Origin of the sequence: Ideonella margarita, assembly GCF_038066635.1 — a bacterium.
GTDB classification, from domain to species: domain Bacteria; phylum Pseudomonadota; class Gammaproteobacteria; order Burkholderiales; family Burkholderiaceae_C; genus Ideonella; species Ideonella margarita.
This window is the reverse complement of sequence record NZ_JBBUTI010000011.1, coordinates 112801-156976: the sequence shown is the minus strand read 5'-3', so window position 1 is coordinate 156976 and position 44176 is coordinate 112801. Positions and strand designations below refer to the sequence as shown.

The window sequence follows — 44176 nt, the reverse complement described above, 5'->3', positions numbered from 1 at the left end:
GCGATGCTCCTGCACCAAGCGCACAGCGCGCTCGCGGACCTCAGGTGAGAACTTGTTCGACTTGTTCATGGCTCCATCTTCTCAAGAGTTGGAGCCTCCTGAAAACCCGGGGCGCTTCAGGCTGCTCCCTAAAACGTACAAGATCCGCTCGGCTAAGTGCCTGTCGCGACTGTATTTTCCTCAATCCGGGGCTGCGTTTATCCAGCATTAAATTCCTGACAAAAGCGGCAAGCCTGTTACAAGTTCTCGCTGAGTGTTCGGAACGTAGCGTAGGGGCATCATGCCACTCCCGATAACCGCTGCTGGCTCAGCACGGGGTTCTACAGAACGATGCTTTCGTCGCATCACTGGCCGCTGTTGACGTCGTCAAATTTGCCGTGCCGCAACCCGGATGCAGCTTTCGCTCTTTGCCGCGCGCTTTAACCTGTAGTAATCCCAACCGGCCGTGCATCGATCCGCCAACCCGGGTGAATCACCCCGCGCTGGCCCTTGCACCTGAACGTCGAATCCCAGGCCATCACAATCCAAATACTCATCGCATAGACGAAAAAAGAGCCACCCGAAGGTGGCTCATGAAGTCTGTTCCCAAGCAAAGGAAGGGGCATCCCCCCGGATGCCCCGGACAGGATCAGAAGTTGTGCTGGATGCCCAGGTCGTAGCCGTTCTTCGACGTGGTCGAAGGGGTCAGCGTGCCGTTCACCTTGGCGATGTCGGCGTACACCTTGGTGCGCTTCGACAGCTTGTAGTGCAGGCCCAGGCCGATCTTGCCCAGCGTCTGGTCAGCAGCGCTGCCAGCTTGGTCGTTGGTGGTCTTGGCGTAGCCGAACTTGATGTCCAGGCTGCCCATCGGCACGGTGCCGCCGATCAGGAACGACTTGGTCGACAGGTCGGTCGTGGTCTTGCCCGAGCTGTAGGCAGCGGCCAGGGTCACCATCGGCAGGGCGTAGGTGCCACCCACGGTGATCAGCTGGTCGTTGGCGCTGGCCGGGTTTTCGTACGACAGGCCAGCGAACAGGGCGCCGTCCTTGTAGGTCACGGCGAACGACGTCGGGCGATCCGGCTTGCCGGCAGGGGCTTCGCCAGCGCTCACGGCAACGGCGACAGGGCCGAACTTGCCGTCGTAGCGAACGACGTCAGCGACGCGGGTGTCACCGATGCGGACTTCCGATGCGTTGATGGCCGACAGACGCGGACGCACGCCGATGTCGCGCAGGGCAGCGACGGTGTCGCCACCGAACGGGTCGATTTCGTTCTGCACGATGTAGGCAGCCACGTACTGGCGGCCCAGGGCCACGGTGCCGAAGTCGCTGGAGATGCCGACCAGGCTGTAGCCGTTCCAGAAGGTCGACGACGAAGCCGAGGTGCCGTTGTCAGGGTTGAAGCGGTGCTCCAGACCGAAGATGGCCTTCAGGCCGCCACCGAGGTCTTCGGTGCCGCGGAAGCCCAGACGGCTGCCGGCGAGGTCCATCACTTGCTTGTCGGTGCTGCCGACAGGCTTGCCAACCGATTGGTCCAGCTTGCCGTACACGGTGACGGTGGATTGAGCCGATGCGGCGGTGCCGATCAGGGCCAGGGCGGCCAGGGCGATGACTTGCTTGTTCATGGTGATATCTCCAACGTGGGGTGAGGCGTCCGCAGAGGGCTGGGCCGTCTGTGTCTCGAACTGCTGGGGATTTCACCAACGCTGTGTGACAGTTTGTAGACACCTCCCGGTGCCGTTGTCACAGCGTCGCCCCCAGGTCACTACCCCCTGGAGGCGGCCGGATATGTCACAGGCTCGTCATGCGGGGTGGTTACTGCACCTGGCCTGTCAGCTCACCAGGACACTTCGCGGTCAGGCGTCGAGCCGATCTTGTGGATCGACAAATCGGCGCCTTCGAATTCCTCTTCCTGCGTCAGGCGCAGGCCCATCGTGGCCTTGATGACACCGTAAACGGCGAAGCCACCGGCCAGTGCCCAAGCCACGCCCATGGCGGTACCCAGCAGTTGGGCGCTGAAGGTGACGCCACCCAGGCCGCCCAGGGCCTTTTGGCCGAAGATGCCGCAGGCGATGCCGCCCCAGGCGCCGCACAGGCCGTGCAGGGGCCACACGCCCAGCACGTCGTCGATCTTCCACTTGTTCTGCGTGAGGGTGAACAGCTTGACGAAGATCGCGCCGGCGATGCCGCCCACCACCAGGGCGCCTGCCGGGTGCATCAGGTCAGAGCCTGCGCACACGGCCACCAGGCCGGCCAGCGGGCCGTTGTAGGCGAAGCCGGGGTCATTGCGGCCCATCAGCACAGCCACCAGCGTGCCGCCCACCATGGCCATCAGCGAGTTCACCGCCACCAGGCCAGAGATCTTGTCGATGGTCTGCGCGCTCATCACGTTGAAGCCGAACCAACCCACCGCCAGAATCCACGCGCCCAGCGCCAGAAACGGGATGCTTGAAGGCGGGTGGGCGCTCATCGCGCCGTCTTTGCGGTAGCGGTTGGCACGGGCGCCCAGCAGCAGCACAGCCGCCAGCCCAATCCAGCCGCCCACGGCATGCACCACCACGCTGCCCGCGAAGTCGTGGAACTCGGCACCGGCGACGTCCTTGATCCAGGCCTGCACACCGAACTTGCCGCCCCACACCACACCTTCAAACAGCGGGTAGATGGCGCCGACGATGACGGCCGTGGCCAGCAGTTGCGGGCCGAACCGGGCACGCTCGGCAATGCCGCCCGACACGATGGCCGGAATGGCCGCAGCGAAGGTCAGCAGGAAGAAGAACTTGACCAGCTCGTAGCCGTTCTTGGCAGCCAGCGTTTCTGCACCGCTGAAGAAATCGACGCCGTAGGCCACGGTATAGCCGACGAAGAAGTAGACAACCGTCGAGATCGAAAAATCGACCAGGATCTTGACCAGCGCGTTCACCTGGTTCTTCTTGCGCACGGTGCCCAGTTCCAGAAAGGCGAAACCGGCGTGCATGGCGAGCACCATGATGGCGCCCAGCAAAATGAACAAGGCATCCGTGCCTTGCTTGACCTGATCCATGGGAAGTCTCCAACGTGGAAGTTGATACCGCGGCCGCTGCGATTGGCGCCGCGCGTGCACCCGTTGAGGGCGCAGGCGCACCAAAATTAGCAAATCGTGTTCCAGCTTTGGTGCAAAAGCTGTGGGGCTCGCTGCACCAAACTTGGCGGCCGCGTACCTATAAATGCCTGCTTATGGTGCTTTGCGCACCTTTTGTGTGCGTAGTCGGCTTTGGTGGCCGTTTGATGGCAGTGGGGCCTTCGCGGTGGGTTGCCAACGCATGAATGGCGCCGGGGCCATCCCGAACTTGGCCAGTGCCGCCGCCGCTGACAAGCCGAAGGCCTGCGGCACACTGTCGGGCTTGTGCGGCCCGCAGCGCGCGCTGCCCGCCCGCCGCCTTGAAATGAAAGTTTGATCTTGACGCTGCTGTCTCCACCCGCCCTGTTTGTCGCCCTGTTGTTGTGGGCGTGGGCAGCGCCAACGTTTGCCCAGTCGCCAGTCCCCACCCCGGCACCCACACCGGCGCCAGTCAACACGCAGCCGGCTCCCGCCGCCGCGCCGCAGGCCATCAGCGGCCCCAGCCACCCCTGGGTGGTGGCCGCGCCTCGCCTGCGCAAGGAGGCCTACTTCAGCAACCTCGCCGATGGCGACACCATCGACACGCCATATCTGGTGAAGTTCGGCCTCACAGGCATGGGCCTGGCGCCCATCGTGGCGCCGGTGGCGGGCACCGGCCATCACCACCTGTTGATCAACCGCGATCTGCCGCTGGACTTCAACAAGCCGCTGCCGTTCAACGACCAGTACATCCACTTCGGCAAAGGCCAGATGGAGACCGTGCTGAACCTGGCGCCCGGCGCTTATCAGCTGCGTCTGGTGCTGGCTGACGAAAAGCACATTCCCAATTTCGTGTTCAGCAAGCCGCTGCATGTCATCGTGAAGCGCAAGCGCCCCGGCGTTGATCCGAAGAGCCTGGTGGTGCCCGGCGTGGCCGTGTTGGCGCCCGGGGCCGGTGAAACGGTGAAGCCACCTTTCCGTGTGGCCCTGCATGCCAGCGGCTTGAACGTGTCAAGCACCGCGCTGAAGGAGAAGGGCACCGGGCACTTCCGGGTAAAGCTGAAGCCTGAGGGGGCGCCCGAGGTGGTGCTGCCGCTGACCAACGGTTTCACGGAGCTGTGGCTGTCGCCGCCGCCCGGGGCCTACACCGTGAGCGTCGAGTTCATCGACAACACCCAGGCCGACCGTGTGCTGGCCACCGGCCCGGCCACCGCATTCCGGGTTGAGCGCTGAGCTGGCTTAAGCTGCCGGCCCATGGCTGAACCCTTTCGCAACCTGATCAACACCGACACCGTCGCGCTGGCGGCGCAGCACCTGCAGCGTGCCTGGCCGCTGTTTGACGCGGTGGCATTCGCGCGGCAGGCGTCAGATGGGCTCGACGGCCTCGACATGAAGGCCCGCGCCATGCAGATCGCCACGGCGCTGCAAGCCCACCTGCCGGCCAACTTTGGTGATGCGGCAAGCGTCATTGAAGCCGCGCTGGCGCCGCCAGGCAATGCCGACAGCCAGGGCGATGACCTGGGCCAGCTCCGCGCCGGCCCGCACGGCCTGGCCGGCTGGGTGGTGTGGCCGCTGGGTGAGTTTGTGGCCCGTGCGGGCCAGCATGATGTGCCCCGCGCCATGGCTGCGCTGCACGCCTTGACGCAGCGCTTCTCGGCCGAGTTCGCCATTCGTCCGTTCATCCAGGCCGCGCCCGAGCAGGTCTACCCCATCCTGCACCAATGGGTGAATGACCCGAGCGCCCATGTGCGCCGCCTGGTGAGCGAAGGCAGCCGGCCGCGTCTGCCCTGGGGCTTGCGCCTGCAGGCGCTGGTTGCGGACCCGACACCCAGCCTGCCGCTGTTGCTGGCTCTGCAGGATGACCCCAGCCTGTATGTGCGCCGCAGCGTGGCCAATCACCTCAACGACATCGCCAAGGACCACCCCGGTCTGGTGGCCGATTGGCTGCATCAGCACCTGCCCGCCGCCACGGCCGCGCGCCGCAGCCTGTTGCGCCACGCCAGCCGCAGCCTGGTGAAGGACGGCCATGCGCCCACGCTGTCGGCCTGGGGCCTGGGCCAGCCCTTGCTGGGGCAGGCGGCGCTGGCGCTGCAGGCGTCCGAGGTGCACCTGGGAGGCAGCCTGCCGATGGCCGTCACGCTCGCCAGCACGGCTGATCAACCGCAGACGCTGGTGGTGGATTACGTGGTGCACCACGTCAAGGCCAACGGCCAGACCAGCCCCAAGGTGTTCAAGGGCTGGAGCCTGACGCTCGCACCCGGCGAAACCCGCGAGTTGCAGCGTCAGCACCCGGTCCGGCCTATCACCAGCCGCCGCTACTTTGCTGGCACTCACCGGGTGGTGCTGCAGGTCAACGGCACGCCGGTGGCTGAAGCCCAGTTCCTGCTGCACGTCTAGCGCCCCAACGCGCTTGCGGTGGATGACAAGCTGTCATCCAAGCATCACGGCTGCGTCACATGTGGTCTAGATGATTGCGGGGTTCTCAAGGAGCCCCGCCATGTCTGATCACTCGGCCGACGTCGTCATCGACGTGCAGCAACTGCACAAGCACTTTGGTGCCAGCCCGGCATTGAACGGCGTGAGCCTGCAGGTTCGCCGCGGCGAGATGGTGGCGCTGCTCGGCGCTTCCGGCTCTGGCAAGTCCACCCTGTTGCGGCACCTGACCGGCCTGCACAAGGCCGATGCCGGCAGTGCCTCCCGCATCAACGTGCTGGGCCGCCGGGTGCAGCAGGGCGGCCGTCTGGCGCCTGATGTGCGAGCCACCCGCAGCCGCGTGGCCGTCATCTTCCAGCAGTTCAATCTGGTGGATCGCCTGCCCGTGATGACCAACGTGCTGGCCGGGGCCCTGCACCGTTTGCCACTGTGGCGTGGCCTGCTGGGCCGCTTTCCGCAGGCCGAATTGCAGCGGGCCTTCAGCGCCTTGCAGCGCGTGGGCATCGAGCGCTGCGCCTGGCAACGCGCGTCCACCCTGTCGGGCGGGCAGCAACAGCGGGCCGCCATTTCACGTGCGCTGGTGCAAGGCGCAGAAGTGGTGCTGGCCGATGAGCCGATCGCCTCGCTGGACCCGGAATCCTCACGCCGCGTGATGGGCCTGCTGGCTGAAGTGAACCGCGACTTGGGTGTGACCGTGCTGGTGTCGCTGCACCAGGTCGATTTCGCTTTCGCCTATTGCCCGCGCACCGTGGCGCTGCGCGCCGGTGAGGTGGTGTACGACGGCCCCACCGCCGCACTCACGCCGCAGCGCCTGCGCGACCTGTACGGCACGCAGCTGGATGAATTGCTGCCTGCACCGGGCGCCGCCGTGCCACTGCCAGACACCACCGACACGCTGCCCGGCTTCCACCTGAACCACCCCGGCTTGAAGGCCGCTTGAGGCCTCCCTCAACCGCGCTTGAACCCCGCCGGCCCTGACCGCCGGCCCTGACCGCCGGCCCATCCCGAATCACCTGCCTGCCAACCTGTCACGCAAGGACGACTTCACCATGCAACGACGTTCCACCCTGGCCCTGCTGGCCACCACCGCCGCCCTGTGGCTGAACATGACCTCGGTGCAGGCCCAGACGGCCGCTGCCCCGCGTGAGCTGAGCTTCGGCATCATCTCCACCGAATCGTCGAACAACCTGAAGAGCGCCTGGCAGCCCCTGCTGGACGACCTGCAGAAGAGCACCGGTCTGAAGGTCAATGCCTTCTTCGCACCTGACTACGCTGGCGTGATCGAAGCCATGCGTTTCAACAAGGTGCAAGTGGCGTACATGGGCAACAAGTCGGCCATGGAAGCCGTGGACCGCGCCAGCGCCGAGGTGTTCGCCAAGGTCACCCAGGCCGACGGCAACCAGGGCTACTTCAGCCTGATGATCGTCCACAAGGACAGCCCGCTGCGCACGCTGGACGACGTGATCAAGGCCCGCGCCAGCCTGAACCTGGGCTACGGTGATCCGAACTCCACCAGCGGCTCGCTGGTGCCGGGCTACTACGCCTTCGCGCAGAACAAGGTCGATCCGACCCGCGACTTCAAGCGCGTCGTGCGCGCCAACCACGAGACCAACATCCTGGCTGTGGCCAACAAGCAGGTGGACGTGGCCACGGTGGCCAGCGACGGCGTCGACCGCATGAAGATCAAGATGCCCGAGAAGGCGGCCGAGCTGCGTGAAGTGTGGCGCTCGCCCTTGATTTCGAGCGACCCCATCGTCTGGCGCAAGGACCTGGACGCTGACAGCAAGCGCCGCCTCGCCGAGTTCTTCATGAAGTACGGCCGCGACAGCCGCGAGATGGACATCCTCAAGACGTTGACCCTGGCCGGTTTCGTGAAGTCGGACAACCGCCAGCTCGTGCCGATCCGCCAGCTGGAACTGGCCCGCGAGCGCACCAAGGTCGATGCCGACACCGGCCTGGCCGCTGATGAAAAGGCGCGCAAGCTGCAAGACATCGACCGCCGCCTGGACGAGCTGGGCCGCCAGACCGCCAGCGCCCAATAAGCCTTTCGACGCCTTCGCCAGATGACTGTCACTTCGATGCACGCACCCACCAGCCCGATGTCTGCCGTGCCGCCGGCGCCCCGCGCGTCACTGGCCAGCCTGCTGGCCTGGGCCGTGGTGCTGGCGGTGCTGGCCGGCAGCTGGCGAGGCGCCGACATGCGGCCGCAAGACCTGTGGCGCGACAGCGCCAACATGGCCGAGTTCGCCCGCGGCTTTTTCCCGCCCGATTTCACCGACTGGCGCCAGTACCTCGAAGAGATGGTGGTGACGCTGCAGATCGCCCTGTGGGGCACGGCGCTGGCCATCGTGGGCTCGGTGCCGCTGTCGCTGCTGGCCGCAGGCAACATCACGCCGTGGTGGGTGCACCAGCCGGTGCGCCGCCTGCTTGATGCCTGCCGCTCGATCAACGAGATGGTGTTCGCTCTCATCTTCGTCGTGGCGGTGGGCTTGGGGCCGTTTGCCGGTGTGCTGGCGCTGTGGGTGCACACCACGGGCGTGCTGGCCAAGCTGTTTTCGGAGGCCGTGGAAGCCATCGACCCCCAGCCGGTGGAAGGCATCCGCGCCACCGGCGCCCACCCGCTGGCCGAAGTGCTCTACGGCGTCATTCCGCAGGTGCTGCCGCTGTGGATCTCCTACGCGTTGTACCGCTTCGAGTCGAACATCCGTTCGGCCTCGGTGGTGGGCATGGTGGGCGCGGGCGGCATCGGCATGGTGCTGTGGGAAGTGATCCGCGGCTTCCAGTACCCGCAGACCTGTGCGGTGCTGTTGATGTTGATCGTCACTGTCACGCTGATTGACGTGGTCTCTGCGCGGCTGCGCAAGGCCATGGTCTGAACCCGACCGGAGGAGACCTTCATGGACGACGTGATTGCCCGCATCGAACAACTGTTCGAGCTGCATGGCCAGAAGCATTACGACGGCGCCCGCCAGGAGCCCGTCACGGCCCTGGAGCACGCGCTGCAATGCGCCCAGCTGGCCGAATGGGCCGATGCGGAACCTACGCTGGTGGCTGCAGCCTTGCTGCACGACATCGGCCACTTTCTGGAGGCCGACGACCATGTGCCCGATGACATGGACGACGCCCACGAACTGCGCGCCTTGCCCTTCCTGATGCGGGCGTTCGGCCCCGCGGTGGCTGAGCCCGTGCGACTGCATGTGGAAGCCAAGCGTTATCTGGTGTCGGCCACGCCCGGGTATCTCGCCACGCTCAGCCCGGCCTCGGTGCATTCGCTGAGCCTGCAGGGCGGGCCGATGAGCCTGGCCGAGCGCGCGGTGTTTGATGCCATGCCGTTCTCGCGCCACGCGCTGGCGCTGCGCCGCTGGGACGACCTGGCCAAGGAAGCCGGCAAGCGCACTCCGCCGCTCGACTACTACCTGGCCATGCTGCAGCAACTGCGGCAAGAGGTGCATGCCGGCCCGCGCACCGACATTGGTGCCTTCAACTTCGGCTGAAGCTGCATCGGGCATGGCGGCAAAATGCCGCCATGAGCTCAGAGCCCGTTGACCCAGTCGCCGCCAACGCCACCGCACAGAACAGCCCGCCGCTGCTGCACCTCACCGGTGCCGGCGGCCCGTTGCCCAACGGCAGCACATTGCTGCCCTTGCAACTGGCGCTGCAGCCCGGACTGACGTGGATCACCGGGGGTGAAGGCCGGGGCAAATCGACGCTGCTGGCGCTGATGGCCGGCACCGCTCGGGTGAATGGGCCCGAGGTGGGACAGCTGGTCTGGCAAGTGGCGCGGCCTGCCTTCGGGCCGGCCACCACCACGAGCCTTGAAACGCCGACCGACCCGACCTTGGACGCGCTCGTGGCGGCCGATTGGATGGCCGAGCGCAGCCGGGCCTTCCCGGCCTGGCAGGCTGACACTGCGGCACAACTGGTGGAAGCGTTTGCGCTGGCCGAGCACCTGCACAAGCCGTTCTACATGCTGTCGGCAGGCAGCCGTCGCAAGATGGGCTTGGTGGTGTCTGCGGCCAGTGGTGCGCATGTGACGCTGCTCGACACACCCTTCGCCGCGCTGGACGGGCGCTCCAGCCGGGTGCTGTGTGAGCTGCTGGTGGCGGCTGCCAACACCCAGCGTGCCTGGGTGGTGGCCGACTACGTGGTGCCGGCCGCGCTGGCGCAGGTGGCGCTCAGCGCAGCGCTTGATCTGGGCGATTGAGACCCTTCAACCGCCAAGGCCTGGCAGCGCCTCAAGCCACTCGCCGCCCCCGGGCATACACCTCGCGCACCACCGGCAGCGTGCCTACCTGTCGCACCCGCAGCACATCCGCGCGCAGGCCCACGGCCAGCTCGCCGCGGTCATTCAGGCCGCTGGCCAGGGCAGGGCGGCGGCTCACCACCGCCACGGCCTCGGGCAGGCTGAAACCTGCATCGGCCTGCAGGCGCCACGCGGCCTGCAGCAGGCTGCTCGGCACATAGTCAGACGACAGCGCATCCAGCACGCCCTCGCGGGCCAGCTCGATCGCCGAGACATTGCCCGAGTGCGAACCGCCCCGCACCACGTTCGGCGCACCCGCCACGGTGCACAAACCCGCATCCTTGGCGCGGCGCGCGGCCGCCAGCGTGGTCGGAAACTCGCTCATGCCCGCACCCAGCGCCACCGCCTCGTCCACATGCGCCAGCGTGGTGTCGTCGTGAGTGGCCAGGGCCACGTTGTGCGTGCGGGCAAAGTCTGCGAACCAGGCCCGGTTGGGCTCGGCGTACAGGGCCTGGCGCTCAGGCGCGATGCGCACTTCCTCGTCGAACTTGGCGTCGCTCCAGCCCTTCTTGCCGGTGTAGTACACGCGGGCATGCTGGATGTCGCTCCACTGCCGCTGTCCCGGCGTGTGGTCCATCAATGAGATCAGCCGCAGGCGCCGGTGGTGGGCAAAGGGCTCGAACAGCTCGCGCGCATTGGGGGCAGGCAGTTCGCAGCGCACATGGATGTGGTGATCGGCACGCAGCACGCCGGCCGCATCCAGCTCATCCAGCAGGCTCAGCAGCAGGCTTTGATCGCGTGAGCGGAAACCTTCGCCGTAGGGGTCGCCCACGCCGATGGCGTCCAGCACGGTGGTGATGCCGGCCGCGGCAATTTCAGCGTCGTGCGCCTGCAGGGCGCCCTGCATCGGAAAGTTTACCTTCGGCCGCGGCGTGACGTGCCGCTCCAGGTTGTCGGTGTGCACTTCCACCAGGCCCGGCAGCAGCCAGTCGCCGTCGCAATCGATGGCGCCGGCCACGGTGGTGTCACCGCTGGCGATGTCGTCGATCACGCCGTTCTTCATGCGCAGATGACCGCGCAGCACGTCCTTGCCCAACACCAGTCGGGCATTCCTGAAAACCTGATCGGTGTGGCTCATGGGGTCAGTGTCTCTGGTTGGAGGGCGGCCTGCAGCGTAGCAGGCGCCGCGGTGCACTGCGAATCATGACCGATGGTGGGCATGGGAATGCAGCGGCTGGCCACCGCGTCACGCACTTCCTCATCATGGAAGATGCCGACGACCGCCGTACCCGCCGCCTTGGCTTCCTCGATCAACTCGATCACCACGCGGCGGTTGCGTGCGTCCAATGACGCGGTCGGCTCGTCCAGCAACAGCAGCCGGGCCGGCTGGATGAAGCCGCGGGCGATGTTCACCCGTTGCTGCTCACCGCCCGAGAACGTGGCGGGTGGCAACTCCCACAGGGCCGCGGGCAGGTTCAGGCGCGCGAACAGCACGGCGGCGCGGGCGCGGGCGGCTTGGGCAGCCTCGGCCCAGTCGGCGTCGCTGGCGGTGGCGCCCACGTCGCTCAGCCTGGGGTCGGCCTGCAGCAGGCGCTCGGCCACCACGTCAATCGCCGGCACCCGGGGCACGGCGCGCAGGAACTGGCTCACATAAGCCATGTCGCGGCGGCGCAGGCCCAGCACCTGGTGCGGCGTGGCCGTGGCCATGTCGAGGGTGCCGTCTGGTGTGTGCACCAGCATCCGTCCACCCCCCACGCCGTAGCTGCCGTACAGGCACTTCATCAGGGTGGATTTGCCCTGGCCGGACGCACCCACCAGGGCCACGCATTCGCCGGCATGCACCTGCAGCGAGACGCGCTGCAGCACCGGCAGCGTGCGGCCGTCGCGCAGGTGCAGGGTGAAGTGCTTGTGCACGTCCTGCACGTCCAGCACCAGTGCGGGATGGGCTTGGTTCGTCAAGTTCGTGGTCATGGTCATGGCGTCACCACCGAGGCGACCAGCAGTTGGGTGTAGGCGTGTTGCGGGTCGTCCAGCACCCGGTCGGTCAGGCCGTGCTCAACGATACGGCCGTGGCGCATCACCAGCGTGCGGTGGGCCAGCAGCCGCGCCACGCCCAGGTCGTGGGTGACGATCAGCACGCTCACATGCATGCGCGCCACCAGCAGGCGGATCAGGTCGAGCAACCTGGCCTGCACCGATACATCGAGGCCCGAGGTGGGCTCATCCATCAGCACCAGGCGGGGCCGGGTGACGAGGTTGCGGGCGATCTGCAGACGCTGCCGCATGCCGCCGGAAAATCCGCGTGGTGAATCGTCGATGCGGCCGGTGTCAAGCTCCACCCGCTGCATCCAGTCAAGCGCGTTCTGGCGCACGTCACCGTAGTGCCGCAGGCCCTGGCCCATCAGCCGCTCACCGATGTTGGCGCCGGCGCTCACGCCCATGCGCAGGCCGTCGGCGGCGTGCTGCTCGACGAAGCCCCATTCGGTGCGTGCCAGCACCCGGCGCTGGCGCTGGGGCATGTGGTGCACATCGAGCTGTTCGCCGTTGGCCGCGCGGTAGAGCACCTCGCCCTGCGTGGGTGTGATGCGGCCGGCCAGGCAGTTCAGCAAGGTACTCTTGCCCGAGCCCGATTCGCCCACGATGGCGACCACTTCACCGGGGTACAGGCGCAGCGCGGCGTCTTGCACCGCCCATTGATCCGGGCGGGCCTGGGCGAAGCGGTGCGAGAGCGCGTTCACCTCCAGCAGGGGCGTGAGGTGCGAGTGATCAAGCGGCATCAGAGGTCTCCTGCAGGGGCACGACAAAGCTGACGCCGTGGCGCTCAAAGCCCAGGTGCTCATAAAAGGCATGGGCGGCGGTGCGCCGCTGGTTGGACGACAGCGCCAGCTTGTAGCAACCGGCTGCGCTGGCCAGCGCCATGGCGTCGTCCATCAAGGCGCGGCCAACGCCGCTGCCCTGGGCGCTGGGGTGAACGGCCACGTCTTCCACCAGCGCGGCGGCTTGGCCGTTGTGGGCCAGCAGCGGCAGCACGAACAGCGTCAACGTGCCCAGGGCCTGCCCGTCGGCTTCTGCCACGCGCACGCGCACACCGGGCTGCTGCATCAGGCGCGTCCAGGCGGCGGCCACGGTACTGGGCTGGTTGAAGCCGGGGGTGTCGATGCCCGAGGTTTCGTACAGGGCAGTCAGCACGGGCAGGTCGGCAGCCACGGCGTCGCGGAAGGTCAGCACGGTGGTGGGAATGGCGGTGTCCGTCATGGCGCCGCCGTCAGGTTGGCCTGGGCTTGCTCACTGCACCAGTCGCTGTCCGAGCAGGCCCACAGCGTGCCGCCTTCGGCTGTCACCACCTCGTCGAGGAAGCTGGTGGTGCAGCCGCACAGCGCGCAGGCATGGCCGTGGTGGGTGATGCGGAAGGGGTGGTCGTCGAAATCCAGGCTCTGCACATCGGTGTAGGGCGGCACGGCATAGAGGCGCTTTTCGCGGCCGGCGCCGAACAGGTGCAGGGCGGGGGACTGGTGCAGCTTCGGGTTGTCGAACGCCGGGATGGGCGAGGGCGACATCACGTAGCGGCCGTTCACCCGCACCGGGTAGTCGTACGAGGTCTCCACCCGGCCCCAGTGCGCGATGTCCTCGTAGAGCTTCACGTTCATCAGGCCGTATTCCTCGGCGGCGTGCAGCGCGGTGGTTTCGGTGCGGCGCGGCTCCAGCTTGTAGAGCGGCTCGGGCTGCGGCACCTGGAACACCATCACCTGGCCCTCGGTCAGCGGCGCTTCCGGGATGCGGTGGCGCGTCTGGATCAAGGTGGCTGCGCGGGTGTGGGTGGTGGTGGCCACACCGGTGGTGCTGGCGAAGAATTGCCGGATGTTGACGGCGTTCGTGGTGTCGTCCGAGCCTTGGTCGATGACCTTGAGCACGTCGCTCGCACCGATCACCGCGGCCGTCACCTGGATGCCGCCCGTGCCCCAGCCGTAGGCCAGCGGCATCTCGCGCGAGCCGAAGGGCACCTGGTGGCCGGGCAGGGCCACGGCCTTGAGCAGCGAGCGCCGGATCATGCGCTTGGTGCGCTCATCGAGGTAAGCGAAGTTGTAGCCTTCGGCGGGCTGCTTCGCAGTGGCTTTATCGGTTGCAACGCTCATGGCTGGTCCTTCGTTGGCACTTGAGCTTGGGCTTGGGCCAGGGCTTGCGCATCGGCGCGCAGCTGCCGGATCATCTGCAGCTCGGATTCAAAGGTCACGTAGTGCGGCAGCTTCAGGTGCTGCACGAAGCCCGAGGCCTCGACGCTGTCGCCCTGCGGCAGCACGAACTCCTGGTCTTGCGTGGGTGAGCCGGCGCGTTCGTCGAACTCGTCGCAGCGCAGCACACGGTCCACCAGCGACATGGCCATGGCCTTGCGTTCACCGTGGCCGAAGACCAGGCCGTAGCCGCGGGTGAATTGCGGCGGCTGCGTGGCACTGCCCACGAACTGGTTGAGCATCTGGCATTCGGTCACCTCGATCTCGCCGATGTCGATCGGGAAGTCCAGCTCGTCAGGCACCACGCTGACCGTGGCGGCACCAAAGCGGATGTCGCCGGCGAACGGGTGCGAGTGCGCATAGCCGCGCTGGGTGGCGTAGCCCATGCCCAGCACCCAGCCTTCGTCGGCGCGGGCCAGCATCTGCAGGCGGCCGCTGCGGGGCAGCGGGTAGCGCGGCGGGTCACGGGTGATGTCCACCGGCACCGGGTCACCCGCCTGCGGCAGGGCGGGCTCGATCAACCCTTCAGCAGCCAGGCTGTGCAGCGCGTTGGGCACGGTGCCGTCGGCGGGCGTGTCGGGTTGGGTGAATGTTGCCGCCTTCGATGCCGTGGGCGCCTCACCGCGCAGCAGCGAAAAATCAAGCAGGCGCTGGGTGTAATCAGGCGTCGGGCCCAGCACCTGGCCGCCGGGCAAATCCTTGAAGATGGCCGAGACGCGACGCGCGGCGCGCAGCGTGTCGGTGTCCAGCGGTTCGCTGAAAGCCAGGCGCGGCAGCGTGGTGCGGTAGGCGCGCAGCAGGAAGGCGGCTTCGATGGGATCACCGAGGGCCTGCGTCACGGCCAGCGCGGCCAGCTCGGGGTCGAACAGGCTGGCCTCGGCCATCACGCGGCTCACCAGCAGGCTGAGCTGCGACTGCACCTGGGCTACCTGCAAGGCGGGCTGGTCCTCGGGCCCGCGGCGCTTCCGGGCCAGCAGCTGGCGCGAGGCTTCGATGGCGGCTTCGCCACCCTTGACGGCGATGTACATGGGCTCAGAACTCCAGGTCAAGCAGGGTGGAGCGGGGCAAGGCCGCCACGCGTTGGCCGCAGCACAGCAGCAGATCGACCCCTTGCGGGTACAGCGCCTGCTGTTGCTGGCGGGCGTGCCAGAAGGCCGGCGACAAGCCGCGCACGGCCAGGCCTTGCCGGCGCTGGATGCCCGGGCCGCTCAGGTGCAGCAAGGCAGCGTCTTCCAGGGCGTGGGTGCTGTCCATCGCCGCCACCTCGATCACCAGCGTGGCGCTGTCTTGCGGCGCTTCCTCGCTGCCGGCAGACAGGCTGGCCAGCAACTCAGGCGTGGCTTCTATGGCCCGCACGGCGCAAAACTGGGCCTGCCCCGCCAAGGCCAGGTGCGCGCCGGTGTGAAAGCGCAGCCAGCTGGCGGCGTCCGCACTGGCCAGCTCGCCCACCAGGTGCACACGGCATTCGGCGTCGAGCAGGGTCAGCAGCGCAGCGGCAGTCGCGGGCTGCCAGGGTTGGCTGTCTACGCGGCTGGTGGGTGCCTGCAGGCCCAGGTGGTCGGGCAAGGCCCACACCTTCCCGGGGCGCGAGGTGGCATCCAGCAGCGTGCGGAACACCTGTTGCGTGCCGTGCACCGGTTCGGCAAAGCCGGCGCCCAGGGTGGTGAGGGGAGAGGGGTGTTGCGGGCTCATGCGGCGGCCTCGGGCTGCAAGGTGAAGAACTGCACCCGGCTGCGGGCAGTGTCTTGTTGCTGGCGGGCGCGGCGGGCCGCGGTGGCATGTGCCAGTGGCGTGATGAGCTGGTCGTGCAGGCGCTGGTGCCATTCGGGCTGCTGCAGCAGCGCATCAGCCAGCGCCACGAGGCGGGCGCGGCCGGCATCGCGGCCCAGCACATAGCCCACGCCCACGCTCACCGTGCCGCTGCCACCGGTGTGGCGCAGCACGCAGCGGGTCATCGTGGCTTCGCCGAGGTTGAAGCGGTCACCCTGGTTGGCCATGCGCGCACGCACCATCACCAGGCCGGTTTCAGGGGCGCGCAGCGTGTCGACGGGCGTGCCTGTCATCAGCTTGTCGGCAAGGTCGGTCAAAGTGGCGGCTGGGGCATGGGCCAGCACGCTCAGCCAGTGCTGGCGGGCCCGCACGGCCGGGTCGACTGGCGGGCTGTCGGGCAGGCCGTCGAGGGGCGCAGTGGTGTTGTCGTTCATGGTGATGTCATCTAGACGACCTTAAGATGCGCCCAGTATCACGATGCACGGTGACAGTTTCTTGAATACGATGAATCCAATCACGGAAGACAGCGCGGCCCAGGCCCTGACTCAGGCGCCCGCCCCGCGGCGCTGGGAGGCGATTGCGAGCGAGCTGCGCAATGACATCGTCGAGGGCTTGCTGGCCCCGGGCGCGCGTCTGCCCAACGAGACTGAACTGGCCCAGCGCTTCGGCGTGCACCGCCACACCTTGCGCCAGGCCATGCAGAGCCTGGTGCGCGAAGGCTTCGTGCAGGTGCGCCACGGCAGCGGCACCTATGTGCGCGAGCTGGTGCTGGACTACGCCCTGCGCCGCCGCACGCGCCTGACCCAGAACCTGGCCGAGGCCGGCGAAAGCGCCAGCCGTGAACTGCTGGGCGCCGAAGAGGCATTGGCAGGTGAGTGGGCCGCGCCGCTGCGCGTGTCACCCCGCAGCCGCGTGCTGCTGCTGCGCACCCGGGCCCGTGTGCGTGGCCGTGTGGTGGGCGTCACGGAATCAGCGTTTCCGCTGCCGCGTTTTGCCGGCCTGGCCGAGGCCTTCGCGCAGCACGGCACGGTGACGGCCGCGCTCGCTGCGTTGGGTGTGCCTGACTACACCCGCGCCCGCAGCGTGATTGCCGCCCGCCTGCCCACCCAGGCCGAGGCCGATGCCCTGGCGCGCCCCTTGACCCAGCCGCTGCTGGTGGTCAACTACACCAACTGTGATTTGCAGGGCGTGCCGGTGCAGGCCGCCAGCACCCTGTTCGCCGCAGATGCCGTGCAACTCACCGTGGGCCCTGACGACTGGGACGCCGCTTGAGGAACTTTCGATGACCACATTGGCGAATGCCCGCTACGCGGTTTACTGGGCACCCGCACAAGACGATCCGCTGTGGCTGGCTGGCAGCCGTTGGCTGGGGCGCGACGCCGCCGTGGCAGGGATGGTGCGGAGCGCTGAAGAACAGCCCGCATCCCCAGCCGCTGGCCTGACCGCCTCTCCCGCGCTGTACGGCTTCCACGCCACCCTGAAGCCGCCGATGCGCCTGCGCCCGGGCTGCACCGAGGCGGCGCTGCTCGACAGCGTGGCCGCATTGGCCGCCGGCATCCCGGCCTTCGACCTGCCGCGCTTGGTGGTGGCTTGGCTGGGGGCTTGCCTGACCATCCGGCCGGAAGTGCCGATCCGCCACGCGCACCCGCTGTGGCGCCTGGCCGATGCCTGCGTGGCTGATCTGGACGACTGGCGTTTGCCGCCGTCGGATGACGAGATCGCCCGTCGCCTGCAGGCCGGCTTGACGGCCGAGCAGACTGACCTGCTGCGCCGCTGGGGCTATCCGCATGTGATGAGCCACTGGCGCTTCCACATGACCCTGAGTGACCCGATGCCCGCCCGCGACAGCGCACCGGCGCAGGCGCTGATGGCCACGGCGCGCACCACGTTCGATGCGCTGCTGGCCACGCCGCAGAGCGCCCGTGACATCTGTGTCTTCCGCCAGGACGACACCGGTGCGCCGTTCTGGCTGCTGCAACGCTTTCCTCTGTTGGGCACCGAGGTGCCGGCATGACGCCGCTCCATCCAGCGGTGCTGCCGGGCAATGAGCGGCTGGTGGTGGTCGTCGGCCCGTCAGGTGCCGGCAAAGATAGCCTGCTGCAAGCTTGGCTGGCGCACGTGCGGGCAGACACGCCCACCTTGCACGTCGCGCGCCGCAGCGTCACCCGGCCGGCAAGCACTGCCGCCGGAAGTGAGCCACACGAGCCCCTGAGCGAGGCCGCGTTCACGGCTGCCCTGCTGGCCGGTGACATGGCCGTGCATTGGCAGGCGCACGGCCTGCATTACGGTGTGCGCCGTGCGCAGTTTGAAGTGCTGAAGCAACCCGGGCAATGGCTGCTGCTGAATGGCTCCCGACAGGCCTTGCCCGCGCTGCGGCATGTGGCGCCCGACATGAAGGTGCTGGCCATCACGGCCTCACCCCATGTGCTGGCGGCACGCCTTGCGGGCCGGGGCCGTGAAGATGCGGCAGCGGTGGCCGCACGCCTGGCGCGCAGCCAGCTGCCCTGGCCCGATGGCATCCAGCCCGACCACACGGTGGTGAACGACGGCACGCTCAAAGGCGCGCTGGCGAGTGTGCTGGGCTGGTGGGCGCCGATGGTGGCGTCGAGCCAACGCCCGATTACCGTGCCCGGTTGAGGCTGGCCAGCAAGCCAGCCGGCCCCAGGTTCACGCGCTAGCGCGACAGGAAGGCGATGGCCTTGGGCAGGAAGTCCGCGTGGTGCTGGAAAACGCCGCCATGGCCGGCATCCGGATAGATGAGCAAGGTGCTGTTCGGCAGCCGGCGCGCCAGGTCGACCGAGTTCGACGTGGGCACCATCCGGTCGTCATCGCCATTGACGATCAGCACCGGCTGGGTGATGGTCGAGAGGTCAGCCGGCGCCTTGCGGCCCCATGCGTTGAGCGCCTGGAGTTGCGCCACATAGGCGGCCACGGCGATCTCCTGGTCGCGGTCTTGCGAGCGCTCCTTCAATCGCGCCAGGAATGCCTTGCCCGCCTCGATGCCGCGGGCGGTGCGGGTGAAGAACAGGTATTGCTTCGGGTCCTGGCCGGTGAGCAAACCCCGGAGCATGTCGTAGTTCGCCACGCCCGCCACGGTGCTGATGCCTTCGCCACCAGCGGGGCCGGTGCCGGCCAGGATCATCCGGCGCACCAGCTGCGGCCGCTTGAGCGCCACCTCCTGCGCAATCATGCCGCCCATCGAAAAGCCGAAGAGGTCGACCTGCCGGAAGCCCGTGGCATCGATGAAGAGGATGGCATCGTCAGCCATCTGCTCCATGGCATTGGCGGGGCTGCCGGTGGACGCGCCGACACCGCGGTTGTCGAAGACGATGACGTGTCGCGTGGCGGCGAGGCCGTCGACGACGCGAGGGTCCCAGTCGTCCAGCACGGCGGCCAGGTGGTTGAGAAGGATCACGGGCGTGCCGCCGTGGTGCCGGCCCAGTTCCCGGTACGCGAAGTTCACGCCCCCTGCGGCCAGGGTTTGTGTGGCTACGTTTGACCAGCGGCTTTGTGGTGTTTCAGAGGTTGCAGATGTCGCAGCCGCAGCGGCCACGGCAGGGGATTGCGCGGCAGCAACCCCCGAGGTCAAGGCCAGTGCCAGGGCGGCCAGCGCGAGAGGGTGTTTCATGCGTTGCTCTCGGGGTCGGGCTCACGCCTGCTGCGGCAGGTAGCTGGCGCGCGCTGCGCTCAGGCCGAGCTTGATCTGCTCGGTGAGTGCATCGGCCAGCACCTCGTCAAGGCCCGACTCCAGCCCGTCGAGCGCGCGCTCGACGATGGCTTCAGGGCTGGACTTGGGCACATCAAAGCCCCGCGTCAGGTCGGTGTCGACATACGCCATGTGCAGGCCCAGCACCTGTGTCTTCTGCGGCGCCAGTTCAGCGCGCAACGCATTGGTAAGCGACCAGGCGGCCGACTTGCTGGCCGAGTAGGCCGCCAGCTCGCCGCCATTGAGCCACGACGCCACCGACAGGACGTTCAGAAATGCGCCGCCGCCATGGCGCTGGAGGATGGGCGCAAAGGCCTGGCTGACCCGCAGCATGCCGAAGAAGTTGGTCTCGAAGATTCGACGCGCAACGGCTTCACCGTCGGCCGCGAGAAAGCCGCCGGGCTGGGCGATGCCGGCGTTGTTGATCACCAGGGTGACGTCTGATGCAAGCTCGGCGGCCGCGGCCACGTCTTCCGGCTTGTTGACGTCCAGCTTCAGGGCTTGAACGCCGGGCTGGGTGATGGTGGCGGGGTCGCGGGCGGCGGCGTAGACCTTGCGGGCGCCACGGGCCAGCAAGGCTTGCGTGAAGGCGAGCCCGATGCCACGGTTCGCGCCCGTGACCAGTACAACGGCATTGTCGATTTTCATGGTGTTCTCCAGAGGGTGTGAGGGGAAAGACGGGTTGATCACGGCGTCGGCAGCATCTGCACGACGACCTTGCCCTTGGCGCGGCCCTGGGCGAGGTAGTCCAGGGCTTCCTTGGCCTGCTCGAACGGAAATACCTGGTCGATGACGGGTCGGATGCGCTGCGTTTCCAGCAGCTGGCCGATCTGGGCCAGTTGATCGCCGTCGGCACGGGCAAACAGGAACGAGTAGTCGACGCTCCGCTGCTTCGCCTTGTGCTTGATGCTGCGGCTCATCAGCGCGAAGACGGCTTTCAGGATGACGTTGGCCCGGCGGGCCCGTGCGAAGGCCACGTCGAGCGGGCCGACCAGCGACACCAGCTTGCCCCTCGGCTTCAGGATGCCGATGGACTGCTCCAGCGTCTCGCCCCTGACGGTGCCCAGTGCCGCGTCATAGTCGCGCAGCACCGTCTCGAAGGCCTGCTGTCTGTAGTCGACCACCTCGTCTGCGCCCAGGCTGCGCACCAGCGCCACATTGCCGGTGCTGGTGGTCGTGCCCACCTTGGCGCCCAGCCACTTGGCCAGCTGTATGGCGAAGGTGCCAATGCCGCCGGAGCCTGCCGGAATGAAAACCTTCTGGCCGGCGCGCAGGCCGATGCGCTCGTTCAGCGCCTGCCAGGAGGTCAGCCCGACCATCGGGATGGAGGCGGCCTGAACGAAGTCGAGGTTGGCGGGTTTCAGCGCAGCAGCCTGCTCGGGCACGACGGCAAATTCGGCGAGTGATCCGGTGCCCAGATCGAAGATGTTCGCGAACACCGCATCGCCCGGCTTGAAGCGCGTCACCCGGTTGCCCACGGCCACCACGACGCCGGCCAGATCGCTGCCCAGCGTGGCCGGCAGCTGGAACTTCACGACGGCCTTGAAGAGCCCGGTCGGAATCATGTTGTCGATCGGATTCACGCTCGCGGCATGCACCTGGACCAGCAGCTCGTCCGGCTTCGGCGTCGGGCGTGGCAGGTCGGAGAAACCGATGTCGGGTGACTTTCCGTAGCGCTGGAAGGTGAGTGCTTTCATGGGGGCTCGCAGTCGGATCGATGGGGGGTGTCTCGATGACGAAGCACCCTCGAAGGCTTCAATGATGACGAACGTAATCTTAAATGTCAACACTTTGATGATGATCGTCATGAATGTATAGTCGGCACTTCTCAGACCCAAGATGCACATCAGACCGACATGAAAGTCACCAAGGCACAGGCAGAAGCCAACCGGACGCGCGTCGTCGAGACGGCGTCTCAGCTGTTTCGGGAACGTGGTTTCGACGGCGTCGGCGTGGCCGATCTGATGGCGGCCGCGGGCTTCACCCATGGCGGCTTCTACAAGCAGTTCGGCTCGAAGGCTGACCTGATGGCCGAGGCCGCAGCCTGTGGTCTCGGCCAGACCTTGTCACTGTCCGCAGGCATCGATGCCGCAACGTTCGTGCGTCACTACGTGTCGCGGGAACACCGGGACGGCCGCGCCACGGGCTGCACGATGGCTGCGCTGGGTGGTGACGCTGCGCGCCAGCCGGAGGCTGTTCGGGCCACGTTTGCCAATGGCATTGAAGGCCTGGTGGCTGCCCTGGGTCAGCAGGGCGAGGGCGCTGGTGCCATCAGCGCGGAGGCGAGGGCCGGCATCCTCGATGCGCTCGCGCATGCGGTCGGGGCGCTGGTGCTCTCACGAGCATGCCCCGACGATTCCCCGCTCGCCGATGAGATTCTGGCGGCCAGCCGGGAGGCGATCACACGGTCATTGCCGCCGAAGAAGGCGCGGACGGCCGCCACGCGTGGATGACGCGTGGCCGGTGGCGCCGGTCACATCAGCTCAGCTGACCTGACCGCCACCAGCACCACTTCGCCGCGCTCTTCGCGCGGGCGGTGACGCAACCACCAGACGCTGCCCTTCTTGATCGACCAGGGCGTCAGGGCGCTGGCGTCGTGGCTGTGCAGCCGCGCGCCGGTCATCAGGTAGGCGGCCGTCAGGCCCAGCGTCGGCTGGTGGCCCACGACCAGCACCGGTTCACGCGCATCGGGCCAGCGGGCGGCGGCCAGCAGGCCTTCCACGCTGCCGTCGGTGTCCAGGGCGGCCACGGTCTTGAAGCGGCGCTCCAGGGCCTGCGCCGTCTGCTGGCTGCGCAGGGCCGGGCTGACGAGGATGCGCGTGCTGGCCGGCATGAAGCGGTTCAGCCATTCGGCGACGCGCCGCGCCTGCCGCTCACCCTTGGGCGTGAGGCCGCGCGCGGGGTCGTCGATGCCTTCAGCCAGTTCCTCGGCTTCGGCATGGCGCCACAGGATCAGGTCCATGCTCAGTGGGCCCGCCCGCCGTATCGTTTCATCAGGGCCTGCTGCGCGCTCGGGCCGTCGGTGCCGATGCGCTCGTAGCGGCCGTCCGGCAGCTGGCGCCAGGCGTCGCGGCTGTCGTGCAGGTAGGGCACCAGGCATTCGTCGATCACGCGCTGGCGCAGGGCCGCGTCGCGCACCGGCCAGGCCAGCTCGATGCGGCGGAACATGTTGCGGCTCATCCAGTCGGCACTCGACAGGTACAGCGCTTCCTGCGTGTCGCGATCGCCCCAGCGGAAGTACAGCACGCGGGTGTGTTCCAGGAAGCGGCCGATCACCGAACGGACCTGGATGTTGTCGGTCACGCCGGGCACGCCCGGCGGCAGCATGCAGGCGCCGCGCACGATCAGGTCGATCTTGGCGCCCGCCTGGCCGGCATCCACCAGCGCCTGGATGAGTGCGGGGTCGGTCAGGGCGTTGAACTTGGCCACGATGCGGGCTGGCTTGCCGGCCTTGGCGGCCTGCATCACCTGGGCCACATGGGCCATCATCTTCGTGTGCAGCACGAAGGGGGCGGTCAGCAGGTGGCGCGGCGGTTGCACGCGGGTCAGGCCGGCGATCTGCTGGAACACGCCCTCGGCGTCCGAGGTGATGCCCGCATCGCAGGTCAGCGTGCCCACGTCGGTGTACAGGCGCGAGGTGCGCGGGTTGTAGTTGCCGGTTGAGAGGTGCAGGTAACGGCGCAGCGTCACGCTGCCACGCGCGCCCTTTTCACGGCGGGTCACCAGCAGCATCTTGGCGTGGGTCTTCAGGCCCACGATGCCGTAGACCACCTGCGCGCCCACGGCTTCCAGGCGCTCGGCCCAGTTGATGTTGGCTTCTTCGTCGAAGCGGGCCTTCAGCTCCACCACGGCGGTCACTTCCTTGCCGCGGCGGGCGGCTTCGATCAGCAGGTCCATCAGCACCGACTGCGCGCCGGTGCGGTAGATGGTCTGCCGGATGGCCAGCACGTCGGGGTCGTTCACCGCTTCGCGCAGGAAGGCGACGACGGCGTCGAAGCTCTCGAACGGATGGTGCAGCAGCACGTCGCGCTCGCGCACCACGTCAAAGATCGATTCGCCACGCGGCAGGCTGCTTTCAGGCCACTGCGGCTCGAAAGACGGGAAGCGCAGCAGGGTGCCGGGCAGGTCGTCGGCCTGGTCGATCAGCTGCGCCAGACGCACCAGATTCACCGGGCCGTCCACGCGGTACAGCGCGGCTTCGGGCAGCTTGAACTGCAGCAGCAGGAAGCGCCAGAGCTCTTCCGGGCAGGTATTCACCACCTCCAGGCGAATGGCCAGCCCGAAGTGGCGCTGGGTCAGGCCGCTGCGCAGGGCCTGGCGCAGGTTGGTGACGTCATCCTCGTCGAGGTCGATGTCCGAATCGCGGGTCACGCGGAACTGCGAGAACGCTTCCACGCTGCGGCCCGGGAAAAGGTCTTCCAGGTGCGCGCGGATCACGCTCGACAGCATCACGAAGCCTTGCTCACCCGGCGCGCACACGCTGGCCGGCAGGCGGATGACGCGCGGCAGCACACGCGGCACCTTGACGATGGCGATGGAGCTGTCGCGGCCGAAGGCGTCACGGCCACCGAGGCGGGCGATGAAGTTCAGTGACTTGTTCGCCACCTGTGGAAACGGGTGCGACGGGTCCAGCAGCACCGGCATCAGCAGCGGGCGCACCTGGCGGTCGAAGAACTGGGTCACCCAACGGCGCTGGGCGGCGTTGCGGTCGGCGTGGTTGATGATGCGCAGGCCGGCTTCTTCCAGCGCGGGCATGACCTTCTCGTTGAACAGCGCGTACTGCTCGTCGATCAGCGCGTGGGCACGGGCGCCCACGTCGCGCAGCTCATCACGGGTCTGTTCGTTGTCTTCGAGGCGGGCGGCTTCCAGTGCATCGGCGAAGCGCACCTCGAAGAACTCGTCGATGTTCGACGAGACGATGGTCACATAACGCAGCCGCTCCAGCAGGGGCACGTCCGCACGCATGGCCTGGGCCATCACGCGGCGGTTGAATTCGAGGATCGCCTGCTCTCGGCTGAGCAGGCTCAGCGGGGCAGCGCCCATGGTCTCTAGATCGGTCATCGGCATAGTTTATGAATCGCGTGTGACGCTTCTGTGACGCCGTTGCTGGGTTTGTGACAGTGCGATGGCAGTGTCTCGATTGTGCGCGGGCCGCCGCCATCGAACGTGGGAGGCGCCCCGCAGTTCATGCCGATTTGCGCGCGAACACGGCGACTTCCTCGCCGATGTCGACGCCAGCATCTTCCTGGCTGGCTTCGCTGTCCTGCCAATGCGGCACGCCCGTCCAGTCGAGGATTTCCAGGCGGCCGTCGGCGTGTTCCACCAAGGCGGTCAGGCTTTCGACCCAGTCGCCGTCATTGGCATACAAGATGCCGTCAATCTCGCGCAATTCGGCGTGGTGGATGTGGCCGCAGACGACGCCCTGCAGGCCGCGCCGACGCGCTTCGCGGGCCACGGCGGCTTCAAAGTCGCTCACATAGCTGACCGCGCGCTTGACCTTGAGCTTCAGGTACTTCGACAAGCTCCAGTACGGCAGGCCCAGCCGGCCGCGCAGCCGGTTCAGGTGCCGGTTCAGCTTCAAGGTGAATTCGTAGGCGTGGTCACCCAGGTGGGCCAGCCACTTGGCGCACTGGATGACGCCGTCAAACAGGTCGCCGTGGGTGATCCACAGCCGCCGGCCGTCCGCCGTGGTGTGGATCCACTCGGCCGCCACTTCCACGCCGCCGAAGTGATGGCCGATGTAGTGGCGTGCAAATTCGTCGTGGTTGCCCGGCACGAAGATCACGCGGCAACCCTTGCGCACCTTGCGCAGCAGCTTCTGCACGACGTCGTTGTGGGCCTGCGGCCAGTACCAGCTGCGCTTCAGCTGCCAGCCGTCGATGATGTCGCCGACCAGGTACAGCGTTTCGCATTCCGTGCGCCGCAGGAAGTCGAGCAGCGCTTCCGCCTGACAGCCGGGCGTGCCCAGGTGCAGGTCAGAGATCCAGATGGTCCGGAAGCGTTGCTTGGCAGCTTTGGGCTGGGGCGGCAGCGGGGCGGGCGTCATGGCAGGGTGCATGAGCCGCCATGCTGAACATGGCCAGTGACGCTGCCGTGACTTGGGCGTGTCTGCGGCGTGACGTGGCGTTCAAACGGCGGGGCGGGCGCTGGCCCGCTGCCATCTCAGGCCTTCTTCGGGGCCTTCTTGGCTGCAGCTTTGGGCGCCTTCGGGGCTTTTTCGGCCTTGACGGCCTTCACGGCCGACTTGCCCCCGTGCACCAGCTGCTCATGCAGGTCGATGAACTCCAGCGTGAGCTTGTGCTTCGGTTCCATGTGCACCATCGGCAGCGCCTTCTCGTGCGACTCGCGGATCTTCACGCTGGCGCCCAGGTAGGGCTGCAGCACCGGCAGGCCTTCGTCGATCAGCTCCTGCACCGTGCGCTGGGGCAGGTTGGCGCGCGGCTGGAACTGGTTCACCACGATGCCTTCGATGCGCAGCTCGGCGTTGTGGTCGGCGCGAATCTCTTCGACGCTTTCCATCAGCGCATACAGCGCGCGGCGCGAGAACTCGTCGCAGTCAAACGGAATCAGGCAACCGGTGGCGGCAATCAGCGCCGAGCGGGTGTAGAAATTCAGCGCCGGCGGCGTGTCGATCCAGATCTGGTCGTACTCGCCGTCCAGCTCGGCCAGCGCGTCGCGCAGCTTGAAGATCTTGTAGCGCGATTCGAGCTTCGCGTGCATGTCTTCCAGCGACGGGTCGGACGCCATCAGGTCGAGGTTCTCGAACGGCGTCTGAACGATGAATTCACTCGTGGCCGGTGAGCGCATGCTGAACTTCAGCTGCTGCTCGAAAAACGGCGCGGCGCCGGTTTCAACCTGCTCCACCGCAGCGCCCAGCAGGTATCGGCTGGCGTTGCCTTGCGGGTCCAGGTCGACCACGAGGGTGCGCAGGCCCTGGGCGGCGCTGATGGCCGCGAGGTTGCAGGTGATGGTCGATTTGCCGACCCCGCCCTTCTGATTGAAGACCACATGACGCATGACCATCCGCTCCACGAAGCTGGCTGTGAGGCGTCTATTGTGCACTGCAACAAATGAACAGGGCCGGCGAAGCGCCAGCCCTGATCAGTTTTGCGGTGGCACTGTGGCCGCCGCGCTTACTTTGCCCAGCCGTCTTTCAGGCCGGTGATGCGGTTGATCACCGGGCTGCCGGCCTGGTGGTCGAGGCGGTCGGTCACGAAGTAGCCATGGCGCTCGAACTGGAAGCGGGTATCGGCCGGCACGTTGGCCAGCGACGGCTCCAGGTAGCCGGTCTGCACCAGCTTGCTGGCGGGGTTCAGCACGGTCAGGAAGTCGCGGCCACCAGCGTCGGGCTGGGCTTCGGTGAACAGGCGGTCGAACAGGCGCAACTCGGCGGCCACGCCGTCGTGCACGCCCACCCAGGTGATCACGCCCTTGACCTTGATGCTGTCCGCGCCCGGCGTGCCGCTCTTGGTGTCGGGGATGACGGTGGCCGTCACGGCGGTGATCTGGCCGTCCGCGTCTTTCTCGCAGCCGGTGCACTCGATCACCACGCCGTACTTCAGGCGCACCTTGTTGCCCGGGAACAGGCGGAAGAAGCCCTTGGCCGGCACTTCGGCGAAGTCTTCGCGCTCGATCCACAGCTCCGGCCCGAGGCTGAAACTGCGCTGGCCCAGTTCAGGCAGATGCGGGTGAGCGGGTGCGCTGCAGGGCTCACGCACGTCGTCGCCACCAAACACCTCGGCCCAGTTGGTGAGCTTGAGCTTGACCGGGTTGATCACGGCCATCGCCCGGGCGACCTTCTCTTCGAGGTCACCGCGCAGGGCGATGTCGAGCACCGAGTAATCGAGCCAGATGTTGCTCTTGCTCGCGCCGGAATCATCAGCCACCTTGCGGATGGCCGCCGGCGTGTAGCCGCGGCGGCGCATGCCGGCCAGCGTGGGCATGCGGGGGTCGTCCCAGCCGCTGACGTGCTTTTCATCGACCAGTTGCTTGAGCTTGCGCTTGCTGGTGATGACGTAGCTCAGGTTCAGGCGGCCGAACTCGTACTGCTTGGGCAGCGGGTGCTGCAGCAGGCCGGCATCGGCGAGCTGATTCAGCAGCCAGTCGTAGAACGGGCGCTGGTCTTCAAATTCCAGCGTGCAGATCGAGTGGGTGATGCGCTCGAGCGCGTCCTCGATCGGGTGCGCGTAGGTGTACATCGGGTAGATGCACCAGGTGTCGCCCGTGTTGTGGTGGGTGGCGCGGCGGATGCGGTAGAGGGCCGGATCACGCAGGTTGATGTTCGGCGCGGCCATGTCGATCTTGGCGCGCAGCACCATCGCACCGTCGGGGTGCTGGCCGTCGCGCATCTCGCGGAAGCGCGCCAGGTTTTCAGCCGGCGTGCGGCTGCGGAACGGGCTGTTGGTGCCGGGCGTGGTGAAGTCGCCGCGGTTGGCGCGCATCTCGTCCGGCGTCTGCTCGTCGACGTAGGCCAGGCCGCGCTCGATCAGCGTCTCGGCGGCGCGGTACATGAAGTCGAAGTAGTTGCTGGCGTAGTACTTGTGGCTGGTGCCGAAGGCGTCCCAGTCCCAACCCAGCCAGCGCACCATCTCTTCGATGGCGTCCACGTACTCCTGCTCTTCCTTCTCCGGGTTGGTGTCGTCGAAGCGCAGGTGGCACACGCCGCCGTAATCGCGGGCCAGGCCAAAATTCAGGCAGATGCTCTTCGCATGGCCGACATGCAGGTAGCCGTTGGGCTCCGGCGGGAAGCGCAGGCGAATGCGGGCAGGGTCAGCAGCGCCGGCCTGGTGGTGTGCCGCGTCGCCCGGGGTGCCGCCGAAGGGGCGCTGGGCGTAGGTGCCGGCCTCCAGGTCACGCTCGATGATGCCGCGCAGGAAGTTGCTCGGCTTGACGGGTTCGGCAGCAGCGTTGCCAGCTTTGTTTTCGCTCATGGAAAGCGCAGATTCGCGTGTGAGGCGCCAGCGGCCTCAAGCCTGCCGGCACCGGGGGAAAACGGGGCCTGCGGCAGGGCGCAGCAGGCAATGGTTCATTGTAGCGACGAGGTGTGGCGGCTTGGTGCGCAGACGTGGCGCGAAGACGTGGTGCAGATGTGTTGATCGGGGCTGAGACAATCAAGCCCCGGCCGAGATGGCCGTCTGACCTTGATGAGTCTGCATGCCATGGCTGTTCTGACTGTTACCCCTCGCATCGCTGCCGTGCTGGCGCTGATGGGTGCGTTGGCGATGTCGACCGCGTCGGCCCAGTCCTGGGACCGGAACCTGTCGCCAGCCTACGCAGCCTGCACCACGAAGGCCAACTCGCAGTCAGCGGCCACGCTGGACTGCCTGGAGAAAGAGGGCCGTCGGCAGGACGTGCGCCTGAACGAGGCCTACAAGGCGCTCATGGCAGATCTCGACGCCGGGGGCAAGAAGGCGCTGCTCGAGGCGCAGCGTTCGTGGCTGAAATTCCGAGCCGACAACACTCGATACGTGAGCAGCACGATGTCCGGCAGCTTTGGCGCGAGCATGGCCAGCCAGACGTTTGTCACGATGACGGCTGATCGGGCGGCGGAGCTCGAGGAATTCGCGCGGCCCTGACGTCGCCAGGCCTGTCACCACTGCTTGCAATTCGCTCCCGACCCGGTCAACCACAGGGGTGGGCTGCCGCGTTGTGTGGGCACTGAAGACAGTTTCGAGGTGACTCCATGACCCGTCGTGCGCTTGCTCTTGCTGCATCCACCTTGTTGGCCGCTGTGCTGGCCGCCCCGGCCCACGCCGGCGGCGTGAGCTGGTCGGTCGGCATCAATGCCCCGATCGGTGGGGGCGCCCAGGTGGGCACTGTCATCTCGGGCGGTCGGGCGCCGATCTACACGCCAGCGCCGGTTTATGCACCGGCGCCGGTGTACCAGGCTTATCCGGCCCCTGTTTACGTGCCGGCGCCGGTGTATGCGCCGCGCCCGGTCTACCATGCCTCGCCAGTGGTTTATGTGCCGCCGCGGGTGATTTACCCGGCGCCGGTGGTGGTTCGCCCCTGGGGGCACCACCATCATCACCACCGCGGATACGACCGCGACGGCGACGGCTGGGCTGACCGCGGCTGGCGCCGCTGATCACATGCCCTTGAAGCGGGGCGCGTAAAGGCGACTGACGGCCAGCACTTCAGGCCGTTGCCGCAGGTGCAACTGCACCTTGCCCTGCTCGTCACGAACCGCGCGCTCGATCGCCCGGGCTTGCACGATGGTGCCGCGGTGCACCTGCCAGAACTGGTTGGCATCGAGCTGCGGCAGCAACTCGCGCAGTGAGGTGCGAATCAGGTGCTCTTGCGTGGCGGTGATCACCCGCACGTACTTGTCGGCGGCCTCCAGGAACACCACCTCCTCGACCGGCACCATGTGCACCACGTTGCCGCTGGTGCCGGCGCATTGAAGCAGCGTCAGGGGCGCTGCCCGGGCAGGGCTGAGCAACTCGCCGCTGCCAGCGCTGGCGGCCAGCAGCTGCCGCAATTGCGACAGCATGTCTTGCGCGGGCTCGGTGGTCTGCCCAGATGAGCCCGCCGCGCTGCGCAGCGTTGCCGCATCTGCCCCCGGCGCTTGCCGCGCACCCAGCAGGCCCTGCAGCCGCTTGCAGGTGGCCGCCAGGCGGGCAGGCTGCACGGGTTTGAGCAGGTAATCCACGGCACAGGATTCAAACGCCTGCAGCGCGTACTGGTCGTAGGCTGTCACGAACACGATGAGTGGCAGCGTGCGTCCCTCTGGCCAGTCTTCCACCACGGCCTGCGCGGCCTCCAGCCCGGTGCGGCCCGGCATGCGGATGTCGAGGAACAGCACGTCGGGCAAAGCGTCCAGGGCCATCTCCACCGCTTCGTCGCCGTCCTGGGCGTGGTGCCTCACCTGCAACTCCGGCCAGCAGCGCGCCAGTTCGGCCTTCAGTGCCTGCGCCAGCAGGTGTTCGTCTTCGGCGATCAGGGCGGTGGGCAGGGCAGTCATGCTGGATGGGGCGTCGAGTGATCGGGGACGGTTCAGTGCTGAGCAGCCGTCCGGGGCGGCAAGGTGACTTCGGCGATGGTGCCGCCGGCAGGCGCGGGGCCGATGTCCAGCTGCGCCGCCGGGCCGTACATCGTGGCCAGACGTTCACGCACCTGGGTCAGGCCGAAGCCCCCGGTGGTGCGGCTGGCGGCATCGGCATCAAAGCCCGCGCCGTTGTCAGCCACGCGCAATTTCAACTTGTTGCCGTCGAGCTCGGCGCTGATGTTCAGCTCGCCCACCCCGCGGCGGGTTTCCAGGCCGTGCTTGATGGCGTTTTCAACCAGCGGCTGCAGCAGCAGCGGCGGCACGGGCCAACTCGCCAGCTCATCAGGCAGGTTCAGGCTCACCTGAAGCCGATCACCCATGCGCACCTTCATCAGGGCGAGGTAATCCTGCAGTCGCTCGAACTCGGCAGACAAGGGGTGCCATTCGGCCCGGCTGGCGCGCAGGGTGGCGCGCAGGTAGTCGATCAGCCGGTCAAGCATGGCCTGCGCGCGTTCGGGGTCAACCCCGATCAGCGCGCGCAGGTTGGCCAGCGTGTTGAACAGCATGTGCGGTTCCAGCTGGCTTTCCAGCAGCTTCAACTGGGTTTGTGCGACCAGCCGCGCGGCCTGCTCGGCCTGCGCCTCGGCAGCAGCCAGGCGACTGCGGGTATAAAAAAACAGCGTGCCGCCCACGGCTGGCGCCATCGAGATGGCAAAGATCACCAGCCACGGCCCACCTTGCCGTTGCCAGGGCATGGGGCTGTTCACCCCCGTCAACCAGCCGGCCAGCAGCAGGCCCAGCAGGTACGCTGCCGTCACGCTCACCACCAGCACCGGCAGCATGAAGCCCCAGCCCGGCCAGCCTTGCTGCAGTTCAGGCCAGCGGCCCGGCCAACGCTGCATCAGCAGGTGCGCCACCCCGAAGCGGCCCACATGCACGAAGACATGGGTGAAGTTGCCGATCAGCAGCGAGTAAACCAGCGAGATCTGGAAGTTGTGGCCTGACAGCCAGAACATGCCGGCAATCACCAGGCACAGCACCTGGGTGCCCAGCAGCGACGCCACGAAGCGACGCGGCCGGACGGGCTGCGCGGTGGTCATGGCGTTGTTGCGTTTGGGGGTGTGGTGGGGGGTGTCTTGCACAGCGGTGTTCACGTCAGGCCCAGCAGATGGTGCCACAGCAGGTGGCCCAGAAAGCGGCCGGGCAGCAAGGTGAAGACCCCCGCCCCAACGCACGCCCCGAAGTACAGCTGCTGCATGGTTTTGCGATGCGCAGACACCCGTCCGTTGACGATGTGCCAGATGCCGCCGGCAATGCCCGCGAAGGTGAGCAGGCTCAGCAGGTGGATGGGCGTGTAGCCCCACACATTGGGCAGCCGGAAGTCACGGATGAACAGGCTGCTGGTGGCCGCACTGAACATCATGGTGAGCCACACATAACCTGCCGCGCGGTGCAGGCGTGAGCCCTTGCGGGCCCACAACGCCATTGGCCCCAGCAGCAGGCCGCCGGTGGCGAAGGTCAGGTGAATGATGATGGCCGGGGGCAGGGCGGCGAGAGAGGCGGCTTGCATGTCGGTGGCTCCGTTGAGTCAGTGCCGCCATGGTCGCCGCCGCGCCTCCAGCGGCCCAGTGGGTTGCGACGGCGTGCCCATGGGCAGCGCCAGCTGCAGCCAGCCGGCGCGAATCAACGACGCCGCTTGGTGGCGCTGCCGCCCAGAATGCTGCCCAGCACGCCGCGGATGATCTCCCGACCCACGGCGGTGCCCACGGTGCGTACCGCAGACTTGGCCATCATCTGGGCCAGGCCGTCGTGCTTGGCGCCGCGCGGGCCGGTGGTGCCGAACAGCAGGTCGTTCAAGCCGCCCATCAGGCCGCCGCCGGCTTCTTCTGCCGCGCCTTGTGCGGCGTCAGCGGCACCGCCTTGCGTGGCACGGGTGGCTTCGGCAGCCAGGCCGCCGGCAGCGTCGCCGCCCGTGGCTGCACGGCCCTTGAGCTTTTCATAGGCCGATTCACGGTCGACGGCCTTTTCGTACACGCCCGCCACCAGCGAGGTTTGTTGCAGCTGCTGGCGCTGGGCCGGGCTGATCGGCCCGATCTGGCTGCCCGGTGGCACCACGAACACGCGCTCGGTGATGCTGGGGCGGCCCTTTTCATCGAGAAAGCTGACCAGGGCCTCACCGACGCCGAGTTCGGTGATGGCGGTACCGATGTCCAGGCCCGGCTTGGCGCGCATGGTTTCAGCGGCCGACTTGACGGCTTTCTGGTCACGCGGGGTGAAGGCGCGCAGGGCATGCTGCACCCGGTTGCCCAGCTGGCCCAGCACGCTGTCGGGCACGTCCAGCGGGTTCTGGGTGACGAAATAGACGCCGACGCCCTTCGAGCGCACCAGGCGCACGACCAGCTCGATGCGCTCGACCAGCGCGGCGGGCGCGTCCTTGAACAGCAGGTGGGCCTCGTCGAAGAAGAACACCAGCTTCGGCTTTTCCAGGTCGCCCACCTCGGGCAGGGTCTCGAACAGCTCCGACAGCATCCACAGCAGGAAGGTGGCGTAGAGCCGCGGCGCGTTCATCAGCTTGTCGGCCGACAGCACGTTCACCACACCCTGGCCGTCGACGGTCTGCATGAAGTCGGCGATGTTCAGCATCGGCTCGCCGAAGAACTTGTCGCCGCCTTGCTCTTCAATCTGCAGCAGGCCACGCTGGATGGCGCCGACGCTGGCAGCGCCCACATTGCCGTATTCGGTGGTGAACTGGCTGGCGTTTTCGCCGACGAACTGCAGCATCGCGCGCAGATCTTTCAGGTCGAGCAGGGCCAGGCCGTTGTCGTCGGCCACCTTGAACACCAGGCTCAGCACGCCGGCCTGGGTTTCGTTCAGGGCCAGCATGCGGGCCAGCAGCAGCGGGCCCATGTCAGACACGGTGGCGCGCACCGGGTGGCCGGTTTCGCCGAAGACGTCCCACAAGGTGGCGGGGCAGGCGATGGCGGTGGGGGCTTCCAGGCCGCGCTCAGCCAGGATGCCGGCCAGCTTGGGGCTGATGCTGCCGGTCTGGGTGATGCCGGTCAGGTCGCCCTTGACGTCGGCCATGAACACCGGCACGCCGATCTTCGAAAAACTCTCGGCCAGGGTCTGCAGCGTGATGGTCTTGCCGGTGCCCGTGGCGCCGGTGATCAGGCCGTGGCGGTTGGCCAGTGCGGGCAGCAGGTGGCACTCGATGTCACCGTGCTTGGCGACCAGGATGGGCTCGGCCATGGAGAAAGATCCTTTCGAGGGTCACGGGGCAGACAGGGCGCCCCAAGTAAAATCAGAGTCTATCCAGAAATCGAACCCCCTCGGAGCGCGGCAAGGGCCGCACCGGGCACAGGAGAAAAAAGCCATGGCTGGTCATTCCAAATGGGCCAATATCCAACACCGCAAGGGCCGGCAAGACGAAAAGCGTGGCAAGGCCTGGACGCGGGTGATCCGCGAAATCATGGTGGCGGCCCGCCTGGGCGGTGGCGACACGGCCACCAACCCGCGTCTGCGCCTGGCTGTTGAAAAGGCCAAGGCGGTGAACCTGCCGGTGGATACCGTCAAGCGCAACATCGACAAGGCCACCGGCAACCTCGAAGGCGTGAACTACGAAGAGATCCGCTACGAGGGCTACGGCATCGGCGGCGCGGCCATCATCGTCGACTGCATGACCGACAACCGCGTGCGCACCGTGGCCGATGTGCGCCACGCCTTCAGCAAGTACGGCGGCAACCTGGGCACCGAAGGCTCGGTGGCTTTCCAGTTCAAGCATTGCGGCCAGCTGCTGTTCGCCCCGGGCACCTCGGAAGACAAGGTCATGGAAGTGGCGCTGGAAGCCGGCGCTGATGACGTGGTGACCGGCGAAGACGGCTCCATCGAGGTGCTGACGCCCGCCCCCGATTTCGAGGCCGTGAAGAACGCCCTGGAAGCCGCCGGCCTGAAGCCGGAAATGGCCGAAGTGACGATGCGCCCGGAAAACAGCATCGAGCTGGCGGGTGAAGACACCGTGCGCATGCAGAAATTGCTGGATGCGATCGAAGACCTGGACGACGTGCAAGACGTCTTCCACAACGCAGAGATGTCTGAATGAACGTACTTGTCATCGGCAATGGCGGCCGCGAACACGCCCTGGCCTGGAAACTGGCCGCCAGCGAGAAGGTGCAGCACGTTTACGTGGCGCCCGGCAATGGCGGCACGGCGCTGGACAAGCGCCTGACCAACCTGGCCATCACCGACCCGGCCGCACTGGCCGATTTCGCTGCGGCGAACAAGGTCGGCCTGACCGTGGTGGGCCCGGAGGCGCCGCTGTCGCAAGGCGTGGTCGACATCTTCCGTGCCCGCGGCCTGCGCATCTTCGGTCCTACCAAGGCAGCGGCCCAGCTGGAAAGCTCGAAGGCCTTCGCCAAGGACTTCATGCAGCGTCACAGCATCCCCACCGCGGCTTACGGCACGTTCACTGACCCGGTACAGGCCCATGCCTACATCGACAAGATCGGCGCGCCCATCGTCGTCAAGGCCGACGGCCTGGCGGCAGGCAAGGGCGTGGTCGTGGCCATGTCGCTGGAGGAAGCCCATGAAGCCGTGCGCTTCATGCTCGAGGACAACACGCTGGGCGTGGTTCACAACGCCGGCGGTGCCCGCGTCGTGATCGAGGAATTCCTGCAGGGCGAGGAAGCCAGCTTCATCGTGCTGTGCGACGGCAAGAACGTGCTGCCGCTGGCCACCAGCCAGGACCACAAGCGCATCGGCGACGGCGACACCGGCCCGAACACCGGCGGCATGGGCGCGTATTCGCCCGCACCGGTGGTCACGCCGAACGTGCATGCCAAGGCGATGCACGAGATCATCCTGCCGACCATCCAGGGCATGGCCAAGGACGGCATCCCGTTCACCGGCTTCCTGTATGCCGGCCTGATGATTTCGCCGGACGGCAACGTCAAGACGCTGGAGTTCAACACCCGCATGGGTGACCCGGAAACCCAGCCCATCATGATGCGGCTGAAGACCGATCTGGTGGATGTGCTGCTGCATGCCACCGACGGCACGCTTGACCAGGTCGAGCTGCAGTGGGACCGGCGCTTCGCACTCGGCGTGGTGATGGCTGCGGCCAACTACCCGGCCACGCCGCGCAAGGGCGACGCCATCAAGGGCCTGCCGGCGCAAGCTGCGGGCACCGAAGACAGCATGGTGTTCCACGCCGGCACGGTGCCGCTGAACGGCGAAACCGTGACCAGCGGCGGGCGCGTGTTGTGCGTGACCGCGTTGGGTGAATCGGCCAAGGCGGCGCAGCAACGCGCCTACGAGGTGCTGTCGCCCATCAACTTTGAAGGTGCGCAGTGGCGCACTGACATTGGCTACCGTGCCATCAAGCGCTGAGTGGTTGCCGGCCCGGCCGGTGAAGTTTCAGGGCAGCGGGCTGGCCCGGGCCGCCTTGCGGCTGGCCGGCTGGCGGGTGGTATTTGACGGCCTGCCTGCTCGCCAGGGCGTGCTGATCGTCTATCCGCACACCTCCAACTGGGATTTCCCGCTGGGCGTACTCACCAAGTGGACGCTCGGCATCCCGGTCTCGTTCTGGGGCAAGGACAGCCTGTTCAATGTGCCGGTCTTCGGCGCCTGGGTGCGCTGGCTGGGCGGCATTCCTGTGGATCGATTCAGCGCCCGTGGGGTGGTGGGCGACATGGCAGCGCGGTTTCGCGCAGCCCGTCAGGCCGATGAATTTTTGTGGCTAGCGCTGGCGCCGGAAGGCACGCGCAAGTACCAGGATCACTGGCGCAGCGGCTTTTATGCAATGACCGTGCAGGCCGAAGTGCCGCTGGGTCTGGTGGCGTTTGATTACGCCACCCGGGAAGTGCGCGTGAACAGCTTTCTGAAGCTCTCGGGCGATGTGGCGGCCGACATGGCCGTGATCGCCGGGCATTTCTCGCAGGTGCGCGGCTTGCGCCATGAACAGGCGGCACCGATCCGCATCCGACAAGGTTGACATGAGCATGGACACCCAGGCCCTGCGGGCCTATTTCCTCGACCTGCAGGCGCGCATCGTGGCGGCGGCGGAAGCGCTCGACGGCTCCACCTTCCTCACCGACGCCTGGCAGCGTGAGCCCGGCGGCCGGCTGGAGGGCGACGGCGTCACCCGCCTGATCGAGAACGGCCATTTCTTCGAGCGTGGCGGCTGCAACTTCAGCCATGTGAAGGGCAAGCAGTTGCCGCCGTCGGCCACCCAGCACCGGCCTGAGCTGGCAGGTGCCCCGTTCGAGGCCATGGGCGTGTCGCTGGTGTTCCACCCGCGCAACCCGCATGCGCCCACGGTGCACATGAACGTGCGCTGCTTTGCTGCACTGCCCGAGGGCCGCGAGCCCGTGGTGTGGTTCGGCGGCGGGATGGACCTGACGCCCTACTACGGCGAAGAGGCAGACGCTGCGCATTTCCACCGCAGTTGCCGCGACGCCCTGGCGCCGTTCGGCGACACCCTGTTCCCCCGCTTCAAGGCCTGGTGCGACGAGTACTTCTTCCTGAAGCATCGCAACGAGCCGCGCGGCATCGGCGGCATCTTCTTCGACGACTTCGCCGAGCTGGGATTCGAGCAGAGCTTCGCGATGACCCGGGCCGTGGGCGATGCCTTCATCGGAGCGTATTTCCCGATCGCCGAGCGCCGCCGCGACACGCCGTACACCGAGGCGCAGCGTGATTTCCAGGCTTACCGCCGCGGCCGTTACGTCGAATTCAACCTGGTGTTCGACCGCGGCACGTTGTTCGGTCTGCAATCGGGCGGCCGCACCGAGGCGATCCTGATGTCGATGCCGCCGGTGGTGAACTGGCGCTACAGCTGGCAGCCGGAACCCGGCACGCCCGAAGCGCGGCTCTACACCGACTTCCTGCGCCCGCGCGACTGGGCCGACTTCCCGGCCTGACGCCATGAGTACGCCGCCGCTCAGCCTCGGCTTGTTCGGTGGCAGCTTCAACCCGCCGCACCTGGCGCACCTCGCCTTGGCGCAGTTGGCTCGCGAACAGCTGCAACTGGACGAGCTGCGCTGGGTACCCGCTGGTGCGCCGTGGCAGAAGCCGGCTGGCGTGCTGGCAACGGCTGAAGACCGGCTGGCGATGGTGCGCCTGCTGGTGGGGCAAGAGCCCGGCATGACGGTGGATCAGCGCGAGTTGGATCGGCCCGGCCCCAGCTACACGATCGACACCGTGAGGGAGCTTCAGGCCGAGTTTCCGGGCCTCAAACCCTGGCTCATCATCGGGCAGGATCAGTACGCCCGACTCGACACTTGGCGGGATGCGGCACAATTGAGGGTTCTGGTGCGATTTGCCGTGGCTGCCCGCGACGGTGAAACACCCCGGCCCCCCGCCAGTTGGGCGGGCTTGTCGCATGACATGCAGGTGCTGCCTTTGCCGCGCATCGACCTGAGTGCCACCCGGATACGTGAGTGCGTCGCTGCTGGACAGCCTGTTTCCCCGCTGGTCGGTGATGCTGTGGCGCGCTATATTGAACAACACCGCCTATACCGGGTGCCCCCCGGACACTGAATGGACATCCGCAAACTCCAACGCACCATCGTCGATGGTCTCGAAGACGTCAAGGCCCAGGACATCGTGGTCTTCAACACCGAGCACCTGTCGCCGCTGTTCGAGCGCGTGATCATTGCGTCCGGCACCAGCAACCGCCAGACCAAGGCGCTTTCCTCCAGCGTTCGCGTGGCCGTCAAGGCTGCCGGCATGGAAGTGCTGCGCACCGAAGGCGAAGACAACGGTGAATGGATCATCGTGGACTGCGGTGCGGCGGTTTGCCACATCATGCAGCCCGCCATCCGCGACTACTACCGCCTGGAAGAAATCTGGGGCGGCAAGCCGGTCAAGATGAAGCTGGGCGAAGCCAAGACCAGCCTGGTCAAGGCTTCGGTGGAAGAAGACGAGGCACCGGCCAAGAAGTCGGCTGCCAAGGCCCCCGCAAAGACTGCTGCCAAGACCGCCGCCAAGAAGGCTGCCCCGCGCAAGACCGCCACCGCCTCGTCGGCTGCTGGCAAGGCTGCCCTGGGCGCTGCCGCCAAGCCGGCTCGCGCCGCCAAGGTGGCCGTGGAAGAAGCTGCACCCCGTGTGGCCGTGAAGAAGTCGTCGGCACCGCGCAAGGTGACGGTCGGCACGACCACCGCAGCCAAGGCTGCGGCCTCCAAGACGCCTGCCAAGAAGGCACCGGCGAAGAAGGCGGCCGTGAAGACCACGGCAGGCACCACCACCGCGGCCAAGAAGGCCCCGGCGAAGAAGGCTGCACCGATGAAGACCATCGTCGTGAAGCCCGTGACGAAGAAGTCGTCGGCAGCCAAGTCGCCGGCCCGCAAGTCGGCTCGCTGATCGAGCAAGCCCGCCTTCGGGCGGTGCCTGACGCCAGGGAGTTGCCGTGCGTTTGATGATTGCCGCCGTCGGGCAGCGCCAGCCTGCCTGGGCCGACGCTGCCTATGAGGACTTTGCCAAGCGCTTCCCGCCCGACATGCGGCTGGAGCTCAAGGCAGTCAAGGCCGAGCCGCGTGGCTCCAGGACAGCTGAGCAGCTGATGGCGGCCGAGGCGCAGCGCCTGGAGGCCGCCATTCCGAAGGGTGCGCGCCGGGTGCTGCTCGACGAGCGTGCCACCCGCATGACCACGGCCGATCTGGCCAAGCGCTTCGAGTTCTGGCTCAGTGATGGCCGCGACGTGGTCTTCTTCATTGGCGGCCCGGACGGCCTGGACCCGCAACTCAAGGCTACGGCCGACGAGAGCCTGCGGCTGTCTGACCTCACGCTGCCGCACGCCTTCGTGCGCGTGCTGCTGGCCGAAGCGCTGTACCGCGCCTGGTCGCTGCGCAACGGCCACCCTTATCACCGCGAGTGAACCCTGCGCATGGCCACCACTGCCCCGAAGCACGAGTTCGTCTACCTGGCCTCGCAGAGCCCGCGCCGCCGGCAATTGCTCGACCAGCTCGGCGTTCGCCATGAGCTGCTGCTGCCGGGCGAGGACGAAGACGCCGAAGCGCTTGAAACCACCCGGCCGGGCGAGCTGCCACTGGCCTATGTGGAGCGCGTCACCCTGAACAAGCTGGGCGCCGCGCGTGCCCGGCTGAAACAGCGTGGCCTGGCTCCGGCGCCGGTGCTGTGCTCGGACACCACCGTGGCCCTCGGGCGCCGCATACTGGGCAAGCCGGCCGATGCGGCTGAAGCCACGGCCACGCTGCGCGCCTTGTCAGGCTGCAGCCACCGCGTGATGACGGCGGTGGCCCTGTGGGACGGCCGGCGCAGCGCCGTGCTGGTGAGCGTGTCGCGGGTCACTTTCGCCGAACTGCCCGATGCATTGATCGCCGATTACGTGGCCAGCGGCCAGCCTTTTGGCAAGGCCGGCGCCTATGCCGTGCAGAGTGCGCTGGCGGGCTGGATACCGGCGATCGCCGGGAGTTACTCCGGTATCATGGGCTTGCCCCTTCACGAGACCCGGCAACTGCTGCAAGACGCCCGCGTACGCATCGAGATGCGCTGAGGGCGCCGAGCCTGAGCGGGGTCGACAACGACAATCGCCGCCGTTCATGCATGACATCCTGATCAACTGGGCTCCTCAGGAGACCCGCGTCGCCATCATCGAGAACGGCGCCGTCCAGGAGTTGCATCTTGAACGCACCCTGGAACGTGGCCTGGTCGGCAACGTCTACCTCGGCAAGGTCGCCCGTGTGCTGCCCGGCATGCAAAGCGCCTTCATCGACATCGGTCTGGAGCGTGCTGCCTTTCTGCATGTGGCCGACCTGCACACCAGCGGCTACAACGGCCGCAGCGACACCTCGCCGCCCACGCCCATCGAGAAGCAGGTGTTCGAGGGCCAGACCCTGCTCGTGCAGGTCATCAAAGATCCCATCGGCACCAAGGGTGCGCGCCTGTCGACTCAGGTGAGCATCGCCGGTCGCATGCTGGTGTTCCTGCCGCAGGACAACCACATCGGCATCTCGCAGAAGATCGGCTCGCCCGAAACCCGCGAGCAACTGCGGGCCCGCATGCAGGCCCTGGTGGGCAAGCCGGAAGAGGGTGGTGGCGGCGGGTTCATCCTGCGCACCAATGCCGAGGAAGCGTCTGACACCGAGCTGGGCGATGACATCGCCTACCTGCGCAAGGCCTGGGCACAGATCCGCCAGAACGCCAGCCAGCGGCCGGCCGGCAGCCTGCTGCACCAAGACCTGAGCCTGGCCCAGCGTGTGCTGCGCGACCTGGCGACCGAGCACACCCAGAGCATCCGCATCGATTCGAAGCTGCAGTTCGACCAGCTCAACGAGTTTGGCGCCGCCTACATGCCGGCCTCGCTCAGCAAGCTGGTGCACTACAGGGGCGAGCGGCCGATCTTCGACCTCTACGGCGTGGAGGAAGAGATTGCCCGGGCGCTGGCGCGGCGGGTGGAATTGAAGTCGGGTGGCTACCTGATCATTGACCAGACCGAGGCCCTGACCACGGTGGACGTGAACACCGGCGGCTATGTGGGTGCGCGCAATTTCGACGACACCATCTTCAAGACCAACCTGGAAGCGGCGCTGGCCATTGCCCGCCAGCTGCGCCTGCGCAACCTGGGCGGCATCATCATCGTCGACTTCATCGACATGGTGCGTGAAGACCACCAGCAGTCGGTGCTGAGCGAGTTCCGCAAGCAACTCGCCAAAGACCGCACCAAGACCACCGTGAGCGGCTTCACCCAGCTCGGCCTGGTGGAGATGACCCGCAAGCGCACCCGCGAAAGCCTGGCCCACATGCTGTGCCAGCCTTGCCCCACCTGCGAAGGCAAGGGGCAGGTGAAGACCGCGCGCAGCGTTTGCTACGACATCCTGCGCGAGATCCTGCGCGAGGCGCGGCAGTTCGATCCGAAGGAGTTCCGCGTGGTGGCCAGCCCCTCCGTCATCGAGATGCTGCTGGACGAAGAAAGCGCCCACCTGGCCGATCTGTCGGCCTTCATCGGCAAGCCGATCTCACTTTCGGCCGAGCCCACCATGAATCCCGAGCAACACGACATCGTGCTGCTCTGACGGGGTTGGCTGCTGGCTGAACGCTCAGGCCACCTCGTGGCCGGCCGCGGCTTGCCAGATGCGGTACCAGTCGTCGCCAGACAACTGCAGCTTCGTAGCAGCCATGGCCTCATCGGCGGAAGCCAGCCGGCTGGAGCCGATCACCGGGATCGGCCGGCTCGGGTGGCGCATCAGCCAGGCCAGTGCCAGCGTGGCGGTGTTCACGCCCAGCCGGGCACCGATCTCGCCCATCACCCAGCGCACGCGGTGGGCCTGCTCGGTATCAGCATTGAACAGACGGCCGCCCGCCAGCGGCGACCAGATCATCGGCCGCAGGCGCAACTGCTGGGCCTGATCCAGCGTGCCGTCGTCCAGCGCGGCCAGGTGCAGCGGTGAGCATTCGATCTGGTTCGTGGACAGCGGAATGCGGCTGTGCAGCAGCGCGAACTGGCTCGGGGTGAAGTTCGACACACCCACATGCCGCACCTTGCCGCTGGCCTGCAGGCGCTCGAATGTGCGGGCGAGCTCGTCCGCATCGAGCAGCAGGTCAGGGCGGTGGATCAGCAGCAGATCGAGGTGATCGGTGTGCAGCGCCTTCAGCGAGTTTTCCACCGAGGCGGTGACATGCGCCGCCGAGGTGTCGTAGCTCTTGAGGCTGTGGCCCGGGCGGTTGGGCGTCACCAGCTTGATGCCGCATTTGCTGATGAGCTGCATCTGCTGGCGCAGGCCGGGTTCGCGGGCCAGGGCCTCGCCGAACAGGGCTTCGACGGTGTAGCCGCCGTAGATGTCGGCATGGTCGAAGCTGGTCAGACCGCGCTCGATGTTGCCGTTGATCCAGCTCAGGCGTTCTTCAACGCTGAAGCCCCAGTCGCCCAGGCGCCAGGCGCCGGCCACCACCGGTGACAGAGTGAGCGGCGTGCCGGTGCCGGTGCCGGTGCCGGGCGCTGGGCTGGAAACGGAGTTTGTGTGGGGCATGGGTTTCAGTTCCGGAATTGCATCGCGTGCAGACGGGCGTACAGGCCGCCCGCTGCCAGCAGTTGGGTATGGCTGCCTTGCTCGACCACGCGGCCGGCGTCCATCACCACGATGCGGTCAGCCCGCTCGATGGTGGCCAGGCGGTGGGCAATGACCAGCGTGGTGCGGCCGGCCATCAGGCGGTCGAGGGCCTGCTGCACCAGGTGTTCGCTTTCGGCATCGAGCGCCGAGGTGGCTTCATCAAGAATCAGCAGGGCGGCGTTCTTGTAGAGCGCCCGTGCAATCGCCAGGCGCTGGCGCTGGCCGCCCGAGAGCTGGCTGCCGTTGTGGCCCACCGGGCTGTCCAGGCCTTGCGGCAGGCCCTGCACGAAGTCCCAGAGGTTGGCGCTGCGCAGGGCGGCTTCGATGCGCTGCGTGCGCTCCGGGCCGGGGCTGGTGTCGCCCAGCGCCACGTTGTTGCCGATGGTGTCGTTGAACAGCACCACGTCCTGGCTGACCAGCGCGAACTGGCGGCGCAGGGCGCCCACATCCCAGTCGCGCAGGGCCACGCCGTCGAGCGCCAGCTCGCCGCTGCTCGGCTCCACGAAGCGCGGCAGCAGGTGCACCAGGGTGGATTTGCCCGCGCCCGACGGGCCGACCAGCGCCACGGTTTCGCCCGCAGCCACGTCCAGGGTGACGCGGTCGATGGCAGGGGCCTGGTCGGCCCGGTACTGCACGCTCACGTCGCGCAGTTGCAGCCGGCCTTCAGCGCGGGCTGGGGCGTGGTTGCCGCCGGCTTCTGCCGGGGTGTCATCGATCAGGTCCATGCCGCGCTCCAGCGCCATCAGGCCGCGGGTGATGGGCGCCATCACGTCAGACAGGTGCTTGATCGGCGTGATCAGCATCAGCATGGCCGTGATGAACGAGACGAAGCTGCCGACCGTCTCGCCATTGCTCTGGGCCTGCCACAGGGCGACGACGATGACCATCGACATCGCACACGAGGCCAGGATCTGTGTCAGCGGCGTGATGCTGGCGCTGGCGGCCACCGACTTCAGCAGCAGGCGGCGCAAGGTCTGGCTGGTGGCCTCGAAGCGGCCCGCTTCAACCGGCGTGGCGCCGTGCATGCGCACGATGCGCCAGGCCAGCACGTTTTCTTCCACCACATAGGCCAGTTCGTCGGTGGCCGTCTGGCTGGCGGCGGTGAGCTTGCGCAGGCGCTTGCCCACGGTGCGCATCACCCAGCCCACGGCCGGCAGCAGCACCGACACCAGCAGCGTCAGCTGCCAGTTCAGCCACATCAGATAGCCGAACAGCCCCACCAGCGTCAGCGAATCCTTCACCAGCGTGTTCACGCCGGTCATCAACTGGTGCGAGCCGTTCTGCACCTCATACACCAGCGTGTTGGTCAGGCTGCTGGCGCTCTGGCGGGTGAACAGCTCGGGCGCGGCCTTCAGCAGGTGGTCGAACATGGCGGTGCGCAGCGACACCACGCCCTGGTTCGAGGCCCACGACAGCGCGTACTGGGCGATGAAGCTGGCGATGCCGCGCACGGCGAACAGGCCCACCACCGCGACTGGAATCAGCCACAGCGGGATCTTGCCGCCATGGAAGCCCTGGTCGATCAGCGGCCCCATCAGGTAGGCCGTCAGTGGTTCCGTGGCTGCGATGAAGATCGACGCGAATGCCGCCAGCCCCCAGGCACCACGGCTGGCCTTGAAATGAGGGGCGAGGCGCTTCAGGCGCTGGGACAGGGAAGAGGACATGAAGAAACCCGGGCTGCCGGACATC

General features: G+C 67.3%; 46 protein-coding genes. 22 read left to right on the top strand and 24 right to left on the bottom strand.

What is annotated here, in order from left to right; translation table 11 throughout:
• Positions 1-628: 628 nt before the first annotated feature.
• Positions 629-1603, bottom strand: coding sequence for a porin (locus tag AACH00_RS16045; protein ID WP_341400174.1), 975 nt, complete (start codon positions 1601-1603; stop codon positions 629-631).
• A gap of 212 nt (positions 1604-1815) precedes the next feature.
• On the bottom strand, positions 1816-3018 hold the full coding sequence (locus AACH00_RS16040; protein WP_341400173.1) for an ammonium transporter: 1203 nt from the start codon (positions 3016-3018) through the stop codon (positions 1816-1818).
• Positions 3019-3414: 396 nt separating this feature from the next.
• On the opposite strand from AACH00_RS16040, the gene AACH00_RS16035 reads away from it, so the two are divergent.
• From AACH00_RS16035 to AACH00_RS16005, 7 genes are all read left to right on the top strand, one after another.
• Positions 3415-4287, top strand: a complete 873-nt coding sequence (locus AACH00_RS16035; protein WP_341400172.1) for a DUF4399 domain-containing protein — start codon at positions 3415-3417, stop codon at positions 4285-4287.
• A gap of 21 nt (positions 4288-4308) precedes the next feature.
• Positions 4309-5451, top strand: coding sequence for a DNA alkylation repair protein (locus AACH00_RS16030; RefSeq protein ID WP_341400171.1), 1143 nt, complete (start codon positions 4309-4311; stop codon positions 5449-5451).
• A 100-nt stretch (positions 5452-5551) separates the two neighbouring features.
• Entirely contained in the window at positions 5552-6427 is an 876-nt protein-coding gene (phnC, locus tag AACH00_RS16025) for a phosphonate ABC transporter ATP-binding protein (protein WP_341400170.1), read from the top strand.
• A gap of 109 nt (positions 6428-6536) precedes the next feature.
• Complete coding sequence (gene phnD, locus AACH00_RS16020; protein WP_341400169.1) at positions 6537-7529, top strand: phosphonate ABC transporter substrate-binding protein; 993 nt, start codon at positions 6537-6539, stop codon at positions 7527-7529.
• A gap of 21 nt (positions 7530-7550) precedes the next feature.
• Positions 7551-8363 carry a phosphonate ABC transporter, permease protein PhnE gene (gene phnE / locus AACH00_RS16015; RefSeq protein ID WP_341400168.1) on the top strand — a complete coding sequence of 271 codons (813 nt, stop codon included), beginning with the start codon at positions 7551-7553 and terminating at the stop codon, positions 8361-8363.
• 21 nt (positions 8364-8384) lie between these two features.
• On the top strand, positions 8385-8981 hold the full coding sequence (locus AACH00_RS16010; protein ID WP_341400167.1) for an HD domain-containing protein: 597 nt from the start codon (positions 8385-8387) through the stop codon (positions 8979-8981).
• Positions 8982-9013: 32 nt separating this feature from the next.
• On the top strand, positions 9014-9691 hold the full coding sequence (locus tag AACH00_RS16005) for an ABC transporter ATP-binding protein (protein ID WP_341400166.1): 678 nt from the start codon (positions 9014-9016) through the stop codon (positions 9689-9691).
• A gap of 31 nt (positions 9692-9722) precedes the next feature.
• Here AACH00_RS16005 and AACH00_RS16000 read toward each other — a convergent pair whose 3' ends face one another.
• From AACH00_RS16000 to phnG, 8 genes are read right to left on the bottom strand one after another with little or no spacing between them, the layout of a single operon-like run.
• On the bottom strand, positions 9723-10868 hold the full coding sequence (locus AACH00_RS16000) for an alpha-D-ribose 1-methylphosphonate 5-triphosphate diphosphatase (protein WP_341400165.1): 1146 nt from the start codon (positions 10866-10868) through the stop codon (positions 9723-9725).
• Positions 10865-11707: a phosphonate C-P lyase system protein PhnL gene (gene phnL / locus AACH00_RS15995; protein WP_341400164.1), complete on the bottom strand. Its 843-nt coding sequence runs from the start codon at positions 11705-11707 to the stop codon at positions 10865-10867. The genes AACH00_RS16000 and phnL overlap by 4 nt, the downstream gene beginning before the upstream one ends.
• Positions 11704-12507, bottom strand: a complete 804-nt coding sequence (phnK, locus tag AACH00_RS15990; protein WP_423221951.1) for a phosphonate C-P lyase system protein PhnK — start codon at positions 12505-12507, stop codon at positions 11704-11706. The genes phnL and phnK overlap by 4 nt, the downstream gene beginning before the upstream one ends.
• On the bottom strand, positions 12497-12985 hold the full coding sequence (locus tag AACH00_RS15985; RefSeq protein ID WP_341400163.1) for a GNAT family N-acetyltransferase: 489 nt from the start codon (positions 12983-12985) through the stop codon (positions 12497-12499). Before AACH00_RS15985 ends, phnK begins: the two co-directional genes overlap by 11 nt.
• Positions 12982-13863, bottom strand: coding sequence for an alpha-D-ribose 1-methylphosphonate 5-phosphate C-P-lyase PhnJ (locus AACH00_RS15980; RefSeq protein ID WP_341400162.1), 882 nt, complete (start codon positions 13861-13863; stop codon positions 12982-12984). The genes AACH00_RS15985 and AACH00_RS15980 overlap by 4 nt, the downstream gene beginning before the upstream one ends.
• On the bottom strand, positions 13860-14987 hold the full coding sequence (locus tag AACH00_RS15975) for a carbon-phosphorus lyase complex subunit (protein WP_341400161.1): 1128 nt from the start codon (positions 14985-14987) through the stop codon (positions 13860-13862). Before AACH00_RS15975 ends, AACH00_RS15980 begins: the two co-directional genes overlap by 4 nt.
• A 4-nt stretch (positions 14988-14991) precedes the next feature.
• Positions 14992-15651, bottom strand: a complete 660-nt coding sequence (phnH, locus tag AACH00_RS15970; RefSeq protein ID WP_341400160.1) for a phosphonate C-P lyase system protein PhnH — start codon at positions 15649-15651, stop codon at positions 14992-14994.
• Positions 15648-16163 (bottom strand): phosphonate C-P lyase system protein PhnG, encoded by a 516-nt coding sequence (phnG, locus tag AACH00_RS15965; RefSeq protein WP_341400159.1) that lies wholly within the window; start codon positions 16161-16163, stop codon positions 15648-15650. The genes phnH and phnG overlap by 4 nt, the downstream gene beginning before the upstream one ends.
• Positions 16164-16233: 70 nt before the next feature.
• Between phnG and phnF the strand changes: the two genes are divergently transcribed.
• The 3 genes from phnF to AACH00_RS15950 are packed head-to-tail and all read left to right on the top strand — an operon-like array spanning position 16234 to position 18366.
• A complete protein-coding gene (phnF, locus tag AACH00_RS15960) occupies positions 16234-17001 on the top strand; it encodes a phosphonate metabolism transcriptional regulator PhnF (RefSeq protein WP_341400158.1) in 768 nt (255 codons plus the stop codon).
• 10 nt (positions 17002-17011) lie between these two features.
• On the top strand, positions 17012-17743 hold the full coding sequence (locus AACH00_RS15955) for a DUF1045 domain-containing protein (protein ID WP_341400157.1): 732 nt from the start codon (positions 17012-17014) through the stop codon (positions 17741-17743).
• Positions 17740-18366 (top strand): phosphonate metabolism protein/1,5-bisphosphokinase (PRPP-forming) PhnN, encoded by a 627-nt coding sequence (locus tag AACH00_RS15950; protein ID WP_341400156.1) that lies wholly within the window; start codon positions 17740-17742, stop codon positions 18364-18366. The genes AACH00_RS15955 and AACH00_RS15950 overlap by 4 nt, the downstream gene beginning before the upstream one ends.
• Before the next feature lie 37 nt (positions 18367-18403).
• On the opposite strand, the gene AACH00_RS15945 is transcribed toward AACH00_RS15950, so the two are convergent.
• From AACH00_RS15945 to AACH00_RS15935, 3 genes are read right to left on the bottom strand one after another with little or no spacing between them, the layout of a single operon-like run.
• The gene (locus AACH00_RS15945; protein ID WP_341400155.1) at positions 18404-19357 is read right to left on the bottom strand and encodes an alpha/beta fold hydrolase; all 954 of its coding nucleotides are present in this window, start codon (positions 19355-19357) and stop codon (positions 18404-18406) included.
• 21 nt (positions 19358-19378) lie between these two features.
• Positions 19379-20083, bottom strand: a complete 705-nt coding sequence (locus AACH00_RS15940) for an SDR family oxidoreductase (RefSeq protein ID WP_341400154.1) — start codon at positions 20081-20083, stop codon at positions 19379-19381.
• Positions 20084-20121: 38 nt separating this feature from the next.
• Positions 20122-21132 carry an NADP-dependent oxidoreductase gene (locus tag AACH00_RS15935; protein WP_341400153.1) on the bottom strand — a complete coding sequence of 337 codons (1011 nt, stop codon included), beginning with the start codon at positions 21130-21132 and terminating at the stop codon, positions 20122-20124.
• 159 nt (positions 21133-21291) lie between these two features.
• Between AACH00_RS15935 and AACH00_RS15930 the strand changes: the two genes are divergently transcribed.
• Positions 21292-21888, top strand: coding sequence for a TetR/AcrR family transcriptional regulator (locus tag AACH00_RS15930; RefSeq protein WP_341400152.1), 597 nt, complete (start codon positions 21292-21294; stop codon positions 21886-21888).
• Positions 21889-21908: 20 nt separating this feature from the next.
• On the opposite strand, the gene AACH00_RS15925 is transcribed toward AACH00_RS15930, so the two are convergent.
• From AACH00_RS15925 to AACH00_RS15905, 5 genes are all read right to left on the bottom strand, one after another.
• Positions 21909-22397 carry a SixA phosphatase family protein gene (locus tag AACH00_RS15925; RefSeq protein WP_341400151.1) on the bottom strand — a complete coding sequence of 163 codons (489 nt, stop codon included), beginning with the start codon at positions 22395-22397 and terminating at the stop codon, positions 21909-21911.
• 2 nt (positions 22398-22399) lie between these two features.
• Positions 22400-24502: a polyphosphate kinase 1 gene (ppk1, locus tag AACH00_RS15920; RefSeq protein WP_341400150.1), complete on the bottom strand. Its 2103-nt coding sequence runs from the start codon at positions 24500-24502 to the stop codon at positions 22400-22402.
• A 118-nt stretch (positions 24503-24620) separates the two neighbouring features.
• A complete protein-coding gene (locus AACH00_RS15915) occupies positions 24621-25493 on the bottom strand; it encodes a UDP-2,3-diacylglucosamine diphosphatase (RefSeq protein ID WP_423221950.1) in 873 nt (290 codons plus the stop codon).
• 104 nt (positions 25494-25597) lie between these two features.
• Positions 25598-26452 carry a ParA family protein gene (locus AACH00_RS15910; protein ID WP_341400149.1) on the bottom strand — a complete coding sequence of 285 codons (855 nt, stop codon included), beginning with the start codon at positions 26450-26452 and terminating at the stop codon, positions 25598-25600.
• Positions 26453-26568: 116 nt separating this feature from the next.
• Positions 26569-28365: a glutamine--tRNA ligase/YqeY domain fusion protein gene (locus tag AACH00_RS15905; RefSeq protein ID WP_341400148.1), complete on the bottom strand. Its 1797-nt coding sequence runs from the start codon at positions 28363-28365 to the stop codon at positions 26569-26571.
• A 228-nt stretch (positions 28366-28593) separates the two neighbouring features.
• On the opposite strand from AACH00_RS15905, the gene AACH00_RS15900 reads away from it, so the two are divergent.
• On the top strand, positions 28594-29010 hold the full coding sequence (locus tag AACH00_RS15900; RefSeq protein WP_341400147.1) for a lysozyme inhibitor LprI family protein: 417 nt from the start codon (positions 28594-28596) through the stop codon (positions 29008-29010).
• A gap of 107 nt (positions 29011-29117) precedes the next feature.
• The gene (locus tag AACH00_RS15895; RefSeq protein ID WP_341400146.1) at positions 29118-29522 is read left to right on the top strand and encodes a hypothetical protein; all 405 of its coding nucleotides are present in this window, start codon (positions 29118-29120) and stop codon (positions 29520-29522) included.
• On the opposite strand, the gene AACH00_RS15890 is transcribed toward AACH00_RS15895, so the two are convergent.
• The 4 genes from AACH00_RS15890 to AACH00_RS15875 all read right to left on the bottom strand — a co-directional run bounded on the left by AACH00_RS15890 (position 29523) and on the right by AACH00_RS15875 (position 33671).
• Positions 29523-30398: a LytR/AlgR family response regulator transcription factor gene (locus AACH00_RS15890; protein WP_341400145.1), complete on the bottom strand. Its 876-nt coding sequence runs from the start codon at positions 30396-30398 to the stop codon at positions 29523-29525.
• 32 nt (positions 30399-30430) lie between these two features.
• On the bottom strand, positions 30431-31576 hold the full coding sequence (locus AACH00_RS15885) for a sensor histidine kinase (protein ID WP_341400144.1): 1146 nt from the start codon (positions 31574-31576) through the stop codon (positions 30431-30433).
• Positions 31573-31992, bottom strand: a complete 420-nt coding sequence (locus AACH00_RS15880) for a DUF2306 domain-containing protein (protein ID WP_341400143.1) — start codon at positions 31990-31992, stop codon at positions 31573-31575. Before AACH00_RS15880 ends, AACH00_RS15885 begins: the two co-directional genes overlap by 4 nt.
• A 113-nt stretch (positions 31993-32105) precedes the next feature.
• Positions 32106-33671, bottom strand: coding sequence for a helicase HerA-like domain-containing protein (locus tag AACH00_RS15875; protein ID WP_341400142.1), 1566 nt, complete (start codon positions 33669-33671; stop codon positions 32106-32108).
• A 124-nt stretch (positions 33672-33795) separates the two neighbouring features.
• Here AACH00_RS15875 and AACH00_RS15870 point away from each other — a divergent pair, with 124 nt between their 5' ends.
• Genes AACH00_RS15870 through rng form a run of 9 tightly spaced genes read left to right on the top strand, consistent with a single transcriptional unit; the run spans position 33796 to position 41452 of the window.
• Positions 33796-34521, top strand: a complete 726-nt coding sequence (locus AACH00_RS15870) for a YebC/PmpR family DNA-binding transcriptional regulator (RefSeq protein WP_341400141.1) — start codon at positions 33796-33798, stop codon at positions 34519-34521.
• A complete protein-coding gene (gene purD / locus AACH00_RS15865) occupies positions 34518-35807 on the top strand; it encodes a phosphoribosylamine--glycine ligase (protein WP_341400140.1) in 1290 nt (429 codons plus the stop codon). The genes AACH00_RS15870 and purD overlap by 4 nt, the downstream gene beginning before the upstream one ends.
• Positions 35791-36411 carry a 1-acyl-sn-glycerol-3-phosphate acyltransferase gene (locus tag AACH00_RS15860; protein ID WP_341400139.1) on the top strand — a complete coding sequence of 207 codons (621 nt, stop codon included), beginning with the start codon at positions 35791-35793 and terminating at the stop codon, positions 36409-36411. The genes purD and AACH00_RS15860 overlap by 17 nt, the downstream gene beginning before the upstream one ends.
• Positions 36412-36418: 7 nt before the next feature.
• Positions 36419-37339 carry an oxygen-dependent coproporphyrinogen oxidase gene (hemF, locus tag AACH00_RS15855; protein ID WP_341400180.1) on the top strand — a complete coding sequence of 307 codons (921 nt, stop codon included), beginning with the start codon at positions 36419-36421 and terminating at the stop codon, positions 37337-37339.
• Between the two features lie 4 nt (positions 37340-37343).
• Complete coding sequence (nadD, locus tag AACH00_RS15850) at positions 37344-37958, top strand: nicotinate (nicotinamide) nucleotide adenylyltransferase (protein ID WP_341400138.1); 615 nt, start codon at positions 37344-37346, stop codon at positions 37956-37958.
• Entirely contained in the window at positions 37959-38780 is an 822-nt protein-coding gene (gene rsfS / locus AACH00_RS15845) for a ribosome silencing factor (RefSeq protein WP_341400137.1), read from the top strand. It begins immediately after the preceding gene.
• A gap of 46 nt (positions 38781-38826) precedes the next feature.
• Positions 38827-39294: a 23S rRNA (pseudouridine(1915)-N(3))-methyltransferase RlmH gene (gene rlmH, locus AACH00_RS15840; protein WP_341400136.1), complete on the top strand. Its 468-nt coding sequence runs from the start codon at positions 38827-38829 to the stop codon at positions 39292-39294.
• Between the two features lie 9 nt (positions 39295-39303).
• Complete coding sequence (locus AACH00_RS15835; protein WP_341400135.1) at positions 39304-39933, top strand: Maf family protein; 630 nt, start codon at positions 39304-39306, stop codon at positions 39931-39933.
• A 46-nt stretch (positions 39934-39979) separates the two neighbouring features.
• Positions 39980-41452, top strand: coding sequence for a ribonuclease G (gene rng, locus AACH00_RS15830; RefSeq protein ID WP_341400134.1), 1473 nt, complete (start codon positions 39980-39982; stop codon positions 41450-41452).
• 24 nt (positions 41453-41476) lie between these two features.
• Here the strand turns inward: rng and AACH00_RS15825 are convergent, their stop codons facing one another.
• Both AACH00_RS15825 and msbA read right to left on the bottom strand, forming a co-directional pair.
• Positions 41477-42406, bottom strand: a complete 930-nt coding sequence (locus AACH00_RS15825; protein ID WP_341400133.1) for an aldo/keto reductase — start codon at positions 42404-42406, stop codon at positions 41477-41479.
• Positions 42407-42411: 5 nt separating this feature from the next.
• Positions 42412-44151 carry a lipid A export permease/ATP-binding protein MsbA gene (gene msbA, locus AACH00_RS15820; protein ID WP_341400132.1) on the bottom strand — a complete coding sequence of 580 codons (1740 nt, stop codon included), beginning with the start codon at positions 44149-44151 and terminating at the stop codon, positions 42412-42414.
• Between the last annotated feature and the right edge of the window lie 25 nt (positions 44152-44176).

Coding starts and splice junctions, on each gene's coding strand:
- AACH00_RS16045 (WP_341400174.1), bottom strand. CDS start 1,603: ATGAACAAGCAAGTCATCGCCCTGGCCGCCCTGGCCCTGATCGGCACC.
- AACH00_RS16040 (WP_341400173.1), bottom strand. CDS start 3,018: ATGGATCAGGTCAAGCAAGGCACGGATGCCTTGTTCATTTTGCTGGGC.
- AACH00_RS16030 (WP_341400171.1), top strand. CDS start 4,309: ATGGCTGAACCCTTTCGCAACCTGATCAACACCGACACCGTCGCGCTG.
- phnC (WP_341400170.1), top strand. CDS start 5,552: ATGTCTGATCACTCGGCCGACGTCGTCATCGACGTGCAGCAACTGCAC.
- phnD (WP_341400169.1), top strand. CDS start 6,537: ATGCAACGACGTTCCACCCTGGCCCTGCTGGCCACCACCGCCGCCCTG.
- phnE (WP_341400168.1), top strand. CDS start 7,551: ATGACTGTCACTTCGATGCACGCACCCACCAGCCCGATGTCTGCCGTG.
- AACH00_RS16010 (WP_341400167.1), top strand. CDS start 8,385: ATGGACGACGTGATTGCCCGCATCGAACAACTGTTCGAGCTGCATGGC.
- AACH00_RS16005 (WP_341400166.1), top strand. CDS start 9,014: ATGAGCTCAGAGCCCGTTGACCCAGTCGCCGCCAACGCCACCGCACAG.
- AACH00_RS16000 (WP_341400165.1), bottom strand. CDS start 10,868: ATGAGCCACACCGATCAGGTTTTCAGGAATGCCCGACTGGTGTTGGGC.
- phnL (WP_341400164.1), bottom strand. CDS start 11,707: ATGACCATGACCACGAACTTGACGAACCAAGCCCATCCCGCACTGGTG.
- phnK (WP_423221951.1), bottom strand. CDS start 12,507: ATGCCGCTTGATCACTCGCACCTCACGCCCCTGCTGGAGGTGAACGCG.
- AACH00_RS15985 (WP_341400163.1), bottom strand. CDS start 12,985: ATGACGGACACCGCCATTCCCACCACCGTGCTGACCTTCCGCGACGCC.
- AACH00_RS15980 (WP_341400162.1), bottom strand. CDS start 13,863: ATGAGCGTTGCAACCGATAAAGCCACTGCGAAGCAGCCCGCCGAAGGC.
- AACH00_RS15975 (WP_341400161.1), bottom strand. CDS start 14,987: ATGTACATCGCCGTCAAGGGTGGCGAAGCCGCCATCGAAGCCTCGCGC.
- phnH (WP_341400160.1), bottom strand. CDS start 15,651: ATGAGCCCGCAACACCCCTCTCCCCTCACCACCCTGGGCGCCGGCTTT.
- phnG (WP_341400159.1), bottom strand. CDS start 16,163: ATGAACGACAACACCACTGCGCCCCTCGACGGCCTGCCCGACAGCCCG.
- phnF (WP_341400158.1), top strand. CDS start 16,234: ATGAATCCAATCACGGAAGACAGCGCGGCCCAGGCCCTGACTCAGGCG.
- AACH00_RS15955 (WP_341400157.1), top strand. CDS start 17,012: ATGACCACATTGGCGAATGCCCGCTACGCGGTTTACTGGGCACCCGCA.
- AACH00_RS15950 (WP_341400156.1), top strand. CDS start 17,740: ATGACGCCGCTCCATCCAGCGGTGCTGCCGGGCAATGAGCGGCTGGTG.
- AACH00_RS15945 (WP_341400155.1), bottom strand. CDS start 19,357: ATGAAACACCCTCTCGCGCTGGCCGCCCTGGCACTGGCCTTGACCTCG.
- AACH00_RS15940 (WP_341400154.1), bottom strand. CDS start 20,083: ATGAAAATCGACAATGCCGTTGTACTGGTCACGGGCGCGAACCGTGGC.
- AACH00_RS15935 (WP_341400153.1), bottom strand. CDS start 21,132: ATGAAAGCACTCACCTTCCAGCGCTACGGAAAGTCACCCGACATCGGT.
- AACH00_RS15930 (WP_341400152.1), top strand. CDS start 21,292: ATGAAAGTCACCAAGGCACAGGCAGAAGCCAACCGGACGCGCGTCGTC.
- AACH00_RS15925 (WP_341400151.1), bottom strand. CDS start 22,397: ATGGACCTGATCCTGTGGCGCCATGCCGAAGCCGAGGAACTGGCTGAA.
- ppk1 (WP_341400150.1), bottom strand. CDS start 24,502: ATGCCGATGACCGATCTAGAGACCATGGGCGCTGCCCCGCTGAGCCTG.
- AACH00_RS15915 (WP_423221950.1), bottom strand. CDS start 25,493: ATGCACCCTGCCATGACGCCCGCCCCGCTGCCGCCCCAGCCCAAAGCT.
- AACH00_RS15910 (WP_341400149.1), bottom strand. CDS start 26,452: ATGCGTCATGTGGTCTTCAATCAGAAGGGCGGGGTCGGCAAATCGACC.
- AACH00_RS15905 (WP_341400148.1), bottom strand. CDS start 28,365: ATGAGCGAAAACAAAGCTGGCAACGCTGCTGCCGAACCCGTCAAGCCG.
- AACH00_RS15900 (WP_341400147.1), top strand. CDS start 28,594: ATGGCTGTTCTGACTGTTACCCCTCGCATCGCTGCCGTGCTGGCGCTG.
- AACH00_RS15895 (WP_341400146.1), top strand. CDS start 29,118: ATGACCCGTCGTGCGCTTGCTCTTGCTGCATCCACCTTGTTGGCCGCT.
- AACH00_RS15890 (WP_341400145.1), bottom strand. CDS start 30,398: ATGACTGCCCTGCCCACCGCCCTGATCGCCGAAGACGAACACCTGCTG.
- AACH00_RS15880 (WP_341400143.1), bottom strand. CDS start 31,992: ATGCAAGCCGCCTCTCTCGCCGCCCTGCCCCCGGCCATCATCATTCAC.
- AACH00_RS15875 (WP_341400142.1), bottom strand. CDS start 33,671: ATGGCCGAGCCCATCCTGGTCGCCAAGCACGGTGACATCGAGTGCCAC.
- AACH00_RS15870 (WP_341400141.1), top strand. CDS start 33,796: ATGGCTGGTCATTCCAAATGGGCCAATATCCAACACCGCAAGGGCCGG.
- purD (WP_341400140.1), top strand. CDS start 34,518: ATGAACGTACTTGTCATCGGCAATGGCGGCCGCGAACACGCCCTGGCC.
- hemF (WP_341400180.1), top strand. CDS start 36,419: ATGGACACCCAGGCCCTGCGGGCCTATTTCCTCGACCTGCAGGCGCGC.
- nadD (WP_341400138.1), top strand. CDS start 37,344: ATGAGTACGCCGCCGCTCAGCCTCGGCTTGTTCGGTGGCAGCTTCAAC.
- rsfS (WP_341400137.1), top strand. CDS start 37,959: ATGGACATCCGCAAACTCCAACGCACCATCGTCGATGGTCTCGAAGAC.
- AACH00_RS15835 (WP_341400135.1), top strand. CDS start 39,304: ATGGCCACCACTGCCCCGAAGCACGAGTTCGTCTACCTGGCCTCGCAG.
- rng (WP_341400134.1), top strand. CDS start 39,980: ATGCATGACATCCTGATCAACTGGGCTCCTCAGGAGACCCGCGTCGCC.
- AACH00_RS15825 (WP_341400133.1), bottom strand. CDS start 42,406: ATGCCCCACACAAACTCCGTTTCCAGCCCAGCGCCCGGCACCGGCACC.
- msbA (WP_341400132.1), bottom strand. CDS start 44,151: ATGTCCTCTTCCCTGTCCCAGCGCCTGAAGCGCCTCGCCCCTCATTTC.